Annotated in this window: 63 protein-coding genes (2 of these 63 running past the window's edge); 26 read left to right on the forward strand and 37 right to left on the reverse strand. The window is 46.1% G+C overall.

From position 1 onward, the window contains the following. Positions 1 to 73 carry the end of a hypothetical protein gene (locus ICV89_RS06445; protein WP_215307529.1) on the forward strand. 326 nt of this gene lie to the left of the window's left edge, so only the last 73 of its 399 coding nucleotides appear in the window; the start codon falls outside the window, past its left edge; its stop codon occupies positions 71 to 73. 19 nt (positions 74 to 92) lie between these two features. Here the strand turns inward: ICV89_RS06445 and ICV89_RS06450 are convergent, their stop codons facing one another. The 8 genes from ICV89_RS06450 to ICV89_RS06485 form a co-directional block, all read right to left on the reverse strand. Beyond that, on the reverse strand, positions 93 to 620 hold the full coding sequence (locus tag ICV89_RS06450; protein ID WP_215310348.1) for an HD domain-containing protein: 528 nt from the start codon (positions 618 to 620) through the stop codon (positions 93 to 95). Between the two features lie 65 nt (positions 621 to 685). Further along, entirely contained in the window at positions 686 to 1648 is a 963-nt protein-coding gene (locus ICV89_RS06455; protein ID WP_215307531.1) for a hypothetical protein, read from the reverse strand. Positions 1649 to 1671: 23 nt separating this feature from the next. Further along, on the reverse strand, positions 1672 to 2526 hold the full coding sequence (locus ICV89_RS06460; protein WP_215307533.1) for a hypothetical protein: 855 nt from the start codon (positions 2524 to 2526) through the stop codon (positions 1672 to 1674). Beyond that, positions 2523 to 3986 carry a DUF4407 domain-containing protein gene (locus ICV89_RS06465; protein WP_215307535.1) on the reverse strand — a complete coding sequence of 488 codons (1464 nt, stop codon included), beginning with the start codon at positions 3984 to 3986 and terminating at the stop codon, positions 2523 to 2525. Before ICV89_RS06465 ends, ICV89_RS06460 begins: the two co-directional genes overlap by 4 nt. Before the next feature lie 239 nt (positions 3987 to 4225). Further along, positions 4226 to 5203: a tripartite tricarboxylate transporter substrate binding protein gene (locus tag ICV89_RS06470; protein WP_215307537.1), complete on the reverse strand. Its 978-nt coding sequence runs from the start codon at positions 5201 to 5203 to the stop codon at positions 4226 to 4228. A gap of 41 nt (positions 5204 to 5244) precedes the next feature. Continuing rightward, positions 5245 to 6384 (reverse strand): mandelate racemase/muconate lactonizing enzyme family protein, encoded by a 1140-nt coding sequence (locus tag ICV89_RS06475; protein ID WP_215307539.1) that lies wholly within the window; start codon positions 6382 to 6384, stop codon positions 5245 to 5247. A 129-nt stretch (positions 6385 to 6513) separates the two neighbouring features. Beyond that, a complete protein-coding gene (locus ICV89_RS06480; RefSeq protein WP_215307541.1) occupies positions 6514 to 8163 on the reverse strand; it encodes an ion transporter in 1650 nt (549 codons plus the stop codon). Continuing rightward, positions 8160 to 8720: a hypothetical protein gene (locus ICV89_RS06485; RefSeq protein ID WP_215307542.1), complete on the reverse strand. Its 561-nt coding sequence runs from the start codon at positions 8718 to 8720 to the stop codon at positions 8160 to 8162. The genes ICV89_RS06480 and ICV89_RS06485 overlap by 4 nt, the downstream gene beginning before the upstream one ends. 104 nt (positions 8721 to 8824) lie before the next feature. On the opposite strand from ICV89_RS06485, the gene ICV89_RS06490 reads away from it, so the two are divergent. Then, positions 8825 to 9004 (forward strand): hypothetical protein, encoded by a 180-nt coding sequence (locus ICV89_RS06490; protein WP_215307544.1) that lies wholly within the window; start codon positions 8825 to 8827, stop codon positions 9002 to 9004. A gap of 37 nt (positions 9005 to 9041) precedes the next feature. Then, positions 9042 to 9698, forward strand: a complete 657-nt coding sequence (locus tag ICV89_RS06495; RefSeq protein ID WP_215307546.1) for a putative quorum-sensing-regulated virulence factor — start codon at positions 9042 to 9044, stop codon at positions 9696 to 9698. A gap of 19 nt (positions 9699 to 9717) precedes the next feature. Here ICV89_RS06495 and ICV89_RS06500 read toward each other — a convergent pair whose 3' ends face one another. From ICV89_RS06500 to ICV89_RS06510, 4 genes are all read right to left on the reverse strand, one after another. Then, positions 9718 to 10260, reverse strand: a complete 543-nt coding sequence (locus ICV89_RS06500; protein WP_215307548.1) for a TIGR00645 family protein — start codon at positions 10258 to 10260, stop codon at positions 9718 to 9720. A gap of 159 nt (positions 10261 to 10419) precedes the next feature. Then, entirely contained in the window at positions 10420 to 10551 is a 132-nt protein-coding gene (locus tag ICV89_RS10975) for a hypothetical protein (protein WP_255535042.1), read from the reverse strand. Between the two features lie 184 nt (positions 10552 to 10735). Then, the gene (locus tag ICV89_RS06505; RefSeq protein WP_215307550.1) at positions 10736 to 12037 is read right to left on the reverse strand and encodes a Y-family DNA polymerase; all 1302 of its coding nucleotides are present in this window, start codon (positions 12035 to 12037) and stop codon (positions 10736 to 10738) included. Next, entirely contained in the window at positions 12034 to 12522 is a 489-nt protein-coding gene (locus ICV89_RS06510) for a LexA family transcriptional regulator (protein WP_251370793.1), read from the reverse strand. The genes ICV89_RS06505 and ICV89_RS06510 overlap by 4 nt, the downstream gene beginning before the upstream one ends. Before the next feature lie 196 nt (positions 12523 to 12718). Between ICV89_RS06510 and ICV89_RS06515 the strand changes: the two genes are divergently transcribed. Further along, entirely contained in the window at positions 12719 to 13786 is a 1068-nt protein-coding gene (locus tag ICV89_RS06515) for a tartrate dehydrogenase (RefSeq protein ID WP_215310350.1), read from the forward strand. Beyond that, on the forward strand, positions 13783 to 14733 hold the full coding sequence (locus tag ICV89_RS06520; RefSeq protein ID WP_215307552.1) for a tripartite tricarboxylate transporter substrate binding protein: 951 nt from the start codon (positions 13783 to 13785) through the stop codon (positions 14731 to 14733). The genes ICV89_RS06515 and ICV89_RS06520 overlap by 4 nt, the downstream gene beginning before the upstream one ends. Before the next feature lie 94 nt (positions 14734 to 14827). Here ICV89_RS06520 and ICV89_RS06525 read toward each other — a convergent pair whose 3' ends face one another. From ICV89_RS06525 to ICV89_RS06535, 3 genes are all read right to left on the reverse strand, one after another. Further along, a complete protein-coding gene (locus ICV89_RS06525; RefSeq protein ID WP_215307554.1) occupies positions 14828 to 15658 on the reverse strand; it encodes a tetratricopeptide repeat protein in 831 nt (276 codons plus the stop codon). 110 nt (positions 15659 to 15768) lie between these two features. Then, positions 15769 to 19296: an exodeoxyribonuclease V subunit beta gene (locus ICV89_RS06530; protein ID WP_251370794.1), complete on the reverse strand. Its 3528-nt coding sequence runs from the start codon at positions 19294 to 19296 to the stop codon at positions 15769 to 15771. Continuing rightward, positions 19293 to 22286, reverse strand: a complete 2994-nt coding sequence (locus ICV89_RS06535; RefSeq protein ID WP_215307556.1) for a PD-(D/E)XK nuclease family protein — start codon at positions 22284 to 22286, stop codon at positions 19293 to 19295. The genes ICV89_RS06530 and ICV89_RS06535 overlap by 4 nt, the downstream gene beginning before the upstream one ends. 141 nt (positions 22287 to 22427) lie before the next feature. Here ICV89_RS06535 and trxA point away from each other — a divergent pair, with 141 nt between their 5' ends. The 5 genes from trxA to ICV89_RS06560 all read left to right on the forward strand — a co-directional run bounded on the left by trxA (position 22428) and on the right by ICV89_RS06560 (position 27951). Beyond that, a complete protein-coding gene (gene trxA, locus ICV89_RS06540) occupies positions 22428 to 22754 on the forward strand; it encodes a thioredoxin TrxA (RefSeq protein ID WP_062309025.1) in 327 nt (108 codons plus the stop codon). A 212-nt stretch (positions 22755 to 22966) separates the two neighbouring features. Continuing rightward, the gene (rho, locus tag ICV89_RS06545; RefSeq protein ID WP_046330324.1) at positions 22967 to 24229 is read left to right on the forward strand and encodes a transcription termination factor Rho; all 1263 of its coding nucleotides are present in this window, start codon (positions 22967 to 22969) and stop codon (positions 24227 to 24229) included. 158 nt (positions 24230 to 24387) lie between these two features. Continuing rightward, positions 24388 to 24732 carry a type B 50S ribosomal protein L31 gene (locus ICV89_RS06550; RefSeq protein ID WP_215307558.1) on the forward strand — a complete coding sequence of 115 codons (345 nt, stop codon included), beginning with the start codon at positions 24388 to 24390 and terminating at the stop codon, positions 24730 to 24732. A 96-nt stretch (positions 24733 to 24828) separates the two neighbouring features. Then, positions 24829 to 26556 (forward strand): glycosyltransferase family 39 protein, encoded by a 1728-nt coding sequence (locus ICV89_RS06555; RefSeq protein WP_215307560.1) that lies wholly within the window; start codon positions 24829 to 24831, stop codon positions 26554 to 26556. A 3-nt stretch (positions 26557 to 26559) separates the two neighbouring features. Beyond that, positions 26560 to 27951 (forward strand): MATE family efflux transporter, encoded by a 1392-nt coding sequence (locus tag ICV89_RS06560; protein WP_215307562.1) that lies wholly within the window; start codon positions 26560 to 26562, stop codon positions 27949 to 27951. A gap of 15 nt (positions 27952 to 27966) precedes the next feature. Here ICV89_RS06560 and ICV89_RS06565 read toward each other — a convergent pair whose 3' ends face one another. From ICV89_RS06565 to ICV89_RS06585, 5 genes are all read right to left on the reverse strand, one after another. Continuing rightward, positions 27967 to 28455, reverse strand: a complete 489-nt coding sequence (locus ICV89_RS06565) for a glycine zipper family protein (RefSeq protein ID WP_215307564.1) — start codon at positions 28453 to 28455, stop codon at positions 27967 to 27969. 43 nt (positions 28456 to 28498) lie between these two features. After that, on the reverse strand, positions 28499 to 28984 hold the full coding sequence (locus tag ICV89_RS06570) for a hypothetical protein (protein WP_215307566.1): 486 nt from the start codon (positions 28982 to 28984) through the stop codon (positions 28499 to 28501). Positions 28985 to 29094: 110 nt separating this feature from the next. Further along, complete coding sequence (locus ICV89_RS06575; protein WP_251370795.1) at positions 29095 to 30075, reverse strand: tripartite tricarboxylate transporter substrate binding protein; 981 nt, start codon at positions 30073 to 30075, stop codon at positions 29095 to 29097. 10 nt (positions 30076 to 30085) lie between these two features. Beyond that, on the reverse strand, positions 30086 to 30649 hold the full coding sequence (locus ICV89_RS06580) for a disulfide bond formation protein B (protein WP_215307568.1): 564 nt from the start codon (positions 30647 to 30649) through the stop codon (positions 30086 to 30088). 5 nt (positions 30650 to 30654) lie between these two features. Then, positions 30655 to 30807: a DUF5993 family protein gene (locus tag ICV89_RS06585; protein ID WP_215307570.1), complete on the reverse strand. Its 153-nt coding sequence runs from the start codon at positions 30805 to 30807 to the stop codon at positions 30655 to 30657. Positions 30808 to 30887: 80 nt separating this feature from the next. Between ICV89_RS06585 and ICV89_RS06590 the strand changes: the two genes are divergently transcribed. Next, positions 30888 to 31661, forward strand: a complete 774-nt coding sequence (locus ICV89_RS06590; protein ID WP_215307571.1) for an enoyl-CoA hydratase/isomerase family protein — start codon at positions 30888 to 30890, stop codon at positions 31659 to 31661. A gap of 31 nt (positions 31662 to 31692) precedes the next feature. Here the strand turns inward: ICV89_RS06590 and ICV89_RS06595 are convergent, their stop codons facing one another. From ICV89_RS06595 to ICV89_RS06615, 5 genes are all read right to left on the reverse strand, one after another. Then, on the reverse strand, positions 31693 to 32739 hold the full coding sequence (locus ICV89_RS06595) for an alpha/beta fold hydrolase (RefSeq protein WP_251370796.1): 1047 nt from the start codon (positions 32737 to 32739) through the stop codon (positions 31693 to 31695). Between the two features lie 36 nt (positions 32740 to 32775). Continuing rightward, positions 32776 to 33468, reverse strand: coding sequence for a fumarylacetoacetate hydrolase family protein (locus ICV89_RS06600; protein WP_215307573.1), 693 nt, complete (start codon positions 33466 to 33468; stop codon positions 32776 to 32778). 79 nt (positions 33469 to 33547) lie between these two features. Beyond that, positions 33548 to 33820, reverse strand: coding sequence for a SemiSWEET transporter (locus ICV89_RS06605; RefSeq protein ID WP_215307575.1), 273 nt, complete (start codon positions 33818 to 33820; stop codon positions 33548 to 33550). Positions 33821 to 33824: 4 nt separating this feature from the next. Further along, positions 33825 to 34217: a cytochrome c5 family protein gene (locus ICV89_RS06610; protein ID WP_215307577.1), complete on the reverse strand. Its 393-nt coding sequence runs from the start codon at positions 34215 to 34217 to the stop codon at positions 33825 to 33827. 81 nt (positions 34218 to 34298) lie between these two features. Next, positions 34299 to 35324 carry a substrate-binding domain-containing protein gene (locus tag ICV89_RS06615; protein ID WP_215307579.1) on the reverse strand — a complete coding sequence of 342 codons (1026 nt, stop codon included), beginning with the start codon at positions 35322 to 35324 and terminating at the stop codon, positions 34299 to 34301. A gap of 75 nt (positions 35325 to 35399) precedes the next feature. Between ICV89_RS06615 and ICV89_RS06620 the strand changes: the two genes are divergently transcribed. After that, positions 35400 to 36224 (forward strand): substrate-binding domain-containing protein, encoded by an 825-nt coding sequence (locus tag ICV89_RS06620; RefSeq protein WP_215307581.1) that lies wholly within the window; start codon positions 35400 to 35402, stop codon positions 36222 to 36224. A gap of 99 nt (positions 36225 to 36323) precedes the next feature. Here the strand turns inward: ICV89_RS06620 and ICV89_RS06625 are convergent, their stop codons facing one another. Beyond that, positions 36324 to 36905 carry a hypothetical protein gene (locus ICV89_RS06625; RefSeq protein WP_251370797.1) on the reverse strand — a complete coding sequence of 194 codons (582 nt, stop codon included), beginning with the start codon at positions 36903 to 36905 and terminating at the stop codon, positions 36324 to 36326. A gap of 164 nt (positions 36906 to 37069) precedes the next feature. Here ICV89_RS06625 and ICV89_RS06630 point away from each other — a divergent pair, with 164 nt between their 5' ends. The 4 genes from ICV89_RS06630 to ICV89_RS06645 all read left to right on the forward strand — a co-directional run bounded on the left by ICV89_RS06630 (position 37070) and on the right by ICV89_RS06645 (position 39952). Then, positions 37070 to 37513 (forward strand): GNAT family N-acetyltransferase, encoded by a 444-nt coding sequence (locus ICV89_RS06630; protein ID WP_251370798.1) that lies wholly within the window; start codon positions 37070 to 37072, stop codon positions 37511 to 37513. 16 nt (positions 37514 to 37529) lie between these two features. After that, positions 37530 to 37949, forward strand: coding sequence for a YbgC/FadM family acyl-CoA thioesterase (locus tag ICV89_RS06635; protein WP_215307582.1), 420 nt, complete (start codon positions 37530 to 37532; stop codon positions 37947 to 37949). A gap of 21 nt (positions 37950 to 37970) precedes the next feature. Then, entirely contained in the window at positions 37971 to 38549 is a 579-nt protein-coding gene (locus ICV89_RS06640) for a hypothetical protein (RefSeq protein ID WP_215307584.1), read from the forward strand. Between the two features lie 107 nt (positions 38550 to 38656). Continuing rightward, positions 38657 to 39952: a DEAD/DEAH box helicase gene (locus ICV89_RS06645; RefSeq protein WP_215307586.1), complete on the forward strand. Its 1296-nt coding sequence runs from the start codon at positions 38657 to 38659 to the stop codon at positions 39950 to 39952. A gap of 39 nt (positions 39953 to 39991) precedes the next feature. On the opposite strand, the gene mmsB is transcribed toward ICV89_RS06645, so the two are convergent. Continuing rightward, a complete protein-coding gene (gene mmsB / locus ICV89_RS06650) occupies positions 39992 to 40873 on the reverse strand; it encodes a 3-hydroxyisobutyrate dehydrogenase (RefSeq protein ID WP_215307588.1) in 882 nt (293 codons plus the stop codon). Positions 40874 to 40957: 84 nt separating this feature from the next. On the opposite strand from mmsB, the gene ICV89_RS06655 reads away from it, so the two are divergent. Next, positions 40958 to 41251, forward strand: a complete 294-nt coding sequence (locus tag ICV89_RS06655; RefSeq protein ID WP_215307590.1) for a DUF1330 domain-containing protein — start codon at positions 40958 to 40960, stop codon at positions 41249 to 41251. A 57-nt stretch (positions 41252 to 41308) separates the two neighbouring features. Here the strand turns inward: ICV89_RS06655 and ICV89_RS06660 are convergent, their stop codons facing one another. Further along, positions 41309 to 41497, reverse strand: a complete 189-nt coding sequence (locus ICV89_RS06660) for a hypothetical protein (RefSeq protein ID WP_173942993.1) — start codon at positions 41495 to 41497, stop codon at positions 41309 to 41311. A gap of 274 nt (positions 41498 to 41771) precedes the next feature. Between ICV89_RS06660 and ICV89_RS06665 the strand changes: the two genes are divergently transcribed. From ICV89_RS06665 to ICV89_RS06675, 3 genes are read left to right on the forward strand one after another with little or no spacing between them, the layout of a single operon-like run. After that, entirely contained in the window at positions 41772 to 43367 is a 1596-nt protein-coding gene (locus ICV89_RS06665; RefSeq protein WP_215310355.1) for a rhodanese homology domain-containing protein, read from the forward strand. Next, positions 43355 to 43669 carry a hypothetical protein gene (locus ICV89_RS06670; RefSeq protein ID WP_215307592.1) on the forward strand — a complete coding sequence of 105 codons (315 nt, stop codon included), beginning with the start codon at positions 43355 to 43357 and terminating at the stop codon, positions 43667 to 43669. The genes ICV89_RS06665 and ICV89_RS06670 overlap by 13 nt, the downstream gene beginning before the upstream one ends. Further along, positions 43659 to 43895: a TIGR02450 family Trp-rich protein gene (locus ICV89_RS06675; RefSeq protein ID WP_215307594.1), complete on the forward strand. Its 237-nt coding sequence runs from the start codon at positions 43659 to 43661 to the stop codon at positions 43893 to 43895. The genes ICV89_RS06670 and ICV89_RS06675 overlap by 11 nt, the downstream gene beginning before the upstream one ends. Positions 43896 to 43940: 45 nt before the next feature. Here ICV89_RS06675 and ICV89_RS06680 read toward each other — a convergent pair whose 3' ends face one another. Further along, positions 43941 to 44468 (reverse strand): hypothetical protein, encoded by a 528-nt coding sequence (locus ICV89_RS06680; protein WP_215307595.1) that lies wholly within the window; start codon positions 44466 to 44468, stop codon positions 43941 to 43943. Between the two features lie 114 nt (positions 44469 to 44582). Here ICV89_RS06680 and ICV89_RS06685 point away from each other — a divergent pair, with 114 nt between their 5' ends. Next, positions 44583 to 44972, forward strand: a complete 390-nt coding sequence (locus ICV89_RS06685) for a group II truncated hemoglobin (protein ID WP_215307597.1) — start codon at positions 44583 to 44585, stop codon at positions 44970 to 44972. Here ICV89_RS06685 and ICV89_RS06690 read toward each other — a convergent pair. Genes ICV89_RS06690 through ICV89_RS06705 form a run of 4 tightly spaced genes read right to left on the reverse strand, consistent with a single transcriptional unit; the run spans position 44969 to position 48625 of the window. Beyond that, a complete protein-coding gene (locus tag ICV89_RS06690) occupies positions 44969 to 45946 on the reverse strand; it encodes a tripartite tricarboxylate transporter substrate binding protein (RefSeq protein WP_215307599.1) in 978 nt (325 codons plus the stop codon). The two genes, ICV89_RS06685 and ICV89_RS06690, sit on opposite strands and share 4 nt — an antisense overlap. Positions 45947 to 45978: 32 nt before the next feature. After that, on the reverse strand, positions 45979 to 47196 hold the full coding sequence (locus ICV89_RS06695; RefSeq protein WP_215307601.1) for an aminoacetone oxidase family FAD-binding enzyme: 1218 nt from the start codon (positions 47194 to 47196) through the stop codon (positions 45979 to 45981). A 14-nt stretch (positions 47197 to 47210) separates the two neighbouring features. Next, complete coding sequence (locus tag ICV89_RS06700) at positions 47211 to 47726, reverse strand: hypothetical protein (protein ID WP_215307602.1); 516 nt, start codon at positions 47724 to 47726, stop codon at positions 47211 to 47213. 41 nt (positions 47727 to 47767) lie between these two features. Continuing rightward, positions 47768 to 48625 carry a TIGR00730 family Rossman fold protein gene (locus tag ICV89_RS06705; protein ID WP_215307604.1) on the reverse strand — a complete coding sequence of 286 codons (858 nt, stop codon included), beginning with the start codon at positions 48623 to 48625 and terminating at the stop codon, positions 47768 to 47770. A gap of 197 nt (positions 48626 to 48822) precedes the next feature. Here ICV89_RS06705 and ICV89_RS06710 point away from each other — a divergent pair, with 197 nt between their 5' ends. Both ICV89_RS06710 and ICV89_RS06715 read left to right on the forward strand, forming a co-directional pair. Then, positions 48823 to 49032, forward strand: coding sequence for a hypothetical protein (locus ICV89_RS06710; protein WP_215307606.1), 210 nt, complete (start codon positions 48823 to 48825; stop codon positions 49030 to 49032). A 180-nt stretch (positions 49033 to 49212) separates the two neighbouring features. Further along, positions 49213 to 49932 carry an ABC transporter substrate-binding protein gene (locus ICV89_RS06715; RefSeq protein ID WP_251370799.1) on the forward strand — a complete coding sequence of 240 codons (720 nt, stop codon included), beginning with the start codon at positions 49213 to 49215 and terminating at the stop codon, positions 49930 to 49932. Positions 49933 to 49936: 4 nt separating this feature from the next. Here the strand turns inward: ICV89_RS06715 and ICV89_RS06720 are convergent, their stop codons facing one another. Beyond that, positions 49937 to 51352 carry an MBL fold metallo-hydrolase RNA specificity domain-containing protein gene (locus ICV89_RS06720; protein WP_215307608.1) on the reverse strand — a complete coding sequence of 472 codons (1416 nt, stop codon included), beginning with the start codon at positions 51350 to 51352 and terminating at the stop codon, positions 49937 to 49939. 62 nt (positions 51353 to 51414) lie between these two features. Between ICV89_RS06720 and ICV89_RS06725 the strand changes: the two genes are divergently transcribed. Together ICV89_RS06725 and ICV89_RS06730 are read left to right on the forward strand one after the other, a co-directional pair. Further along, positions 51415 to 52296, forward strand: coding sequence for an NAD(P)H-hydrate dehydratase (locus ICV89_RS06725; protein ID WP_215307610.1), 882 nt, complete (start codon positions 51415 to 51417; stop codon positions 52294 to 52296). A 6-nt stretch (positions 52297 to 52302) separates the two neighbouring features. Further along, complete coding sequence (locus tag ICV89_RS06730) at positions 52303 to 53283, forward strand: DMT family transporter (RefSeq protein ID WP_215307611.1); 981 nt, start codon at positions 52303 to 52305, stop codon at positions 53281 to 53283. 21 nt (positions 53284 to 53304) lie between these two features. Here ICV89_RS06730 and ICV89_RS06735 read toward each other — a convergent pair whose 3' ends face one another. The 3 genes from ICV89_RS06735 to ICV89_RS06745 form a co-directional block, all read right to left on the reverse strand. Continuing rightward, positions 53305 to 53562: a protein tyrosine phosphatase gene (locus ICV89_RS06735; protein ID WP_215307613.1), complete on the reverse strand. Its 258-nt coding sequence runs from the start codon at positions 53560 to 53562 to the stop codon at positions 53305 to 53307. A gap of 91 nt (positions 53563 to 53653) precedes the next feature. Further along, the gene (locus ICV89_RS06740; RefSeq protein ID WP_215307615.1) at positions 53654 to 54802 is read right to left on the reverse strand and encodes an aminotransferase class V-fold PLP-dependent enzyme; all 1149 of its coding nucleotides are present in this window, start codon (positions 54800 to 54802) and stop codon (positions 53654 to 53656) included. A gap of 104 nt (positions 54803 to 54906) precedes the next feature. Continuing rightward, positions 54907 to 55815: a DMT family transporter gene (locus tag ICV89_RS06745; protein WP_215307617.1), complete on the reverse strand. Its 909-nt coding sequence runs from the start codon at positions 55813 to 55815 to the stop codon at positions 54907 to 54909. Between the two features lie 146 nt (positions 55816 to 55961). On the opposite strand from ICV89_RS06745, the gene ICV89_RS06750 reads away from it, so the two are divergent. Beyond that, positions 55962 to 56137, forward strand: partial view of an alpha-hydroxy acid oxidase gene (locus tag ICV89_RS06750; protein WP_215307618.1) — the beginning only. Its footprint extends 970 nt past the window's final position; the window shows 176 of its 1146 coding nt (coding positions 1-176); its start codon is at positions 55962 to 55964; its stop codon lies off the right edge, out of view.

The following is a 56137-nucleotide window of genomic DNA, read 5'->3' on the forward strand; positions in this document are numbered from 1 at the left end:
AGGTTGGCAATTAGTTGATATGGATATCGTCATGTGGGGTGAATTATCAATCACTAGCAAGCTCGATACCTAAATCCAACATCAAGGCTCGCCTACTGCATTTGCTCGGCCTCTTGTAGCAAAGCATCAAATACCTTTTCTAGCTTGGCATTAGTTCCTCTGATGCCAGCCACCACTGCTTCAGACCAAGCAAAATACTCTTGCTTGCGTTTGAGATCCCAGCCAGCTGGCGGGGCGACCAATATATCGCGTAGATTGCAAATCTTATCAGCAAGTTTGACAAGCTTGGCCTCATGGCTAGCAAAAGGAGTATGAGCAATTTGCAAGCTTTTGCGTACCTCTTTGGCAAGCGATTTATCGTCGGTCAACTCTTTCACAATCGCAGTGACTTTTTTACCAAAATGGTTAATTAACTCTTCTTCAGTCGTTTGGGTATCTTCAATTACATCATGCAGTAAGGCTGCGCACAGAACATCCCAAGACAACACTCCACCCTCATTTACTAAAACATTCACTAGCTCAATGGGGTGATTAATGTAAGGCGTTATTTGCGCATCCTTGCGCCGCTGATTTTTATGCTTCTCAGCTGAAAATGCCAGAGCTTGGACAAAATGATTAATCATGATGTCATCCATTATAGGGATTGCTACGGTCTTTTTCCATTGACTCATATTCCACAGTCAAGCTATTCAATACTGACTTGACCAATGACTGCGCCAGGCTTTTGTAAGGCCTCTGCACGGCGTGCGACATACTCCGGATTTTTTGATCCGAGCAATCCTATTTGTTTATCAGTACCATTAGGCCCTTGCACAATCACCGCATCATTACCAATCGCTTTCACAGACTCTAAAAGCGAGCCATCAGGCTTGGTGGCTGGGGCAACGAATGGCCTATTCGATGCTGGTGAGAGCGGTGGCATCACTTGCTCTACTCTTGCTGGCTCGACTTGCGGAGTTGGCATAGTGGGTGCACTCAATATGGGCGCTGGGGTTTTGCTGAATTGCCCCACTTTATTGGGCGCTATTGGTGTGGCTACTGGTGCTGCTGGTGCTGCGCTCGTATTTTGCTCTTTCGTATCCTTAGTAATGCCATCGAGCTCTTTAAAAGCATCGCCGGAGCGGTTCTGAATGTCCTTAGTGCTTCTAGCTACATTCTTAGAACCCAAAGGCAGAGCAACTAACACATAGGTACGAATGCGATTGCCTTCAGCCACATGCTTCATCTCGACGGTCTCAACTCCGGAGATATCCACATCAGGACAGAGGCTGCGTACCGTTAATTCTGATTGCTCAACGGAGGCGGCATCGTTATCGGCGCGGTACATCTTCATTTGGCTACGCACTTTACCGCCAGCACCTGTACAAATCTTCACATAGGCCATGGTTTTGGCTTTGAGATCGGCCATTGAAAAGTCGCTGCTAATGGCCGTGCCATTCTCATAAATTACGCCAGACTCTTTTGGGAGCTTGCTCATCCAATCAGGCGCCTCACTAATAGCTTGCTTAGCTACTTTAGCCTGCGCCCGATAATCGTCTTGCTGTTGGTTTTGTACCTGCTGGACAGGATTTGTGCCACAAGCACTAAGCATGAGCCCTAATGCACTAGTAATGGCAATACTACGAATGCGGTAATTTTGCTGTTTCATGATGATTCCTTTTTTAAATAGATTTAAAACTTATCGACTACAGTCCATTGATTCACACCTGACCTCACGGTCACTAAGGTAAAACGCACTGCTTGGTTTAAATGCATCTCTGTTTTTGAAACGAGTTGATAGATATTGCCCTTCCACTTGCGCAGAGCCGAATGCGATGCCCCATCTTTAATGTCTCTGGGGCTCAGACTCATCTGCTCCCCTACTCGGATGAAAGGCCTTTCTTGTGCATAGGGAAAATTGGTACAAATTTCTCTACGAGTAGATTTGTGATCACTCGTTAAATATTGGGTTTGCTGATAGCCTGTCTTTGCCTCAACGGTCTCTTCAAAGTAGCAACGCGGCATTGCGCTCGGCGGCTGATTGGGACTCGCTTGCAAATCTGCTTTTATCAAATCACGACTGACTTCACTGCCCTGACAGGCAAAGCGTAAGGCCCAAATTCGGTACTTGGCTAACGAGTAGTAACTCTTACTAATTTTTCCGGGATAGGTATTGCCCTCTACGCCATCAACGGTATAAAAGCGATTGCGTTTGAGCTGCTCTTCTAATAGCGCAGTTTGCTCAACCCGCTGCTCACAATCAGGCTCAAAGCGCACTAAATCTTCATAACTTAAGCGCTCAAAATTAGAAACCGTCACTGGTGGTGGTACTGAAGATACTTTTTGGATAGGCCGTTGCGCGCTATAGGAGTTATTTACTGGCGCTGAGTAGGTTTTGGCTTGATAGCTTGAAGCTTGATACTGAGGTTTAGCTGGCGCAACATAAGCATTGCTGTAACTGTAGTTACCATAGTTACTGCTATAGCGAGGCGTACTTGAGCAAGCGCCTAGCAAGATCACTAAACCGAGAATCAAAAGCGCTCTCATGATGCCGCTTTAACTCCTAAGTTGTGATGGCCGCCAAACGCATAGACCTGAGCGCCGGCAGATGATGGCTCGCTTGATGACTCACCTTCATTAGAGGACTTGGCAGCAAAAGGTTTACTCACTGTCGCCATCGCTGGCATGACGACGCGATTGACAAACTGGCCACTAGCTGCAGAAAAGCTTTGCGTAAATTGATGCTGTGCTCGCAAATAGGCATTACTCTGACGTTTGAGCTCTTCTAACTCCTGACGAATCTTTTCATTTTCCAAGTCTTGAATGAGCTTTTGCTTGGTGACATTGGAGTTCACTTCTTGCCGAATAGCATATTGCTCTTTATCCACTAGCGCATGCTCATGGCGCGCTAGTGCAATCTGCGCATCGGCATCAAGGCGTCTTGCAGCGCTTTGATTGACTTGTGCCAGAGCACGCGTTTTATTGTCATAGGCAAAGATGGCCATACGGTGACCTAGCGGAGATTGCCCTGCTTGGAGTTTGAGTAAGATCGGCATGAGCTCTAGGCACAGTTGAAGCAAGGTAATTAAGGCGTATTTCATAAACGCGCCAGGATTGTTGCGTACTAAAGACGAGAGCACATCTGCTGAAGCCACATTGATGTAGGACTCATTGATCTGGGCCGCCTTATCTAAATCTTGAGCAATCTCTTTTTTTGCGGTATCAATATCGCCTTGCGCTTGCGTAATTGCAACACCCATGCGCTCGAGCTCTGCCTCTTTAGGGCTGACATAATTACGATAGTTCTCACGATAGATGCCATCAATGCGCTCACACTCACGCTTATCCTTGGCGTACAAACTAATAATGTCATGCTCATCCAAATCGGGTGCAAAGGTAGTCTTGGTTTTTTTGTTGTAATCCGCAAAGCATTGCCCAACTAGGCCGCGTTGGCGCACTAACTCAGGTGTTAATGATGAAATCTCTTTACGCAGCTTTGTAGTTCTATCTTCCAGGCTTGTGAGTCCTGCAGTCTTATCGGCCAACTCATACTTTTCTTGATAGCGCTCTTTCGCCTGAGTGAACCGGCCATCTTTCATATCCTGCGCATGAATGGCTAATTCTGACTTTAAAAATAAAGGCATCGTAAATTGACTACTCAGGGTGCCGATCACCGTAATTAAAAAGATACGAATACCTAAGTACACATAGGTCAGCTTCTTATCGGTCTCATAGCGAGTATCGGCGAGATAAATAAAATTACGATCCAACACCAAAACAATAGCAGCGCCAATGCATGCGAATACGAACGCCATTAGTATTTGTAAGAGGATGTGCAAGTCCAACGCAAGAAACCAGCCAGCAATGCCAAATTGCAAAGCAGCTAAGAAGCTGGCAAAGGCAATCGCCGCGCCAATTTTGCTCAGGCTACCGACTTCTTCGGTAGAAGTGCTCGCACTAATGCGATGACCGGTGAGGAATACAAGGTGTTGACGAATTGTGCTCATACATCCATCCACAAGTTATTAGGATGAATGTAGTATTACGACCTAAAAGCTCATAGATTGAGCCTCTAAAAATTTAAGGAGCAGATTGGCCATTAAAACAATAAATACTGTATATATGTACAGTATCATACTGCCATTGCAAAGGCAACTTTCACTTAACTCATTTGTTTCGTCATCTTTTAATCTGCCGATGTAAATAAAAAAACCCCGAAAACTCGGGGCTTTGAAATTCCCATCAATTAGTTCTGTTCTATCTTTGCGCTTTTCACAATAGCGCCAAACTTTTTACTCTCACTATTGGAGAATGCTAGAAATTCAGCTATGGTCATATTGCCTGGCTGTGCGCCCTGCTTTTCAAGGGCCTCTTTCACCTCAGGCATCTTAAGTACATCAACAATATCTTTTTGAATCTTTTGGGCAATGGCGTTAGGCGTTCCGCTTGGTACATAAACACCGAACCATTGAGTGAGATCAAAATTCTGTAGCGTTGGTGTTTTAGCTAGCGGTGGAATATTCGGTGCAGCAATCGATGGCGTTTTAGATGAGAGTCCAAGTGCTTTCAAGGCTCCTGACTGAATATGCGGTAGTACAGTTGGTAGCCCTGCAAAGCCAACGTCCACATGGCCAGCGAGCAAATCAGATACTGAAGGAGCAACGCCCTTATAAGGAACATGAACCAATTTAATATTGGCCTGCTCTTCTAACATCACGGCAGCTAAGTGCTGCGGTGTACCAGGACCAGATGATGCATAAGTCACGGTGCCAGGATTTTTCTTCGCATAAGCAATAAGCTCAGTAACGCTTGAATAGGGTTTAGAAGGATTGGTAACCAATACAAATGGTAGCTTCACAAGCAAGGTCACCGGCTTTAGATCGGTATCCGGGTTGTAAGACATCTTTTGCATGAAATGTTGATTAATCACGACTTCTGCTGTCGCAGACATCAAAATCGTTAAGCCATCAGATGCAGATTTGGCCACATAGTTGGCACCAATAGTGCCACTACCACCCGCTTTATTTTCAACTACTACGGGTTGCTTCCAAATATCGGCCAGTTTCAAACTGACAAGGCGAGCTACAGGGTCCACACCACCACCTGGTGCATAAGGAACAATTACCTTGACTGGACGATCCGGCCAAGACTGTGCCGCTACCAAACTAGATAGAGTGAGTAATAGCAAAGAAATCAAACTGAGGATGAAATTTTGTGGGCGCATATTTTTAAGGAAGAATGAGTCGGTTGGTAAATCATGAATTTTCAGTGTATTAGAAAATGAGCGAGCACATCAAAATCTGGCTCAATTCCAATTCCTGGGACATCAGACAAGCTAACCGTACCATCAGCAATATGGGCCAATGGAGTCGATACCAAAGATCTCAAAGGATTGGGGTTAGAGTCAATTTCAAGCATTCCAGTTGATGAGGATGCCGCCAAGAGGTGCGCCGAAGCCATGAGCCCAATGCCACCGCCAAGATAGTGCGGACAATATTCAATGCCATGTTGATTAAGGCTATTAATAATAGGTAGACAACCTGAAATTCCACCCCATTTAGCAATGTCAGGCTGGATGACGCTAAATACCTTTGATGCAATAGCCTCCTTAAAAGCGTGTTCACTGCCCATATTTTCGCCAGCAGCTAACCTTACAGTACAACTTCTAGAGAGCTCTTGCCAATGGCTAATGGAATTATCCGCTCTGATTGGCTCTTCAATCCAACTTATATCGAACTCTTCAATCGATTGAATATTTTTGATTGCAGCTGGCAAATCCCACGCTTGATTGGCATCAACCATGAGTTGATGACTTGGGATCAGTTGTCGAATGTTGCGTAGATTTTCAATATCTGCCTTTTCACTAAAACCGATCTTGAGCTTAAAAGCGGTAAAACCCTCTTTTAACAAGTCTTCAATTACTTTCTCTGGTTTATCCGGATTAATGCCACTAGCGTAGGTCTTGATCAGTGGATCTGTGCCGCCTAGGCAGCGCCAAAGAGGTAGCTTTGATTTTTTAGCAAATAAGTCCCAGGCTGCAAGATCAATGCCAGCAATGACTTGAGCTATAGGACCAAACTCTCCTGATTGAATAGCTAATACTGCCGTATGCTCAGTAATCTGTTGATAGATTTGCGAGGGGTGATGAAACGATTTTTTAATTAGCAAAGGCTTAAAAGTTTCTTGCAATAACTTGGCGCGATGCTCAGCGCCACAATTGGGAAAGTTACACCAAATCTCCCCCCACCCAACAAGACCATCCTCATCCTCCAATCGAACAAAAATAGCAGGCCGATTGGTCATAATTCCAAATGAGGTTTTTACCGGATTTGCAATGGGGGCCCTCAAGACAAATGCCTCTATATTTTTAATAAGAATAGGTATCTGCAAAGTCGTATCTTTCATATAAAAATCCGTACAGTCATAGCTCGATGGATATGGCTCATATTTAAACTGTCGTCAAGAAAAAAGCCCATCAAAATCAATTGAAGGGCTTCATCTGATTGCTTTGGAAAGAACAAGTCCAGCGAACTACTACGTATCTTTCTTCTGCTCTTTTACCGCAGTGTTTTGCAGTAGTATTTTTAGCATACTACTTTGCAGTCCCGTCACATTATCAGGATTATCAATGTATTTACTTAGCTCTTGACGGTCTGACACACTCACAATTTGCTGCAACTTAGAGATGGTGATCTTCAGTTGCTCAGCAGCTAACTCTGGGTGCTTAGACAAAAACTCTAGACTCATTTCGCTAGTGGCACCCTTACCTGTTTTAGCATCCTTGGCTGGGGCATGCTCAATACCCATTTCCACCTTCGCCTTTTCTAGTAAGCGCGTGAGCTCTCCCTGAGATAGATGCAAACGCTTAGCCTCGGCCTCAATGAGTTCTTGCTCATCGGCTGAAATCACGCCATCTTCTAGCATGTGGTAGAGCTCATTCATCATTCTTTCGCGCTCAATCCGAAGTTGATCACTCAGTGCGGATGAAAGAATCGCTGCCGGAATCGCAAAAATACCAATCCCCAAGAGCGCTATGACAATCGTCACCGCTCTACCCGCTGGGGTTATCGGAGAAATGTCGCCATAACCCACGCTGGCCAAAGTAATCACAGACCAATAAATTGCTTGGGGAATATTTTCAAACTTATCGGGCTGAGCTTCATGCTCAAAGACATAACCCAAGCAGGCGGCAAGCATGACTAATAAAAGCAAAATGAAAACCGCAGCCTTCATGACAGGCCACTCGCGTTGAATCACAGTAAATAAGGATTGAGTGGCGCCAGAATAACGCGCTAGCTTGAGTAAACGCATCAATCTAAAGACTCGCAAGAAGCGCAAGTCAAAGAGGTGATGCAGCAGACTCTCTAAATAGAATGGCACAACTGCCATAAAATCAATAATGCTCGTTGGCCTACATGCGTATCTTAAGCGTCCTTTGAGCCAAGCCTGGTACTTAGGATCCTCAGGGGCGCTATAAATCCTCATGATGTATTCTGTCGAGAAAATCACCACTGCAATAGTATCGAGAATAATAAATTCAGAATGTAGGTGATAGCTAATGCTCTGCACTGATTCAAAAATCACAGCCAGTACCGACACAATGACCCAGCTCACAATAAACATATCAAAGATATGATGGAGGTTGCCGCTGGTCGGAGTTTCATTGACTAGGGCATAAATCTTATAACGATAGGATTTGTCTTTATTCAGCTCTAAAAATTCATTGAACGCTGGTGCCAAAGCACGGAAGAGCTTGAGTAAACGTAGTAATCGTAAGGCCCTCAGAATCCGTAAATCAGCTTCAAAGAAAGCACTTAAGTAGAACGGCAAAATCGATATCAGATCAATGAGAGCAAATGGGCTCTTGCAGTAAGCAAGACGAGGATATTTAGCTGAACTAAAGGCGGGATCTTCTGGCGCTACATACACGCGCAAGACGTATTCAATCGAAAAGATAGCCAGCGAGACCACATCGAAAATATGAAAGAGGTGTTCGCGAGTTTCATAGAACACCGGAATATGCTCAAGCACTAAACCTGCCATATTCAGTACGATCATGTACGTAATAAAGCGCTCGAACTGGTTGCAATAATTTGCTTTAATGTGGTGATTAAACAATAAATCAAATATCCGCTTACGGATGTATAAGTTCAAACTAGATAATGAAATCGGCTGGAGATTCATAATTTAAATTCTCCAATTCTGATGAGGTAAAAACCGGTATCACAAAGACTGAGGCGAATTTGCAAGCCGCTGACGAGCCGCTCCCCAGGCTCCAGTGGAGATGCCCCGGGAGGACCTGCCGGATTGGGGGTCAGTTTTTCAAAGACGAGAGCTCCGCTATTGAGCAGATCTGTTTTATTACACTTAGCTGTATATGCTGGGCCAGCCGGATTTAAAAGATTGACATAACTCTCAAAGGGGCCTTTGGCTGCAAAAAGTGCTTCAACACAATTTTTCCAGTGATTTGGCTTGACGCCTTTAATCAATTTTTCATCTTCATCGATGGGGGTGCATGCCGCAGGTTCAATGGGCTCATTGGCTTCGTTCTTGCTGGCAAGAGCCTCAAACCAAACAATGATCTCTTCGGCATTATTTTGTGATGCTGCCACCTTCGCGGCATTTTGATAGTTTCCTATTCCGAGATAGATCACTATAAGCACGTTGGCTATTACAGTCAAAATAAAGAAATAGTCTGAGACGCGCATGTCTCGAAATAGAACTTGGATATTCTTGCCCAATACGCTCTCCCAGCTTTTCTTTAGTTAAACGCGACTATCTTGCCGCTTTTAATTACTGTATATTTAGATTTTGAGTTAATAAGACAGCCACTCGAGGATTATCAATGTTTTTCCAAACGCTTCTGCAAAGTTTAATCAAGAAAAAGAAGGTCAAACCAGCTGAGCCTACTCAAGAATTATCCCCAATGGCTCAAAACATACTGCAAAAACTGGCTGAACACGATAAAAACAAGGGTTTATCCCCGGATGATGCTAGTAAGTCAGGACCCCCAGGCAATCAGTAGCTAGCCTGGCTTTAAGCCATTCTCTTTGAAGAATTTTATGTCTCAAGCCATTATTTTCGATGTTGAAGCCACCGATAAGACGGATGCCGTCATTATTGAAGCCGCCGCTTTAGATGTCACTTCAATCAATCCATTATCTGTTGGCAACCCTTGGGTGCAACGGTATAACCCAGGCAAGCCAATTAGCTTAGGTGCACTGGCAACCCACCATATCTTGGATGAAGAGTTAGTCAATTGCCCTGCTAGCAGCTCTTTTAAATTACCTGCTGGCACCAAGTACATCATCGGTCATAGCGTGGATTTTGACTGGGAGGCCATTGGCAAACCCGAAGTGAAACGCATCTGCACCCTTGCCCTAGCTCGCAGTCTTTGGCCTGATCTCGATAGCCATACGCAAAGTGCCCTGCTCTATTACTTTGAACGTTCGACTGCTAGAGAGCAACTGCGTGATGCCCATAGTGCATTAGCGGATGTGTGGATTTGCTCCAAGATACTTGGGCAGATTATTGAGAAGCTCAAACCCGCTTCTCTGGACGCTTTATGGGAAATGTCTGAGAAGGCTCGTATTCCGACGATCATGCCTTTTGGCAAACACAAAGGTGAATTGATTAGCCAGGTGCCGTCAGACTATAAGCAGTGGATGCTACGTCAGGACAATGTTTCTGAATACCTTCGCAAAGCATTGCAGACTTAAAGCTTCGCTTCTGATTGCCTTAGTGCTGCTTATGTGTTGAGGTCACTAGCTTTTCTGTATACGCAATCGCTACTGCTGAAAATACAAAGGTCATGTGTATGACGGTTTGCCATAGTAAGGTTTTTTCATCGTGTGAGGACGCATTAATAAAGGTCTTTAGCAAATGAATTGATGAAATTCCAATGATGGCTGTTGCTAACTTCACCTTGAGCACACCGGCATTGACATGCGATAACCACTCAGGTTGATCTGGATGATTCTCCAGCTCTAACCTAGAAACAAAAGTTTCCCAACCGCCGACGATAACCATCACCAACAAATTAGAGATCATCACCACATCAATCAAGCCCAACACAATGAGCATGAGTGCAGTTTCTGTCATGCTTTTCTCTGACATCATGCTAATTAGATGGGCCAACTCCAACCAAAACTGCCATACATAAACGCCCTGGGCAACAATCAGGCCAATGTAGAGTGGCGCCTGCAACCAGCGGGACATAAATATCCAGCGTGGCAGTGGGCGTAATTTCTTATCTATGTAGGTTTGCTTATCATCGATCATGTTTGGATTTTATCCATATTTATGACTTTTTTATAATCTCATTACACATATCTTGTGTAGGGGGATTCTGATGACTCCCGCCTTGACTAGGGAATAAGGAATCCGTGATTTCCTTATTCCCCCTCTAGGCAGCTGCTGCTTTTTTACTGTTGCTTTTTCTTACTGATACTTACGGCTAAATACTGGAGTATTGCTACGCTCATTGCGCTTCGTATTTTTCAATACTGCGCAGTAGGACAAAACCATAATCACTGCGAGTGAGATGCCGTTAAAGTTATTTAATAGTTCCATTTGATTTCTCCTGGTGTTGATTTACGTTAATAAGGTTTTGTTACTATTGTTGATGACTGTTTTGTTTCTATGTATTCAGAATATGGGCTTACTAGCTCACGAAATGAGCTAGTAAAATTAGATTCATTATTTGTTGTTTTTTCTTCATTTGTTTCATCGTTTTTTTCATTTTTTTGCTTGCGCTTTAGCGCACTACCGGCAACTCATCCCACTGCGTGGTGTAGTTCGGCGACCGGTTGCTTGATCTCATTTGCCAATCTTGCTTCGTTCCAGATGCTGCAGTTTTAATGGCGGCATTACCAAAGCGGCTATTAATAGAGTCCATGGCCTTCATAAGTCCCGCGGACTTGCCTTTGACTTCCATGTCATCAAATAGGGATTGCTGCATCGTCGGCTTATCAGCCAAGAGATTGAGGATGACTCCTGCTTTCTTGTACTTAAAGCCTGCTTTGTAGATTTGCTTCAAACCTTTTAATGCAGCGCTAGTCAGCGTTAAGGTGTTATCACTAGGATCACTCAGCACTACTGTGATGCTTTGATGATGTTGTGGCTCAAATGGTTTATGCGGGTTAGTTTGCACAAAGATCGTCAGCGCGCCCGTGACTGACTTCTGACTTCTAAGCTTCTCAGCACCTCTTGCGGCATGAGTGGCAACAGACTCAGACAAATCTTCCATTGAAGTCACTGGCTTGCCAAAACTTCTTGAGGAAATGATTTGTTGCTTAGCTGGTGCTACTTCTTCTAACTGCAGGCAAGATACTCCGCGCAACTCATAGCAAATACGCTCGATCACAACGCCAAACTGTTGACGCATAGCTTGTGGCGAGATTTGTACTAGATCAAATATGCTATTGATCTTGAGCTCTTTGAGTTTCTTGGCAGTCTTGCCGCCGATACCCCACACCTCACCTACTGCTGTCTCGGCCATCCACTGATAGAGCGCTGCTTTAGGCATGGAGCTGATGTCACACACGCCAGCAAACTGAGGGTGTTTTTTTGCCAAATGATTTGCTAACTTGGCAAGCGTCTTACTAGCCCCAATACCGACGCATACTGGCAAGCCTGTAGTGTCTTTAACATCTTGCTTAATAATTTGACCCAAGCTAGTGGGATCAGCATATTGCTTGAGCACTGTCTCGATTTGCAGAAAGCTCTCATCAATACTGTAGACCTCTAAATTGGGTGTGAACTTTCTTAAGACTTCTACTACCCTGCCACTCATATCGCCATACAAGGTGTAGTTTGATGAATAGGCTTGAATACCATGTTGCTGAGCCAGATCTTTCATCTGAAACCAAGGCGTGCCCATCTTCACGCCCAGCGCTTTGACTTCAGCACTACGCGCTACGGCGCAACCATCGTTATTCGATAGCACTACCATCGGCACATCTTCTAACTTGGGAGCAAATACACGCTCGCAAGATACATAGAAATTGTTTACATCGACCAGTGCGAAGAGTTGATTGGTTTGGCCGGCTTGGTTCATGCAGACCTTCCGTTTCTGCTGCTAGCGTGGCTGTACTTGCGCACCACCCCAACAACCACACCCCAGATTTGGAGTTCGCTGTTCTCATTAAAGGTAATGGGCTCGTAATTGGCGTTCTCGGGCTGCAGCTCAGTTTTGCCACGCAGTTGATAGAGACGCTTGATGGTGTACTCATCATCGACTACGGCAACAACGATATCTTTGTGTTTTGGTTTGAGAGCCTTATCCACTACTACCTTGTCGCCGTCACAAATACCCGCGCCCATCATCGAGTCCCCTTTGACGGTAAACATGAAGGTGGCTGGCTTGTTTTGGACTAAGTAGCTATTAAGGTCTAGACCTTCCTCGGCATAATCGGCCGCTGGGCTCGGAAATCCCGCTGAAATTCGGTGACTTAATAGCTTGAACTCATACGCAGAATGCACCCCCAAGGCTTGTGGAGCCTGGCTGAGGGTCGATTTTGGGGAGATCAGCTGAGTCGTCATAGTGATTAATATACTGTATATCCATACAGTATATGTAAAAACCTTAAAAGTGACTCATTTTTTGTTGTTTTACTGCTGATCCCCCCTTTTTCTAGTCATAAACCCCAAGTTCTTTAGCAGGGGAAGCACCACATAATGATTATGGAAATGCATGTAAAAGCGCATGCACTCATTAGAAAATGGCAGTAGGAGACGAATGAAGACTTACAAAATAGCCTCGATTCCGGGTGATGGTATTGGCAAAGAAGTGATCCCTGAATGCGAGAAAGTATTAAACGCTTTAAGTAAAAAACATCCTCAAGTGGCCTTTGCCTTTGAGCACTTTGATTGGGGTGGTGACTACTACCGCAAGCACGGCATCATGATGCCTCATGATGGCCTAGAGCCCTTACGCTCTAAAGATGCCATCTTGTTTGGTTCAGCTGGCGACCCTGATATTCCGGATCACATTACGCTGTGGGGTTTGCGTCTCAAAATTTGCCAAGGCTTTGATCAATATGCCAATGTGCGCCCCACTCGCATTCTTCCTGGCATCCAAACTCCCTTGCGCAATTGCAAGCCGGAACAATTGGACTGGGTGATTGTGCGGGAGAACTCAGAAGGTGAGTATTCCGGGGTAGGCGGCAGAGCCCACCAAGGTCACCCGATTGAAGTGGCGTCCGATATGAGCATCATGACGCGCGTTGGCGTAGAGCGTGTACAGCGCTTTGCCTTTCAGCTCGCGCAGTCTCGGCCCCGTAAACACCTCACCGTGATTACTAAGTCCAATGCCCAGCGACACGGCATGGTGATGTGGGATGAAATCGCTCAACTAGTGGCCAAAGATTTTCCAGATGTGACTTGGGATAAAGAGCTGGTCGATGCCGCTACCGCTCGCATGGTCAATCGTCCTGAGTCACTCGATACGATTGTGGCTACCAATTTGCATGCGGATGTCTTAAGTGATTTGGCAGCAGCGCTTGCCGGCAGCTTGGGCATTGCCCCTACTGCCAATCTTGATCCTGAAAGACGGTATCCATCGATGTTTGAGCCGATTCATGGTTCGGCATTTGACATTATGGGCCAGGGTTTGGCAAATCCCATTGGTACGTTTTGGTCTGCAGTCATGATGCTCGACTTCTTGGGAGAAAAGGAGCTTGGCAAAGTACTCATGCATGCAATTGAAATCGTCACTGCTAATCCGAAATTACATACCCGTGATTTAGGAGGCTCTGCAATGATGAGTGATGTGACTAATGCAGTAATTCAGGAGATTTCAAAATGAAAGTGTTTTCACTAATTAAGCTTGCCGTACTCTCTTTCAGCTTTATCTCAGTTGTCAGTGCACAGCCATTCCCTGATAAAACCATCCAATACATCATCCCCTTTCCACCCGCTGGAGAGTCAGACTTAGTGGCGCGCTATCAAGCCGATATTTCCGCCAAAAAGTTTAAGCAACCCATGGTGGTCATGAATCGCGCAGGTGCCGGCGGCGCACTTGTCTGGAGTGCTCTTAATACCTATCCCGCCGATGGCACTACAGTAGTCGGCGTCAATATTCCCCATACGATCTTGCAGCCATTACAAGAAGGTATTCAGTACAAAACCGATGACATCAACGCAATCTACTACTACCACTTCACTCCAGATGCCCTCATGGTCTCCGCTGACAGTCCTTATAAGACCTATCAAGAGCTAATTGCTGCCGCTAAAAAGGATCCTGGCAAGATCAATCTTGCTGGCTCTGCGCAATATTCTGCAAACCATATGGCAGTAGAGCGCTTAAATCAATTAGCTGGCGTGAAAATTAATTACGTTCCTTTTAAAGGTACGGGAGATTTAATTACTGCCTTAATTGGGATGCACGTAGATGGCGCCATGGGTTATCTACCTTTGGCGATTCAACAAAAATCTAAGGTGCGCACACTGGCAATTGCTACTGAAAAACGTAATCCCGCCCTACCAGATGTGCCCACATTTAAAGAGTTGGGCCTGAACTGGGTAGATGGCGCCTACCGCGGCGTTGCAGTACCCAAGGCTACGCCACTAGTCTTGCAGCAAAAAATGTCTGATTATTTTGCACAGCTCAATGCCGACCCTGAGACTAAGAAAAAGTTAGAGGACTCGGGCTTTGTGATTGTCGATATCCCACTCTCCAAAATGCCGGCGTTTATGAAAGAGAAAATTCCTCAGGCAATGGAAGATGCAAAGAATGCTGGGATGATTAAATAATGACTGAGTAGGTTGATAAAGCAATACATTAATTTGTCTTCATAAAACAAAAGCTACCATGTCGGTAGCTTTTGTTTTATAAGCAGTGTAAAAATCAGACGTCACTCATAAAGTCACCGCCACCGCTGTCATCCCATGAGCTTGCACCACCATCATCCCAAGAGCCGGCATCACGTACACCAAAGTTAGGATCTAAAGATGCTGGGCCGCCAACTTGATTCAGATTGGGGTTAGAGCCAGCATTGGAATGTCCGTTATCGTGACCACCCATGAGATTACTGGCTAATGCCTGGCCAGCATACATACCAGCACCCAATGCAGCGCCAGTGGCAAGACTACCCATCAGGCCGCTACCCATGCCACCTGCTGCTGGTGCTCCAGGATAGCCAGGGCCACCAGGACCGCCGGGATAGCCAGCGGGTCCACCTGGAGTTCCAGGGTATCCAGCGCTTGGGGCGTTATAGACCTGTACCGCTTCAGCCTTACGACGCTTCATCACAATGATGACGCCAACTACCAAGATGGCAATCAAACCCCAGAAAAGTGGGTTGCTGAAAATAGATGTCTGGCTAGTAGCAGGAGCGCTTGCACCACTTGCTAATTGCACTTGAAGTTTTTGCACTGACTCAGCTTGTGCAAACGGCAAACCTGGAGCTAAGTTTTGCGCTTTAATGAAATGATTGCGCGCCAGCTCTAACTTACCCTCTTTGAGGTAAAGCTCAGAAGCCACATAGTGGGCTTTTGCGCTGTTAGGATGGTTTTGCAGAACCTCTTTCATCATGACATCGGCTTTGGCCATCTGCCCAGATTGCACAGCTTGATACACCTCAGACAAAGTGGCCTCGGCAAATGCTGTATTGCTAATTAGCAGTAATGCTGCTGCGAATACGCTAACGAATAAATGGGTTACTTTACGAATGTTCATCAAGACTCCTTGTAGGATGTTTCGTGTGAATTTCATTATCCCTAGTTTAGGGATTTTTGCTATTCCCTACTTATATTGGGTCTTTTGGGGGGATTTCAAGGGGTCTAAGGCTAGATGACTTCCTTGAGATCGCCCTTTGAGGAGATTAAAAAAGCCTTATTTGGCTTGTCTTTCCGAATGCGCGCGAGCTCAGCTTGGTAGCCCTGCAATTGCTTGCGATATTTATCGTACTTCTCATCACCCTCTTCTGGAATCGTGAGCTTGTAATCTAGGATGGCCAAGTGATCATCAAACTCCACTAGACGATCCATGCGATAGCTTTTACCATGCTCGTCCGCTATATCAATCTCATTCCAGGCTTGGATCCATTGATTATCCGTAAGGTAGGGTTTGAGTATGGGCGCATCCATAACAAGCTGGACACGCTCCCTGAGTTTTTTGGCACGCTCTTGATCAATACCGAGCCAATTCATGAGCTCTTGCTCGCTTGGCATTGCAAGCGCAACTTGACTGCCAGAATGTGTGGTCAAGAACTCTAGCAGTTTATGGAAATGGGTACCCTCTTCCAAAATTTCTGGATCGGACTGCACTAGCGCTTGTGCTTGCTCTTTTGCTTTTGTAGCGATGGCTAGTGCACCGCTTTCAATATTGGCAATGACTTCTAGATGAGATTGCTTGGCCGCATCCCATGACAGTTGGAAATGATCCATCTGAAATGGTTCGCTATCGTTGGAGATCGCCCTCTCTTGCTCTTGCGGGATTACTTCAAGCAATTGGGTGGGGTCTAAGATTTCCATCCCAGCTGCCAGCGCCCTGCCATACCAAGATTTTTGGCCAATGCCATCTTTGATGTGAGATTGCACACCGCTAATCCATAAGCCTTGCTGTGCACGAGTCATTGCAACGTAGAGAAGGTTCCAATTTTCATTCTCACTCACTTCATTTTCTTTTTGATAGATTGCTGCGCGCTTCTCGGTCAAAGACTTTGCGGTATACAGAGACAGATGGCTTGGGCTAGTCTCATCAGGAGACCAGTCGAGCAGCACTCCGCGCTTAGGCGCTTTCCACTCGGTGTGGTTGGCATCCAACATGATCACAAATGGTGACTCTAATCCCTTGGCACCATGAATAGTCATGAGGCGTACACGCTGATACTGCTCTTCATCGGACATCTCGCTATCGAGATCCACCTCACCAATATCTTCGTCGGCTTCCGCTTCTACATCTCCCTCATCAGGAGTCTCATCATCGTCACCCCGACGCATCGCATTAATCTCTTCGATAAAACGACTCAAACTTGGGTAGCGGCCGCCATCTTGATTCAAGGCAAGTTCCAAGAACGCATCTAAATTAGCCAGTACCTGTGCACGCGCTAGATTTTGAGAAGCCACTGCATAACTAACTCGTAAATTGCTCTCTTGATAGATCAAGTCCAGCAGGTCATGTACAGGTAATACTTCGCCTAAACCTCTCCAACGTTCTAAATAGCGTGCCGCCTTCAGAGTCTCTGCCTCAGAACTACTTTGCAATGCATCCCACCAAGAAGCTTGGGTTTGACCTTGGCGCTCGCTTTGGCTATCGCCTACATGACTACTGAGCTTTTGCATTTGTTGCTCAGTAAAACTAAAGATTGGGCTACGCAATACTTGCGCTAATGGCAAGTCATGTCTTGGGGATACCAAGACGGTAAGTAATGCAATTAAGTCATCAATCTCTAGAGTATTGAGAAGGCCACCGAGGCGAGAACTGTCATAAGCTAAGCCCGCTTCACGCAGGGCTCGTTCAAATTGCGATAAGTAGGCACGTCGTTTCACGAGCAATATAAAGTCGCTAGCTCTTGCTGGGCGCCAATAGTCCTTACCATCTTTTTTATCAATTACTTGGCGTGTTGCTAATACATGATGAATCAAGCGACTGACTTGTTGACCTTCCCAATAGCGTTGCTGCACTCCGACAGTCAGTCCTGCATCCTCAATGGGGTTATCTAAAGCACTACCAGTACGCTCAGCTTGGTCTTGCTCTACACGCTCAATCAGTGGCAATAACATCGCCTCACCCTTGGTAGCAAACTCGTGCTTAGCGATACCTTCTATTGGCGCCTTCCAGTCAGTCTCTTGTTTAGCAAACACATAACTTGGTGGAACTGCATCTGTTAAAAAGATATTGTTCACTGCATCGTTAATTGCATGTGCATTTCTGCGGGTAGTGTTTTTTTGGAGTGATTTAGCTTGTAAGTTAGCAGTTAGAAAATCTCTGGCGCTATCAAATAATCTTGGGTCGGCACGGCGGAAGCGATAGATTGACTGCTTGGGGTCTCCTACAATAAAAACGCTGGGACGAGCGCCATCTTGTCCATAGCCCTCTAACCAGGATCGCAAAATCTGCCATTGCAGTGGATTGGTATCCTGAAACTCATCAATCAGAATGTGACTGTACTTCGCATCCAATCTAGCTTGTAGATAAGCGGCATTCGCCGGATCCGCCATGAGCTGGCTCACACCAATCTCTAAGTCATCAAAGTCGCGCACGCGCATAGACTCTTTCGCCTTTTGCATATGCTCTAGCATGGCTTCACTCATTGCAAACCAGGCGGTGTTAATCGCATCAGTATCTTGATCGTTTTGCCAGGCAAACCATGCCTCATATGCATCTACCCAGGCATTTCGAATGGCGGTGATCTGCGCTGGGTCGCCACCAGTCGAAGCAAGGTACTTTTGCATGGGTGAAGACATGTTGGCAATATCGTCTGATGGTGTCAGTGTACTTTTAGCGTAGAAACAGCTTTGCCATTCATCTGCAATCTCCACAATAGATTGGTCTGCTACGTGAAGAGCGATCGCCTTCTGTATCAATGGCACCCTTTTCTTTTGAGTGGCTGTGCCATTGCTAAAGCAATCTAGCATTACCTGCAAATCTTCTTTGGTGCCAGGGCGCCGCCAATATTCTTCTAGCGGGTTCGGTAAAGTTAAATTGGGCAAGCATTGCGCCAAAACATCAAGTGGCGAAATGCCCCTAGTCTTGCAGGAAGCTAAAAAGAATGTCCAAGCACCTCTTTGCTTAAAGAGGCTGTAATTGCCCATCAAAAACTTCTCGGTCTCAAATGCGCCAAACGCTTTGAGTAAAACGTCATAGTGTTGCTTAAGATCAGCAGATAAATCTCCCCACCAATCTTGCATACACTCTTCTTGTAAACGCTTAGCATCTTCACGAAGACTAAATCCAGGCTGCACTTCTGCTGAAATTGGGGCTGCTCCAAGAAGTCTTCCGAACCAGCCATGGAAGGTGTCAATCACAATCGATTGGGGGCTCATTAATACTTTAAGGTAAAGCGTTCTTGCTTGCGGCAATAAGTGCTTGGCTTGGGCACCATCTAAACCCCTGATGGTGAGCTCCTGCAGGAGTTGCCCATCAGTCATTTGAGAAAATTGTTCTAGCAATCCGTATAAGCGGTCACGCATTTCTTGTGCAGCTTTACGGGTAAAAGTCAGTGCTAGGATTTCTTGAGGCTTAGCGCCAGCAAGTAATAAGCGCACCATGCGCGCAACTAAGAGCCAAGTCTTGCCACTGCCCGCACAAGCAGAAACAATTACTGAGTTGTTGGGGTTGCAGGCCACGGGGTAATCAAAATTATCTTTCACCACATCCCCTTTCTGCAAATGCCCCTAGCTTCGCAATACTGGCACACGCTATCTGGTGCAAAAGCTTTCATGGGCTTGCGCGCCCACAAGACTTCTAGATCTTCATGTAGCTGCTCTGAAAATTGCTCCATCATCTCTGGCATATTTTCAACTGGATGTGTTCTGACAATCTTGTCATCGGCTTTCTTGAGATCTGCCTTTAGTGAAACCCACTCAGCTTGCTCAACAGTTCGCCCAGGAAGATGCGCAGCAATGGCATTTTCATTTACAGCGCGGGCATAGATTAATAGCTGAGGGTCATCTAAAAGACGCTCTGCCCGCTTCTTGATTTTGGTGATGCCTTGGTTCTTGTAATCAATGACTGCTGCGGCATTGGAATGATTGGTGTTGACATCAAAGCGGTCAGCACGCCCCGCAATCTCAATTTCCCTCTCGATACCATCAGAGTCAGTCAGGATTAGGATGAAGCCGACTGCTAGCTCGGCATCGTGATATTGCCAACCCTCTGCCTCACGCTTGAGTTGCCAAGCTACAAAGCTAGGGATCTGTTTTTGCCAATCACGCAAAGTTCCGGTGACCCTAGCATCGCCCTTAATTAAGCGCTCAAACTCTTTTTCTGAATACTTTGTGAGATGCTCTTGCATCCACAAACGACGAGCATCTTCGCCCTGATGAATGCTTGAATGGGATTTTTGCTCTTCTGTTTTTAATGCTTGGAAAAAGTTTTTTAATACAGCATGCAAAACCTGCCCTGCCAATGAGGCATCAAAGCCTTCCTCAAATTCTTTTGCCTTTCGCAATCCCAAGATGCTGCGGACATAATAGCGATAAGGGCAATCTCTTAAAGCCTTATATGCACTAGGGGACATGCTCACTGGCAAAGCAATCTCTGGATTGACCGTAGTGACCGCCTCCTGCAAAGGACGGGAGTGATCCGCATGCGTATCGGGCTTCACTTCTAATATTGACCAATCTGGAAGTTGCGTACGCAGACGACTAATCCAGGCTGATGGTCTGAGTGGTTCACCGCTCTTACTTTTACTTTGCCAAAGTAACTCCACCTCAGGACAAGAAATTAATAATTGCGATAGATCTCTGGCTTGCTGAATATATTGCGCTGTAATGGTCGAGGCTTTTAATAATCGATTGAGCGTGTCCGAGAAAAATAATGGCGGTTCAGAAAACGCTGGCAATTGTTGCTCATCACAACCCACCAAGACAACAGCATCAAACTCTCGTAAACGTGTTGAGCTCAGAGGCAGGATGCTCAGAGTTGCTTCCGCTTGTTGCCCCACCTCCTGATACGAGGCTTCTTCAATCACTGTCTTGAGTAAGCTCAGCCATTCCGGCAAACGCATACTAACTTGCCGGTAAGCTCCCGCGCCCAGATCAAAGGTCTTGAGTACTTCAAGTAATTGTTTACCGGCAGAGTCTTTCTCAAGCTCTTGTGTCATACCCATCTCTTGTAGATTGGTATTTAGAAGCACATAAGCATTTTCACAATCTAGCTTGAGCTCCAACCACTGGGCATGATGCCGTTGTAAGAAAGTAAGTAGCTCTAAGAGTGATTCATAAGGCACACTACCGCGCGATGATGAGTAAGCGTTAGCTCGCTCAATCGCCATCCGAAAGGTTTCCCAACCAGACTTTGCTTGGCTTGCAATCAGAATATCCTCGAGCTGCGCAATCAGACTGACACAAGCCTGTGGCGGCTTTTGCAAGGTATGCGCAATATCAAAAAATGGATTTTGCAAAAACTCGAGCAAAGCACTGGCACTCGGTCCTTCTTTTGGTGAACGAATTAACTCTAACCAACTATTGAGCGAGGCAGCGGCGCGAGTAGTGGATAGCTTCCAACCGGTTTCATCCCGAATACGCAAACTAGGACCAAAGCGGGATAACAATGCCCGCGCCCTTCTTGCAGCCAAACGATCTTGTGCAACTAGAGCGATATTGGTCTTGCCAGCAATTAAGTGCGCCTCAATTGACTTAGCTGCTGCCCAAGCTAGTTCTTCAAAGCGTCTAGCTGCTAGCAACTTCCACCCATTGTGAAAGCTTGCTTGAACATTGCGATCAATTTGAATCTGTTGTTCGCTATCTACGGGTTTGAGTTGACCCTCAGCATTTTGACCGCTTAAGGCTTCAGACCACAGCGCTACTGAATGCCAATCTAATCCAATATTGACTACGGGTGCAAATTGCGAATACTCCTGCAAGTACTCCGAGATCGTCTCTTGATCAATTGGCTTAGGATCGGCAGTCTCTACCCAAATCAAAGGCCTGGCAAGAGCTTGATTCGTACTGGCTGCTTGAAGATGGGCAGCCAAGGCGATATGTTTACGTATTACAGGATCACCAGGACTACTGAGATAGCGCCAGAAGGCTAATAACACTGTGGATTCTTGATCAACAACCTGACGAGATAAACCAACATAGGCTTTAGCGATTGCTTGATCTAACAGTGTTTCCACTTTTTTTACCCATAACTCTGCATCGAGGGTTGGGTTTTGCACTAAGGCATTAATCTCACTTTGCATGAGTGGCACGACTGCCTCTGACAAAGCATCGCATGCATCGATCACTGCCTGGGCCAATCCCCATGCACCCGCCTCATTCTCAGCCTTGAACCAGCTTTGCAATGTTTTATGTTTGCGCAAATTAATGTAAACAGATAACCAACGCTCTAGATTCGTTTGCTTCTTGGGGAACTTCCAAGCACCTGGCGCTGCTTCTAGCCAGTCGTTAAAACTCATGACTTGAGGTAGGAAGGCAATCTGACTTGGTAAATTCTGGGGTCGATACCTCTCTAAAGCGGCTCTCACCTCCATTAATGGGCCTGCCGTACTCAGCACTACTAAGGGACGCTGGTTGGCCTGCCTTGCACAATCCCAAATACCCTCAGCTAGCGACTCAAGAGCATGAGCATCAGGCGCAATTGCCCAAACATGTGGCTGCTTTTGCTGGTTTAGGGTCGGAAATGGGTGTGGCATTGAGTGTGGTGATGGGGCTGGCTTTGGGGCTAGTTGGTGAGCGATTTTTAGAAATTAGGCAGAAAGTGTGGCTTATTGCTAATATAAGCGTTGTAAGGCAATAACTATATAAAACTAAATAAGACTAATTAAGGAATTTTCATGAGTGCCGGCATCAAATATGTAACTGACGCTTCTTTCGAGCAAGACGTTCTCAAGTCCGATAAACCTGTTCTCTTGGACTTCTGGGCTGAGTGGTGTGGCCCTTGCAAGATGATCGGCCCCATCCTTGAAGAGCTGGCTGGTGAATACGGCGACAAGATTCAAATCGCTAAGATGAATGTGGATGAGAACCAAGGCGTTCCTGCCCAGTTCAATATTCGTGGCATTCCGACGTTGATCCTCTTTAAGAACGGCACTGTTGCTGCTCAAAAAGTAGGCGCTTTGGCCAAATCGCAGTTGACTGCTTTTATTGATAGTCATCTGTAAATAGTCCCAGATCACAGGTTCACTGGGTGAGCCTGTGGTTTTTAGCTGTTTTTAGTGTAGTATCTGTTTCATTAGCAGTTCAACGCACTTCAAGTGCCCCTCTTTTTCTAGCAAACTCCCCCAAACATTCCGCTTTTCAATTCTGTCTGATGTCCATCTAGACAGCGATACCCCAAAACACATTTACACCCTTATCTACACCCGAGAACCACATGCAATTATCTGAACTCAAAGTACTCCACGTATCCGCCCTGCTTGAAATGGCAGCTAGCCTGGAGATTGAAAATACGCAACGTATGCGCAAACAGGAGTTGATGTTTGCCATCCTGAAGAAACGCGCTAAAGAAGGCGAATCCGTTTTTGGTGACGGTACTTTGGAAGTATTGCCTGATGGCTTTGGTTTCTTGCGCTCCCCAGACGCCTCTTATATGGCTTCTCCGGACGATATCTATATTTCCCCTGCCCAAATCCGCCGCTTTAACCTGCACACTGGTGACAGCGTTGAAGGCGAGGTTCGTACACCTAAGGATGGCGAGCGTTACTTTGCACTGGTTAAGGTAGACAAGATTAACGGTTTGGCTCCTGAGGCCTTGAAAAACCGCATCATGTTCGAGAACTTAACGCCTTTGCACCCAAATCGCGTCATTCAATTAGAACGTGATATCAAGGCGGAAGAGAATTTAACTGGCCGTATTATCGATATGATCTCCCCGATTGGCTATGGCCAGCGTGGCTTGATCGTGTCTTCACCCAAATCCGGTAAGACCGTGATGATGCAGCATATTGCGCATGCGATTTCTGCAAACAATCCCGATGCTATCTTGATCGTGTTGTTAGTGGATGAGCGTCCTGAGGAAGTGACTGAAATGCAGCGCTCTGTTCGCGGCGAAGTCGTTGCATCGACCTTTGATGAGCCGGCTGTGCGTCACGTTCAAGTTGCCGAGATGGTGATTGAAAAAGCCAAGCGCTTAGTTGAGATGAAAAAAGACGTCATCATCTTGCTTGATTCGATTACCCGTCTAGCTCGCGCATACAACACCGTCATTCCTTCATCCGGAAAAGTACTCTCTGGTGGTGTGGATGCAAACGCATTGCAACGTCCAAAGCGCTTCTTCGGTGCGGCCCGTAACGTGGAAGAAGGTGGCTCACTCACCATCATTGCTACCGCTCTGATTGAAACAGGCAGCCGTATGGATGACCTCATCTACGAAGAGTTCAAAGGTACCGGCAATATGGAAGTACACCTTGAGCGTCGCTTGGCTGAGCGCCGTGTTTACCCATCGATTAATCTCAACAAGTCCGGTACCCGCCGTGAAGAGTTGCTGGTTAAAGCAGAAAATCTCCAGAAAATCTGGGTATTACGTAAATTATTGGCCGATATGGATGATATTGAGGCAATGAACTTTATCGTTGATAAACTCAAATCCACTAAAAATAATGGTGAATTCTTCGATTTAATGCGTAAGGGTGGCTAATTTAGGTTCCCAGAGCTGGTAAAAATACGCTTTGTTGTTGATTTCATGGCATAATTTTGCCTTTACCGCTTTAATCATTTGCATTTAACTTGGGTAAGTATTTAGGTCTCGTATTTTGTTACCTCACCAAAACGGCTGCCCGCTAATAGGACTCAATAATGAAACCTGGCATTCACCCCGAATATCGTGAAATCGTCTTTGTAGACGTTTCTAATAACTTCAGCTTCAAGACTCGCTCCACAATGTCTACTAAAGAGACAATCAAGTGGGAAGATGGCAAGGAATATCCTTTGTCCAAGATCGAGACTTCATCTGAGTCACACCCTTTCTACACTGGTACCCAGAAGATTATGGATACTGCCGGTCGTGTTGAGAAATTCCGTCAGAAATTCGGTACCAAAGCAGTTGCTAAAGCTACTGGTGATGGCGCTGCTAAAACAGCTGAGAAAAAAGCAGCTGCTGCAGAAGCTAAAGCTGCTGAAAAGCCAGCTAAGAAGAAGTAATAGGCTTACTCGACAAAGGGTTGGGTATTCACTACTCACCCTCCCCTGCGAGATAATCAAGGCAGCGTTTGCTGCCTTTTTTATTGCTAGTTTTATATGGTCAAACTCACCGCCGCCGCCACTACCTCCATTCCACGCATCATTATTTTTGCGTTGACTTTAGTCTATGGTTTTGCCGGACTCTTTGCGCGTGACCCCTGGAAGAACGAAGATGCCATTGGATTTGGTGGCATGTGGACTTTGCACAGTGGCAAAGCAATCGAATGGATTGTGCCGCACCTTGCGGGGCGTGATGTTTCTCTTGGCGCACCCTTCCCCTACTGGCTAGGCGCCACCCTGATGGATTTGTTTGGTCCATTCATTGGCATGGCCAATGCGGCACGTCTTTATGCGGCAGTTTGCTTCTTTGCCGCTGCACTAGCCATTTGGTACGCAACTTATCTATTGGGGCGTCGTCCAGAAGTGCAGCCAATGGTACTGGCAGTTGGTGGTCAGCCTGGTCGTAAAAATTACGGTATGACTATGGCCGATGGTGCGCTACTGATTTTCTTAGCTTGCGTTGGACTTGCGCAACGTGCGCATGAGACTACGCCAATGATGGCGCAACTGATGGGCATCAGCATTGTCTTATACGGCACAGTACGTGGTTTAGATAAACCCTGGCAAGGCGGCCTTTGGAGTGGCCTTGGGATTGCGATCGTGGCGCTCTCAAGCAATCTGACGCTCAGCCTCATCATCGTCAGCTCCACCATCATTGCAGTGATTGCCAGTAATGCGAAGTTGCGCTTTCGCTGGACCTTAACTAGTACGGTCTTCGGTCTCATCGGTTTTGCGATTTGGCCGGCACTTTGGTATTTGGGTGACCTTACTCCCGAGTGGCGTCATATCGCACAAGAAGGTTGGCGCAACATGCCAGAAATGCGCGCAACACCTTCTATTGAATCCCTAGGATTTTTGAGTGTTAACTTTTGGGCCTACGCCTGGCCTGTTTGGCCCTTGGCTATCATCTCGCTCGCACACTGGGGCCGAGTAAAAGAGGCAGGCCAATGGCGCGCTCCTCATCTGTGCATTCCGCTGAGTTTGTTTATTGGTTGCTTGTTTTATGTTCTGTTCCGCCTAGAGGCAAACGAACATGACCTCATCATTTTGATTCCCAGTTTATCGATCATTGCTGCATTTAGTTTGCCGATTCTCAAGCGCAACCTGATTAGCTTTATTGATTGGTTTGCGATGTTTAGCTTCACCATGATCGCTTTGGCTATTTGGATTATTTGGCTCGCTAAGGTGACTGGCTTCCCAGAATCAACCGCTGCAAATTTAGCAAGACTATTACCTGGCTTTCAGGCGCAATTTGATTACATCAGTTTTATTGTCGCCCTAGTGGTTACGGGTGTATGGTTGGCAATTGTGCGCTGGAGAACTTCTCGCGCCCCTAAAGAAATCTGGCGCTGCCTCATCATCTCCGCCTCTGGCACCACCTTGATGTGGGTTCTGCTAATGACCTTATGGTTGCCAACCATCAATTATGCTAAGACTTATCGCTATGTTTCTGATCGTCTGGAAACGATTATTGCCAATACGCCAGGATGCATTGATACATCTAATCTGGGTCCAGCTCAGTTAGCTTCATTTAGCTATTTCACCAAACTACCTTTGCGTGATGATTCCAGCTGCAATCTGATGTTAACTCACAGCTCTTTAGAGGCCAAGGCATACGCCAGTCTCAATAAAAAGAAAATTGAATTACTCTGGGAAGATCGCCGTGCGTCTGATCGTGATGAGCGTCTGCGCCTGTATCAAATTACCCCTGCAGGTAAAGAATAAAACGTGCTGCACTTTAAATTATCGCGTTTGCGCGAGGATGTGCCTTCCCTTCTAAAACTCGCCGGCCCACTTCTCATTGGTCAACTAGCAGTCATTACCTTTGGTGTTTTAGATACTGCGATGACAGCGCGCTATTCTGCCGATGACTTAGCTGCTCTAGCAATGGCTTCAGCGATCTTTATTAGTATTTATGTTGGGCTCACCGGCGTAATCTCTGCCCTAGCCCCAATCGCCGGACAACTCTTTGGAGCCAAGCGTTTTGGTGAGATTGGTGAGGAAGTACGCCAAGCCACCTGGCTCGCTCTTGGGCTGACCTTATTAGGTGCTGCGATTTTGCTCAATGCAGACCACTTACTAGAAATCTCTCAAGTAACACCAGATATTGAAGGTAAGGCCAAGTTGTATCTCAATATCCTAGCAATTGGTTTGCCGGCCAGCATGGCAATGCGCGTACTCATGGCGCTTCACAATGCGGTTTCAAGGCCAACAGTCATTACCGTAGTGCAACTGATCGGCTTGGGCTTAAAACTGCCACTCAATCTCTTATTTATTTATGGAGGCTTGGGCATTGAAGGTATGGGTGGGCCAGGCTGCGCAGTTGCTACTGTCATCATCAACTGGTTTTGGTTCATCATCACACTAGGCTTTGTGCTCTTTGATAGCTTCTATAAACCATTCAAAATCTTTGTACGCTTTAGTTGGCCTGACTGGCATCGCATCTGGACCCTACTCAAATTGGGTGCGCCCATTGGCTTTAGTTATTTAATTGAAGTGACCTCTTTTACATTTATGTCACTCTTTATTGCGCGCTTAGGTACCACTGCTTTAGCTGGCCATCAAATTGTGGCGAATATGGGAACAGTAATTTACATGGTACCCCTGTCCCTATCGATTGCCACGATGACTTTGGTATCTCAATCTATTGGCGCAGATAAACAAGAACGTGCAGAAGAAATTGGCTGGTCGTCGGTTTTCTTCACCACCACTTTATGTGTTTTCATTGGGGTGATGGTGTGGATTTTTAGAGTGAACTTACTAGATCTTTACGATCCACCGGACGAGGTGAAGGCATTCTCCATCCCCCTCTTTCTGTTTATTGCTTTTTATCAACTCTTTGATGCTTTGCAAATTACTGCAGCATTTATTCTGCGTGCCTATCGTATTGCCTTCTGGCCTATGCTGATTTATGCAGGCTCACTTTGGGGTGTAGGTTTGGGTGGTGGATATTTGATGGGCTTTAATGTCTTAGGCAATACGCCGGAGTTTTTACAAGGCGCTAACGGCTTTTGGGCTGGCAATAGTATGAGCCTAGGATTAGCTGCTCTACTCTTACTCTATCTCTTTAGAAGAACGGCAGCACGATTTGAGAAAACGCATCCGCCGGTTCAGGTTTGATTTCGGTAAATTGTTTTACTGAATCGGTTTAAATCCACTACTTGGAGGTCTGTAGTTAGGATTACCCCCCTGCGATGGATAACTTGGTACCTGATTGCCTTTGGAGTACATACACTGTTGGTAAGCGATGTTGTATTGCGCCTGCGCTTGGTTTTGTTTGCCAGATGCATTCATAGCACCCATGGCTGCACCACCGAGTAAGCCAACGCCTGCACCAGTACCAATGTTCTGACTACTGCCTCCCTGAATGACAGCACCAGCTGCAGCGCCGATAGCAGCGCCGATTGCCGCACTGGTAGCACCTTCTTTTAAGGCAGCATTACTAGTATCTTTGATTGCATTTGCAGCAAACTCACGGCACTGCTGATCTTCTTGCTGGAACACTTCAAAAGGTTTGCCTTCACGCGGCATGATGGCGATCGTTGGGCCAGTTGGCGCAGAGACACAAGCAGCTAAAGAGACTAAAGAGCTGATGATGACCAAAGTCAGTACGGCACGTTTCATATTCATTTCCTAAATTGAGTCACTTAGTTAATTAGTTAATTAGTTAATTTTGTCTGTACTGCTTGGTAGGCGCGTTGCCCGACGGTGGCATTGCCGGCTGAGTCTGCCAGCCTGACGCACAACTTTGTACGTATGGAAAGTATTGCCCACTTGCTTCACAGTAATACCAAACTGGAGCCTGGGGCTGAGAAGCCAATACCATAGGCTGCTGCGGAGTCGCATAGCTCACCACGGGTGGCGCTGCATAAACTACGGGTGGTGCATAGTAGCCAGCAGCATAAGGGTAGCCATAGCCAGGACCATAATATCCACCACGCCAGCCTGGGCCCCATCCGCCGCCATAGCCTGGCCCATATGCTGCAGGACGCCAACCGCCACCATAGCCACCCCCAACAGAGACCGCCCAGCCGACATTACCCGCCTGAGCTGGTGCCGACGCCGATATAAGCGCTAATACTCCGGCTACCGTGATGATCGCTAGCATCGCTTTAGGGATGCTGAATTTGTATTGCAGTTGAGCTGTATTCATAGTGGACCCCTTCAAATGGTCGCCTCCTACTACCTTTAACGCATCAGCTAAATCCAAGCTGACAGGAATAGGGCTTTTTATTAAGATATTTATTACTTTGCCGCATTGTGCTACTGCTCTAATTTTGCGCCTGATTTGTAAATAACCCTACCCCATTTATTCGTCTCGGATTGGATCAGCTTCTGGAGGTCTTGGGGACTTCCTGGCGCTGGTTCCAAACCACTGGCACGAAGCTTGTTTTTGACTTCGGTCTGATTGAGGGTTTGGCGAGTTAGGGTATTTAAACGCTTTTGTAGATCTGGAGGTAGATTTGCTGGCGCCATGAGAGAAAACCACGAGGTTGCCTCAAATCCAGGTAAGCCTTGCTCTGCCATGGTCGGAATCTCTGGAGCTACTGGAGAGCGTTTTAGAGTCGTTACTCCTAAGGCCTGAACCTCACCCGCCTTAATCAAAGACAAGGATGAAGACAGGTTATCAAACAACATAGAAATACGACCACTGATGAGATCAGGCAAAGATTGGGCTCTTCCTTTATATGGAATATGCCGAATCTGCACACCAGTCATCTCTTTAAAGAGTTCGCCAGACATATGCAATGAAGTGCCGACACCAGATGAGCCAAAAGTAAGCTCATTCGGTTTGGCTTTGGCGAGCTCAATCAGTTCGTGAAGATTATTGACACCCAACTTCTTATTGACCACCAGTACATTGGGGGTGCTCGCTAAAAAACTAATGGGCGTGAAATCATTGATCGGATGAAAAGACATCTTGTCATAAAGGGCGCCGTTGATTGCATGAATACCTACAGTACCGATCAGGAGTGTGTAGCCATCTGGCTCGCTCTTGGCTACCAGGTCAGCTCCAATATTGCCGCCATAGCCGGGACGATTTTCTACCAGCACTGGCACACCTAGACTTTTCTGCCAACTTTCAGCTAGTACACGCGCCAAAATATCGGGCGCCCCACCAGGTGTAAATGTCACCACAATTTTGATGGTTTGTTTAGGCCAAGCAGCATCGGTTTTAATTGTTTGGGATTGGGCGAAATTAGTGAGGCCCAAGAAAACCAGTAAGGTTAGAAGACACTTCACAGGCGCCGACTTAAAAACCAAAACGCGTACGCAGCCAAATCCATCCCTCATATTGAACAGGATCATCAGCACAAGGACCAATGCCACATTCAAACAGAGTGGAGGCTAAGTTAGCAAAGACTAAAACAATAAATAAAATGATTAATGTATTGGCAAGCAGTGAACGCGAGCGCACATCTCGGTTAGGCAACATCAATAGAATTGCTAGCCCTGCAATAAGCCCAAGATAAGCTACAAAGGCCCAAGTGTAAAAGTGCAACTCTAAGAAGGTGGCACCAAATCCTTTATCTCCCGGTAAAACATGCAAGAGCACCTGGCGCAAAGATACCATCATGCCTACTAAGCCACCAATGATGCCCCAGCCGTAGTGAGCAGAATGCGCACCACAACGAATATTGAGTACTAGTGCAAAGCCGATAATCACAAAACCCATACGCTGCATAAGACACAGTGGGCATGGCAGTTCACCGAAATAGAGTTGATCGACAAAGGCATAGGACAACATGCCAATAATCGCAGTCAAAGCCAGCTGATTACCAAGACCTGCCAAAGAAGGAAAAGAGTGCTTGCTCATCTTCTTTAGAAATTGAGATTGAGATGACTGTTCGCATGAATGCGGAACCAGAACATCAAGATGCCAACGGTAATAGCCAGTAGCGCTAAACCTGCCAGTCGTTTCTCAAACCACACAAGGACAAGGCCGATAAAGGCTGTCAGGAAAGGTAGAAACATATACATAAATGAATTCTATCGCAGGTCGATCTATACCGAAAAACAAGTGCCTCAAAGGGTCTTTTGTATAGAATGAGGTAATGAACTCCGCCCCACCGTGCATCGACCTTCAGCTTGATGGATCTACAGCCCGAATCACCTTCAATAATCCTAGTGCACGCAATGCCTTGACATGGCCTATGTATGAAGAACTCAAGCGAATTTGCGATGCGATCGCAAACATGCCAGAGATCAAGGTAGCTATTTTTAGAGGCGCCGGTGATAAAGCCTTTGTATCGGGCAGCGACATACAGCAATTTGTGGCGCTCCAAAAAGATGAGCCCTATGAAGTTGCAGTAGATGCTATTTTTCACTCTCTGCAACATTTGCCGATTCCGACAATTGCACTCATCGAAGGATTAGCAGTAGGTAGCGGCTTACTCATTGCTACTGCATGTGATTTCAGAATATCGACCAATGATGCGCGCTTCGGTATTCCAGTCGCCAAGACCTTGGGTAACTGTTTATCGCCCAGCAATCTATCTTGGATTGCTTATCACTTAGGCGTGCCAATGGTAAAGCGCATGTTACTCAGTGCAGAACTGATTACAGCACCCGAGTTACTTGGCTCAGGCTACCTCTACCAAACTACTACCCCTGATGCTATTGCAGAAGTAACTGAAGTTTTAGCTGGGAAATTAGCGACCCTCGCACCCATGACACAAAAGGCGAGCAAAGTCACTTTGGCGCGCTTGATGGAGAGTAACTTACCGGATTGCACCGAGCTCATGAGGCAGACTTATAACAGCCTTGACTTCAAAGAAGGAGTCAATGCCTTCCTTGAAGGACGCCCGCCTCAGTGGCTTGGTAAATAAAGATCGACTACCATCTCGATGACCGCCTGATTTAGGATTTGGAGTTTAAGAAATCCACTGCTGTCTGAACAAAAACATCCGGCGCTTCAATATGGGGAATATGTCCAACATTGTCTAGGGGAACTAACTTGGCATTCGGAATGACCTGCGCTGCTTTACGACCTAACTCAGGAAAATTACCTAAAGACTTGACCGCTTCGGGTGGCGCAAAGCGGCGACCAAATACGGTTCTGTCTTTCTGGCCAATAACCAGCAATACCGGCATCTTCAGTTGAGGCAAATCACCCACTACTGGTTTTTCAGCAATCATCTGATAAGTTAACACTGAGGTCTTTGCATAGGCTGGGTAGTCAGGTCCTTTTTGAATCCTGACATAGACCTCTACAAACTGCTCAAAGCTCGGCTGCCACACTGGAAAATACGATTGCAAGAAACGGCGATAACTAGTTTCTGTTTGTGCCATCTCCAACTTCAGTAAGTTGTCATTGGTCTGTGGCGGAATATCTTTAGTGTAGTCTTCAAGACCCAATGGGTTTTCCAAGATCAGTTTCTGGACCGTTTTAGGATAAAGGCGCGCAAACCGAATACCCACCATACCGCCCATCGAGTTGGCAATCACTGAAGTCTTACTCACGCCAAGCGATTTCAATAAAGCTTGTGTGTTCTGGGCAAGATCATCGAAATGATATGCCACGTCTGGTTTAGAAGATTTGCCAAAGCCAATCTGATCCGGAGCAATGACTCGGTAACCTGCCGCAGTCAATCCTTTGATCGTAGGCGCCCAATAATCACTGGAGAAATTTTTTCCATGAAACAAAACTACGACACCCTTCTGCTTGCCAACTGCAGGCACATCCATATAAATCATGCTGGCGGGCTGCCCTTGAAGAGAGGTTTTAAATTCTTTAGTGGGATAGGGATAAGGCCAGGTACTTAGGCGCAAATCTAAAGGACTTGCATTGGCATAGCGACTGGGTGGTGGAGCTTCAGCCTTGGGTTGATCAACCGATGTACAGGCTGAGAGAACAACTCCTCCCACGCACATCACCAAAGCAATTCCCAGCGCCTTCATTTTCATCTCCCCCCCTTTTTCTGTCTGAACTGCTTAAACTATTTATACGATCTTGATTTTCAGAGGACTTAAACCTTCAACTGATCCCTCAAGTACATCACCTTTTTTCACGGGACCCACGCCTGCAGGCGTGCCAGACATAATCAAATCGCCTGGCTCAAGCGTAAACAAGGTAGAGAGATAAGCAATGGTGTCAGGAACATTCCAAATCAATTGATTTAAGTCGCCCTCTTGGCGCACTTCACCGTTCACCAAAAGCTTCACCGTGCCTTTAGTCGGATGACCAAACTGAGCGGCAGGGGTCAGCGCAGCGCAGGGAGCGGATTGATCAAATGCTTTGCCAGTATCCCAAGGACGACCCATTTTTTTGGCCTCACCTTGTAAGTCACGACGAGTCATATCAAGACCAACTCCGTAACCATAAACATGCTCGAGCGCTTTATCTGCAGAAATATTGGCACCACCCTTAGCAATAGCAACGACCATCTCAATCTCATGATGAACATCATTTGATAGATTTGGATATTGCATATCTTTACCATCGGTAACGATCGAGTTAGCCGGCTTCATAAAAAAGAATGGCGGCTCACGATCGGGATCATGACCCATCTCACGAGCATGATCAGCATAGTTACGACCCACACAATAGATGCGATTCACAGCAAAACGACGGGTATCACCCACTACGGGTAGCGATGGAACAATGGGTGGATCGATAACGTATGTCGTGCTCATAAATGGCCTTTCTGATAAGTGTCTAATGTTTTAATCATTCTGATCTAAATGAATTATGACACTACTTGAATCACTGGCATTACCGCCTCTTACTACGGAGCTTGAGCACTAAGATGCTCAGAGCCAAAGCAAAGGTCAAGGCATTTGCCAGAATCAAAGGCCACTTCTCAATAATGAGTCCGTAGATAAGCCACAAACCTACCCCAGCAGTAAATAAGCTATACATTCCCACCGAGATCCCAGAGAGATCTCGGGTGCGCCAGGATTGAACAGCTTGAGGCAAAAAGGCAATCGTGGTTAAAAATGCAGCGCAGTAGCCAATGATCTCAATCTGATGTGGCACTAAATTCATGTCATTACTGCTTTTTATTCAAGCCGGCCTTACGCGATTCAATTTCTTTATTAATGGCTGCTAGAGTTTTTGCGTCAGGAGACTTCCAGTTTCCACCCGCCTTATTAGCCATATAAGCCACTGCATCTGAGAAACCTTCAACTGTGAGATTGGGGTTACCACCTTTAGCAGGCATTCCTCTCACACCAACATAAGCGTGTGCAGTCAAGGTGACCTGGCCTTCAGCAATCAATGGAGCCCATTGAGCTTTATCCCCGAACTTGGGAGCCTTGAGAACGCCAGCGCCATGGCAGGCTGCGCAGACTTGTTTATACGTATTCTCACCGGGTTCAGCAAGGGCGGCGAATGGGGAGAAGAAACAAGCAACAAGAATAAAGGGGCGGAAGAATGATTTCATGAGCAAGTTCTCTGAGGTAAGTGGGTATGACTCATAATTTATCTCATTTTCAGATGGTGCACTCTTTTGGGCTCGCGCTACTTAAAGCCAGCCTGCAATCTGCCGGTTTAACCCAATCGACTTATAGCCTGGACTAGCGCTAGAGAGAGCACGAATTTTCCGAATGAGTTTTGCAAGATCGCCATTGACACTCAGATCCTCATTCATCGCCAGAAAGAAGATCTCGTCTTTAAGCTGAATAAAATCCAGACCATTTTCTAAGGCAATACTTTTAACACCCATACCTACGTCTGCCTTTTTAGCCAATATTGCCGTAGCAATTGCGGAGTGAGTGAACTCTTCAGTTTCGTAGCCCTTAATACCATGTGCATCAATACCCTCTTTAGATAAAATGGTATCTAAGAGCAAGCGCGTACCAGATCCTTTCTGACGATTAATAAAGCGCACTTTGGGTCTTAGCAAATCTTTGGCTGAAATGATATTGAGAGGATTTCCCTTGGCTACTAATAGGCCCTGCACACGCTTCATCACAGGGAATATTTTCATGCCCTCTTTTTGCAGTCTCCTAGAAATGATCAGAGAGCTCTGCGCATCGGAAACATGGAAGCCAGCAATATCGACTTCATAATTCAGTAGACGTTCCAAAGCCTCACCCGATCCAGCAGTAATGAGTTCAATACCATCAAAATTGAATACTGCTTTTTGAATAATCGGGTCACTACTGCTAGCAAGGCGTAATTGTTTTTTGGCCTTCACTCTGAATTGAGCAAACCCCTCTTCTAGATGCGCGAGACTAGATTGCCCCAATCGCATCGTCTTTTGATCAAAGTCTTCGGTAAATTGAATCAAGTATCTTGCGTATTCCGATAACTGAGAGCCATGCCCCCTCACTCGATCAATTAATTTAAAGCCCAGTGCCATTTCCACCTCATTGAGCTTTTGCCAAACATTTCTATAGGAAAGCCCCATTTTTTTACAGGCAGACATCAGTGTTTTGCCGTGATCAATATCCTTTAATAAGGCAGTCAACCACACCAAATCCACTACAGCGGGATCTTTTGCATTCTTACTTCCAAAAACTAGGGTTGGTCGAATCTGAATTCTCATATGTAATTTTTTGCATATTGATGTTTTGTAATATGACAAATCTTAACCGAACCTAACTGATGGAGCTCAATTCAAATGACATTCTCATTTAACCGATTAATGGCAAGCGCCATTGCTGCACTGATGCTTGTAGGTAGCTCAGCTTACGCACAAGAGAAAAGCATTATCCTTTCTTCCACCACCTCCACAGAGCAGTCTGGTCTTTTTGGCTTCATCCTGCCGATCTTCAAAATGAAGAGTGGAATTGAAGTCAAGGTAGTTGCTGTTGGAACTGGTCAAGCCCTAGACATTGGACGCCGTGGCGATGCAGATGTCGTGTTTGTTCATGACAAACCTGCCGAAGAAAAGTTTGTTGCTGAGGGCTTTGCCACAAAGCGTATTGAAGTTATGTACAACGACTTTGTCTTGATTGGACCTAAGTCAGATCCAGCCAAAATTGGCGGTGGCAAGGATATCAAAGTCGCATTTCAAAAAATCGCTACAGCACAGGCACCTTTTGTATCCCGTGGCGACAAGAGCGGTACACACGCTGCTGAATTGCGTTACTGGAAAGATGCCGCTGTCACAGTGGCTCCAAGCGCTTGGTATAAAGAAACTGGCTCAGGCATGGGTCCAGCATTAAATACCGCTTCAGCAATGAATGGCTACATCTTGGCTGACCGCGCTACTTGGCTTTCATTTAAGAACCGTGGTGATTTGACAATCTTGGTTCAAGGTGACCCAAAGCTATTTAATCAATATGGCGTGATGTTAGTCAACCCAGCTAAGTTCTCGCATGTGAAAAAAGCTGAAGGCCAAGAATTCATTGATTGGATTACTTCCAAAAATGGTCAAGACGTGATTGCCAGCTATCAAATTGGTGGCGAACAACTCTTCTTCCCGAATGCCAAAAAACAGTAGAGTCAAATAAATTGTTTCAGTTAAGACACAGGGCCCGCGATGCGGGCCCTGTGTCTTAACTCATTCAGCATTTAGGAATGCTAATTCAATATTAAATACTTACTTCTTTGGTGTTACGAAACCAATTGCTGTGTCGTCAACAAACTCAACCATCACGTCATCACCAGCCTTGAATTTCTCAAGACCTAAAACGCTTTGATCCACTTTCACTTTTTGCTTCTCGCCTGATGGCAATGTGAAAGTCACGACACGGGTTTTTGCATCGATTGTGCTAATTTTGACGGTTGCATAAACAGTATCAGTAGTCTCTTCAAATGGCTTAGCTGAACCTTTGCCAGAGATGACAACTGCACGGACACCTGAAACGCCAGGCTTAGCATCCTTAGGGGCTGCAACCAAACCAACTGCAATCGCTTGAGCATGTTCAACTACAAACAGATCGCCCTTCTTCACTTTATCCAAATCATTGACCTGCTTAGATACATTCATTTGAGCCAAGTTACCGTTAGCGTCTTTTAGCACTACGATGCGCTTCTTTACGTCGACTGAATCAACAGTAGCAGTTAATACAACTGCTTCGGCTGCCAAAGGCAACATTTTTGCAGGGGCTTGAGCAAATACTGAGCCTGCAACAACTAAACCGAGTGAGGCAACTAATGTAGCTAGTAAAGATTTCTTCAAAATAACTCCTAAATAAAGGTTTTAAGGGGCAATGCTAAGCAAAGCCTCCGATTTATTCTAACCTTAGAGCTCACATTTAAACCTTAAATGAGTGCAATTTGCTAAATTAGGAGCCTCGATGAGTTATTTACCCCCTCTACTTTCAATAACAGATCGCTATTGTTATGGCACTGGTTATGGCTATGGTGATCCTGATTAAAACCTGGCAGGATGCCGAGCTAGATGCTTACTCCATTCGAAAGCGCGTCTTCATCGAGGAGCAAGGTGTTCCAGCAGAGATGGAGATAGATGAATTCGATCTCAATGCCCTGCATGCTCTTGCCTATGCAGACTCAGAATGTATAGGTACTGCTCGCTTAGTGACTCTATTTGGGGGCATTGGAAGAATTGGACGTATGGCGGTACTGCCAAAGCATCGAGGGCACGGCATTGGTAAACAACTACTAGGGGCTTTACTAAAAGCATGTCAATCTCAGGGTATTAAGCAAATAGAGCTGCATGCCCAAGTAAAAGTAATCCCGTTTTATCAGCAATTTGGATTTATTACCCAAGGTGATGTGTATGACGAAGCAGGCATCCCACATCGCGATATGATTCTACGTATCTAACAGTATTGAAATGATCATGACTCAGACCAATCATCCACCTTTCCTTTTTCGCGTTTGCTACTCCGATACCGATGCCGCAGGCTTTGTGTATCACGCCCGCTATCTAGAGATCTTTGAGCGTAGTCGCTCAGAATGGCTTCAGCAAAGAGGTTTAAGCCCAACAAAATTGGTGAATGAGTTTGGCATTCTTCTTCCAGTTCGAGAAATCACCATGAACTTTCATAGGCCAGGACGTTTGGATGATCTGTTCAGTATTGATCAAATCATTGAGCATCGTGGTCGCACTCAAATTGCAGTAAAACAAACTGCTAAACGAATTGTTGCGGGTAGCGAGCCCGAGCTGATTGCCAGCGCTGTTCTTCATATTGTTTGTGTTGATACCACCACCCTTAAGCCTAAGGGACTTCCTGATTGGCTATTTGCGGCCGATCAATAAGACTTCCATTTAGGGATATATATGCAAGAAGGAAAATTACTGAGCTTTGTGAAGGGTCTCGCAAGCTTGCTGGAAACTAATCCCAGTGAAGAGATCATTTTTTCCAAGGGTAAAAAACTCTTAGAAAACTTAATTGCTTTTGATGATTGGTTGCCAGAGGAGTTTTGCAAACCACATCCACAGTATTACCAGCAATACTTGCTATATGCAGACCCGTTGGATCGCTTTTCAGTAGTGAGTTTTGTGTGGGGTCCTGGTCAAAAGACGCCACTGCATAACCATACCGTCTGGGGAATGATTGGTCAGTTACGCGGGCAAGAACGTAGTGCCAACTATTACCGCCAGTCTGATGGCAGCTATCAAGCTGATGGGGCTTTTATTTGCGAGCCAGGTCAAGTAGTCACTGTCTCCCCCGATACACATGACATCCATGTAGTTGAAAACGCCTTGAGCGACCAAACTTCCATCAGCATCCATGTTTATGGTGGAAATATTGGCCGCATCGAACGAGCTGTGTTTGACCCGATTACAGGTTCAGAAAAATTATTTATCTCGGGATATGCCAATTCTGTAACACCAAATCTTTGGAATGCGGCCTGATAGCTTAAAATAGTAACTCTTTCTGCAAACACTGCAAGTGTGGCAGCTCACCCCATTGGCCGGGATAGTCGTTTAATTGAATACGGGCCAATATTTATTTGGCTCCTATGTTATTTACAGATCTTGGTTTATCAGAACCCATTCTTCGCGCGATTAACGAGGAAGGTTATACCAGCCCTACCCCCATTCAAGAAAAATCAATCCCTGCAGTATTAAAGGGTGGAGATTTACTAGCAGCAGCTCAAACCGGCACCGGTAAAACTGCCGGCTTTACACTGCCGATTCTTCAGCGTTTAAGCAGTACAGCTAAGGCTGTTGGCAAGCGCCAATTACGCGTATTGATTTTGACTCCCACCCGTGAACTCGCTGCTCAGGTTCAAGAATCCGTTGTTACCTACGGCAAATATACGGGCCTTAAATCGACTGTTATTTTTGGTGGGGTCGGCGCTAATCCCCAAATTAAAGCCATTGCCGCAGGACTCGATATCCTGGTTGCAACTCCAGGTCGCCTGCTTGACCTCATGTCACAGAACTGTGTCTCACTTGCCAACATAGAAATTCTGGTGCTTGATGAAGCAGATCGTATGTTGGATATGGGCTTCTTGCGAGATATTAAAAAGATCCTGGCAGTATTGCCAAAGCAACGACAGAACTTACTGTTTTCAGCGACCTTCTCTACCGAGATTAAAGCCTTAGCAGATGGCTTGTTAAATTCACCAGCATTAATTGAGGTGGCGCGAAGCAATAGCACAAATGATGCTATTGCCCAGCTCATCCACCCAGTAGATAGAAACCAAAAACATCCTCTGTTAGCGCATCTGATTAAATCAAATCAGTGGCAGCAGATCCTCGTATTTACTCGCACAAAACATGGCGCCAATAAATTAGTTACCCAACTTGAGAAAGATGGCATTACCGCCATGGCTATTCATGGTAATAAGAGCCAAAGTGCTCGTACCAAAGCTTTGGCAGAATTTAAGGATGGCAAAATCACTGTTCTAGTAGCTACTGATATTGCTGCGCGTGGTATCGACATTGATCAACTACCTCACGTTGTGAACTACGATCTGCCAAACGTCTCTGAGGATTATGTTCACCGCATTGGTAGGACTGGTAGAGCTGGCTCAAACGGAGTTGCCGTTTCTTTAGTCTGCGTTGACGAACATCAGATGCTCCGAGATATTGAAAAACTCATCAAGCAAAAGCTGCCGCAAGAAGTCATTGCTGGATTTGAACCAGATCCGAATGCCGTAGCACAACCAATCCAATTGAGAAGCCAACAGCACCAACAATCCAGAAAGCCTCGGGCAGGCAATGCTGGCGGTGGTAACAGTAGTGGTAACGGCGGAGCCAGGCCTGCAGCTAAGCGTAGTAACCCACCCAAACGCAGCTTTAATCGATAGACATCGGGTTTGAAACGGGCTGCATTGAAGAGCTCGCTCTCAATCTAACTTTAGATTAAATACGCTAGAAAAATCGAGCTGTCCATTACCGGCTTGACTGTGGGCCTCGTAGAGTCTGCGGGATAAGTCGCCGAGTGGAACGCTCGCATCCAAATCACTTGCGTTCTCAGTGGCTAAGCCTAAATCTTTTAACATCAGATCTACGCCAAAGCCACCCACATAGCCCTTTGAGGATGGCACGTTTTCCATTACTCCAGGACAAGGGTTGTAGAGCTCTAATACCCAGTTACGCCCAGAGCTCTTAGACATGATGTCGGAGAGTACCTTCGGGTTCATGCCATTAGCGATACCTAGGCGCAATGCCTCGCTCGTACCGAGCATCTGGATGCCCAAGAGCATGTTATTGCAGACCTTCACGGTTTGACCACTGCCGCTTGGACCTGCATGAAAGATATTCTTACCCATCTTCTCTAGCAATGGTCGAGCTCGATCAACATCATTGCCGTCCCCACCCACCATAAAGGTTAAGGTCGCAGCCTGTGCACCGGCTGTTCCTCCGGATACGGGCGCATCAATCATGGCAAAGCCCTTGGCTTTTGCTTGAGCAGCCACCGCCTGCGATACCTTGGGAGAAATCGTGGAGCAGTCGATTAATAAGGTCTTGGGATTGGCCACGGCAAGCAAGCCAGAATCGCCCAAGTACAAAGCCTCGACATGTCGTGAGGCCGGCAGCATGCTAATAATGACATCTGCATCAGGAATAGCGTCGGATGCACTGGACGCAGGAACTCCTCCACCAGCCTTAAAGGCATCCAGCTGAGCCTGAACCAGATCAAATCCCCGAACCTGGTGACCTGCTGTAACTAAATTGAGGGCCATCGGAAGACCCATATTGCCCAAACCTAAGAATGCGACTTTCATATACGCCCCGTATGCAATAGTAAAGTTCTAACATCTCACTATAGCTTGCTAATAAACTAGCTTGATCAATTATTGGGGAATGAAATGACTATTAAGGTAATTGGCCTTATTCAGCTAAATGATCTTGAGGCATTTGAGGAGTACCGGTCGCAAGTAGGAGATACCGTGAGCCTCTATCAGGGCAAGATCCTCTCTCGTGGATCGTTCAGTACATTTTTATGGAATGAACTGAAATGTGATTCCTTTAACGCCGTTGTAGAGCTAGAGTTCCCAGATCTAGAACACTCTGAATCCTGGGCGAATAGCCCTGAGTATCAAAACTTACTAGCGATTCGCAGTAAAGCAATGAAGCTCACTTTATTTTCTGTCAGCCTATAAAAATAAAGCCCGGCTCCTTGTGGGGGCCAGGCTGAATTCAGTTTGGAATCAGAAGAGTTACTTCTTAGCTTCCATAGCCTCTTTGGCAGCAGTAATTTCCTTACGACGCTCTTTGCATGCACCAGCAATTTCTTGCAAAGCTTTACGAGCACGAGCAGCGGATGCCTTGACACCCTTTTCAATAAACTTTTCGTTTTCTGCTTTGTAAGTTTCAAATGCAGCCAACAATGTATCGTGTTGTGACATCCTGTCTCCTAGATCTTTAATAAAAGTTTGAGTACTAAGCTCGGAAATAGTATATCCCCATAAAAAGCAGGGAATTACAGGTCTAGCCCTAGGGATAACTCTTATATTGCCCAAATCCACCAAAATATGAAAAATGCCCTATTTACGGCCTAACGTCTTAAATAGGCAAGCCGACGCTTTCGGAAGGCTTTTAGTCCGATATCGTGCGTGAAAATTGAAGATTTCCTTAGATGAATACCTAAATTAACCACCCCAACCAATACAGAAAAGAATGATGTCCATCAAAAATCAAGACTATGCATTTGTACGCAATAAGCTCCTTAAAAAAGAGGAGATTGCACTACTAGATGTTCGCGAAGAAGATCCTCATGCACAAGAACATCCTCTATTTGCTGCCAACCTTCCACTATCACGTATTGAGCTTGATGCATTCAGTAAGCTCCCCAGAAAAGATGTACCAATTGTCACGCTAGATGATGGCGAGGGGCTAGCGCAATTAGCAGCGGAAAGACTCTCCAAGCTTGGCTATTTAGATGTTTCAGTGTTTAAAGGCGGCGTTACAGAATGGAAGGCTGCTGGCGGAGAGGTGTTTAAAGATGTGAATGTTCCTAGCAAATCTTTCGGCGAATTTGTGGAATCCAAACGACACACGCCTTCCCTGTCAGCACAAGAAGTAAAGAAGTTAATTGATGATAAGGAAGATGTGGTGGTGGTGGATGTACGTCGCTTTGATGAATATCAAACCATGAGCATTCCTACGGGCATAAGCGTCCCTGGTGCCGAGTTGGTTTTGCGCCTGCCAGAATTGGCACCAAATCCTAAGACCAAGATCATCGTCAATTGCGCAGGAAGAACGCGTAGCATCATCGGTACACAATCACTCATCAATGCCGGTATCCCAAATGAAGTGAATGCATTACGCAATGGGACGATTGGTTGGACCTTAGCCGGTCAGGAACTAGATAAAGGTCAAAGTCGTAAATTCAAAGAGGTTAGCGAGAGTACTGCTGCCAAGGCTGCTGAGCGTGCACGGAACGTTGCCGATCAGGCTGGGGTGAAGCGAGTTAAGCTCGCCGATATCGAGCAATGGAAGTCTCAGGCTGAACGCACCACGTATTTTTTTGATCCAAGAACGCCTGAAGAATATGAAGCAGGCCACCTGCCTGGATTTAGATCAACGCCAGGCGGGCAATTGGTCCAAGAAACAGAAATGGTAGCGCCCGTTCGCGGTGCGCGCATTGTGTTATCTGATCCCGCTAGCGTGAGAGCAAATATGCCAGCTTCATGGCTCGCACAGATGGCTTGGGATGTTTATGTAATTGATGACATCAAAGCAAGTGATCTGACTGAGAAAGGGGCTTGGATTGCACCTCAGCCGCAAACACCTCAGATTCAAATGGTGGATGTGAATACCGCTTCATCATGGTTAAAGAGTGACGCCAAGACAATTTTCATCGATCTGAGCACCCATGCAAACTATGTCAAAGGCCATATCCCTGGTAGTTGGTTTGCTCTACGCTCCCAATTTGTGAGCGCCTTGAAGAATCTTCCTGCAGGAAATCGCTATGTACTCACCAGCACTACGGGTGATTTAGCCGTATTTGCTGCACAAGAAATTCAAGCGCTCATTCAATCTCTCGCTCAGGCGGAAGTACTTGTATTGACTGGAGGTAATGCTGCCTGGGTCAAGGCTGGCCTTGATATTGAAAAAGGGGCGACTCATTTAGCATCACCCCCAATGGATCGCTACAAGCGACCATATGAAGGGACCAGCGTTGATCCCGCAGCGATGCAGGCCTACCTAGATTGGGAATTTGGTTTAGTAGAACAGCTTGGCAAGGATGGAACCCATCACTTTTGGGTACTTTGATAAAAGTGATCTATAAAACAATCGCCCTCTTGATATTGGCCTTAGGGCTCTCAGCTTGTGGGCGAGAAACTTACACTACCTGGTCGTGTACAGATAGCACTGGAACCAAATCTTCTCTGATTCTTAAAAAAGCACAGATGCAGTTTCAGGATCGTCAATACGACTATTGTGGCAGCCTGGGTCCATTCAGTTATTTTGATCTGAAATGTCCCGCTCAAATTCAGGACTCTAGCAATATCTTTACTACGAGTTCGGGCAAACTCGTCAGTAACACCAATGAATTTCAGTGCAATGAACTCTAAAGAACAAAATCTCCTCAGCCCCAAAAAGCTACTGCTAACTAAATGGACGGCTGTGAAACCCTTACATAAGCGTAAGCACTTTTTAGTGAGTAAGGTCATTCTTCCGGAGTTGGCTGAGCAGGCGATTGAGTTTGTGGAGCTAGAGGCCGTCTTTGATCAACACATTCGGATCATTCCCTGGCGTGAACTAAAAGATGCTGAGATCTGGCTTCAGGGCTGGGTATAAAAAAGCCACCCATCTGGGTGGCTGCCAATCCTGCGTAGTGTCTGGCTATTTAGAGGTCTTCTTTGAATCCGAAGATTTTCTCAGATGCTCATCGATATTTTTCTCGGCTGCATCAGCAACTTGATTCACAATTTTACGACCCTCTTTAAACATCTTCTGCCCAGCAGTTGACATGTCATGAACCACCTTAGATAACTTGTCAGCATGTCCTGGTATTTTGCCTTCAACATCCTCCAGCCAAGTCACCAAAGAACTACGAACTTTCTCTAAATGCTTTTCAGTTCCATCAGCCGCATCATCCCCAATGTCCTTAAGAACAGATTTCACTTTCTTTTGATAAACAGTCGCGCGTTTTGCGGCTTCCTTGGTAGCCAGATCCTGAAGCTCTTTGAGCTTAGCAAGATCATTTTTGGCGGCAGACTTTGCGCTCTCCATCGCATTTTTCATCCCCCACTGAATCTCTTCAAGGTGGTGGGCACTGAGATCTTTGGCGGCATCCAATAATTTATGGGAATAGGCAAATAGCTCCTTCGCCTTTTCTTGTTGCCATGCTTGAATATCCTTGTTGTCCATTGCATCTCTCCTTGAGTTAAATAAACATTCTGATCAATTAAAAAGCACACTTCTACTCTATACCCAAATCAGATTCTTGCCAATTCCCTACTGTCTTAGCATTAAAATTAAGGTATGAGCGAGAGAAAAAACCCATATGAGATGATTGGTGGTGCAGCGAAGATTGAGGAACTGGTGGATCGCTTCTACGATTTAATGGCACTAGAAGAACCCTTCGAAGTATTGAGAGCCATTCATCCCCAAGACCTATCGAGCTCCCGAGAAAAGCTCAAACTCTTTTTATCAGGCTGGCTAGGAGGTCCAGATATCTACTCCCCCAAGCATGGTCATCCAATGCTACGTGCCAGGCATCTACCCTTCAAGATTGGCCTCAAAGAACGCAACCAATGGCTAGCTTGCATGTATCGCGCGATGGAAGACTGCGGAATTGATAGTCAAATTGGCGCACAGCTAGAAGAATCTTTTTTTAATACTGCTGACTGGATGAGAAACCAGGCTAATTAGTCTAGCTTAGCTCCAGCTTGCTTTACGGCTTTAGCCCAGCGCGGCATCTCCGCTGCTAGAAATTTAGTAAATTGATCTGCGCTCAGATAAGCTGGATCGGCGCCTTGCTCAAGCATCCTTTTTTGAATATCGGCAGACTCAAGTGTCTCCTTAAAAGCCTGGCTCAGTTTATTAACCACTTCTGCTGGAGTCCCTTTAGGTGCTAAGACTCCATAAAAGCCAACAACCTCTAAGTTTGCAATACCCGTTTCGATCACTGTTGGTGTATTTGCTAGTGCCGGGTTTCTCTTTGCGCTTGTTACGGCGAGCGCCCTCACCTTCCCTAACTTGGCATAGTTAGCTGCTTGAGGAACTGACTCTGCCATAAACTGCACATGTCCCGCTATAAGATCGGTGAAGGCTGGAGCGCTGCCCTTAAATGGAATATGCACCATAAAAATACCGGTTTCATTTTTTAACATTTCCGGGACCAGATGGGAAATGCCGCCATTACCAGCCGAGCCATAATTTAATTTACCGGGATTGGCTTTGGCATAGGCTATAAATTCTTTTAGCGTTTGCGCTGGCACATCCTTGTTCACTATCAAGGCTAAGGGCTGTTGTGCCGTCCTTGCTATCGGTTGAAATTCTTTTAAAGTCTCATAAGAAGTTTTGGTGTAAACCGCAGGATTAATTACCATCGTACCGGTATTAGCCAATAGCAAGGTGTATCCATCAGCGGGAGATTGAGCCACAAATTGCGCTCCTACCGTACCACCCGCCCCCGCTTTGTAATCTACGATCACGGGTTGGCCTAAGATGGCTTGTAGCTTTTCAACCAGCAAGCGCATGTGCGCATCAAGCGGTCCACCCGCTGGAAAACCAATAATGACTTTGATTGGCTTATCTGGGAATGCAGCTTGGGCGCCAAGAGAGAACCAGAAAGCCAATAAGCTTATGAAGAGGATGACTGCTTTATGGAATAGTTTGTACATGATTGAGAAAAATGAATTAAAGCTACATTAGTCTAAAGAGAGTTAGCACAAGCAAAGCCGCTAGCCCAAGCCCACTGGAAGTTATGGCCCCCAAGATGTCCCGTGACATCGACACACTCACCTATGAAATACAAGCCCGGATGATTGCGGGCCATCATTGTTTGACCATCAAGCTCTTTGGTATCGACACCACCCAACATCACCTCAGCTTTTTTCCAACCCAGCGTTCCAGCTGGCTTTACCGACCAATTGGTAATGAGCTCTTTGAGTGAATGACGATCCTTTTTAGAAACCTCTGCCCATTTTTTACCTAGAAGGTTTTTCTGCTCAGCAAATGCTTTTGCTAGGCGCAGTGGCATTACTGAAGCTAAGATATTTTCTGATAACTTAAGGCGGTTATCCTCGTGATTGAATAATTCATCACAACTAAATTGACCATGAGCCTCTACTGCGCCTAACCAATCAACGTGAATTTCCTCACCTTCGGCCCAATAGCTACTAGCCTGTAGAACTGCAGGTCCGGAGAGGCCTTTGTGCGTTAAGAGCAGATCCTCGTTAAAGCGACATGCTCCATAACGCTTTCCCTTGGAGCCTGCCGCAATACGCACCGGTAGACTTAGACCAGATAATTCAATGAGGTTATCAAATTCACCAGACGTGAATGAGAGCGGCACCAGTGCGGGACGCGGATCAACAATCTTCAATCCGAATTGCTTTGCGATATCTAAGGAATATGCCGTTGCGCCAATTGCAGGGACCGGTAAACCACCTGTTGCCATTACCAATGATCTAGATCGTTCTTCACCAGCATTGGTTTTAACAAGCCACTCCCCCGCCATATTCGAGACTGACTGCACTGAGACTGGATGGCGAATATCAACATGACCTTTAGCGCATTCAGCAAGCAACATCTCGATAATTTGCTTTGCTGACTCATCGCAAAATAACTGACCTTGATGTTTCTCGTGATAGGCAATGCGGTAAGACTGCACTAGCTTTATAAATTCCTTTGCGGGATAACGCGCTAGAGCACTTTTTACAAAATGGGGGTTTAGGGATAGGAAGTTTGCTGGGCTGCTATGCAGGTTGGTGAAGTTGCATCTACCACCACCACTAATCCGAATTTTCTCGCACAAGACATCAGTATGGTCAAGTACCAAGACCCGCTTACCCAGCTGACCGGCAACACCAGCACAAAAGAGTCCAGCAGCTCCACCGCCAACAACAATGGCATCCCATGCCTTACTCATGTTTTACTCATGCCTTACTTAAAACGCTCAATGACTTCAGTCGGTAGCTTAAGCTTTTGCATATGTAAACGGGTATAGGCTTGACGGAAATTTTTTGTCATAGAGATCATGACTGATGCAGTCCAAGCAAAAGCAAACATCCCTGAAAAGGCAATGATGATTGCCAGCATCTTCCAGCCACTCGGCAGAAGATCATCCATAAAACCCATAGCAGTATAGGTGCTGCCACTAAATAAGATGCTCTCACCCAAATTTGGCAGAAGATTAAAAACTCGAAGTGAGATTCCCCAGAGAATGATCTCAAAGATATGGGTCAGAAATAAACACAGCACACTGATATAAAACACGAGAGCCACGGAAGAGTACTTATGCTCTGACAAATATAAAAATGACTTCACTTCATAGCGCTTTGCAATTTGGAGCAAAGCAAATCCATGTACCAGCATCACAATGAGGAGCATAGCGATGCCAAACAAGTAGGCCGCTAAATCTAGCTCGGAAGTAAGGGTAACTGTATTGGTAATGGACATGATCTTTAGGGGGCTATTTTACAGGTCTTATGAGTATTCCCTTAGGCCAATTGATACCAATTCCGAATCACCGCCCAGGCCTCATCGGCAGTCTCTACAAAATGGATTAAATCCATATCTGCTTGATCTATTACGCCATGATCCAGCATCTGCTTGAAGTTGATCACCTCTTGCCAGAATGTCTTTCCAACCAAGATGATTGGGAAGCGTTCAACTTTTTTGGTTTGCATCAAGGTGAGCACCTCGAACAGCTCATCAAATGAACCAAAGCCACCGGGGTAGGCCACAATTGCTCTTGCCCTCAGCATGAAATGCATTTTGCGAATCGCAAAATAATGAAAGCGAAAACTTAAACCCGGGGTCAGGTAAGGATTAGGGTGCTGCTCTCTTGGCAGGCTGATATTAAAACCAATGGCTTTATCCCCAGCCTCAAATGCACCACGATTAGCGGCTTCCATAATCCCGGGGCCACCACCAGTAGCGATATATAACTTATTGCGATCTTCTGATTGACTGGCGTTATAGCCCGCAACAATTGCTCCGAATTCTCTAGCAGAGTCATAGTACTTGCAATGCAGTAAAGCTCGTTTAGCATCGGCTTGGGCTTCTGGTGTTTTGGCACTCTTCTCTAATTCCTGAGCTGTTTGGCAACTTACAAAACGGGTTGAACCAAATACGGTAATCGTGTGCTCAACACCATGTTCATGCAATAAGATCTCTGGCTTGAGTAACTCGAGCTGAAAGCGTAGACCTAGAGTTTCACGGCGCGCTAAAAAGGCTTGATCATCGAATGCAAATCGATAAGAATCATCGGAACCACTTTCTGCCAACTGGCTTTTTTGAAGTTTCAGAAAATCAGTAATGGTTTGAGAGTTATTCAGAGGGAGTTTTGGGCTCATATTTGCACCTTGATTTCAAGCTTTAAAAAATGGCATTTCGTTAGTTCGGTAGATAGGCAAGCCCTAGGATACAAGGTCAGAATTAGTATTACTACCTAGAATATTGCATTAATTTTGTATCTAGGGCTGATTCGGATTTACCGGGAGCGCTTCAGGCATTAATATAAGAGGATATTAACCAAACCGAAGGAAATGCAATGAGCAACCGTTCAATCATCATCATGGTACTAGTATTAATCGCTGCTACAGCCTATTTACTCATCAAAGGCGACGGCGACATTGATATGGGTGGCGAGAAGCATGGTGCTGAAGCTGCTCACATGGAAGAGGCTAAGAAAAATGCTCCTGCGGCTCCAGCTGCACCTGCAGAAGCTCCTGCGGCTCCAGCAGCTGATGCCAAGAAGTAATTTCTTCCCGCGATAAATAAGCCGCGGTTCGCCGCGGTTTTTTTATACCGATTTATTTACCTTTGCCTTTGCCTTTGCCTTTTCATGAAAAATATACTTGGATGCAGTCTGCTGTTGATGTGCCAATGCATTTTGGCTCAGACACCCAATGCGGCACTGAATAAACCCATCAATAAGACTATGATGCAATCTTTCGCACCGACTGGCACTCTTCGTGTTGGTATCAATCTAGGTAATCCCGTTTTAGCGGGCTCAATTGATCAGAGTGAACCTCAACCCAAGGGAGTGACGATAGATATTGCTAAAGAAATTGGAAGGCGTTCTGATCTACCGGTTGAGCTGATCTCCTTTAAAAGTGCTGGAGCAATAGTGGAGGCCCTTAAAGCCAATCAGCTTGATCTCATCTTTGTAGCCATCGATCCAGTACGTGGAGCAGATATTAGCTATACCCCAGCTTACATACAAATTGAGGGTGCGTATATGGTCAAAGCTACTTCTCCAATCAAGAGTCATGATGAGGTTGATGTTGCTGGCAACGAGATTGTGGTTGGTAAAGCCAGCGCCTATGATCTTTACCTTACGCGTGAAATTCAAAAAGCCACCCTGCTTCGGTCAACAAACTCTCAATCGGTTGTTGATGACTTTATGAGCGGAAAAGGCAATGTTGCTGCAGGAGTGAAGCAGCAGTTAGAGGCAGATGCCAAGCGATATAACAATTTACGGATGCTGCCAGGCAGATTTATGGTGATTCATCAGGCAATTGGAGTCCCAAAATCACGCGCCGAATTCGAAAAAATCACGCTCTATTTGAGTGGCATCGTTGAAGAATTAAAGACTTCAGGCTTTATCGCTAACTCCATGAAAAAGCATGGCATCGAAGGCGCCAAGGTAGCCGAGTAAAAAGCTAGCAAGCGTAGGAGTGGAGACGCTCTGGAATAGTGACATTCTTCCACTCCAGCTCTTCACGGATAGTCTGCGCTAGAACTGCAGAGGCTTCAGGTTCACCATGAACCACGAAGACCGATTGAGGCTCAGATTGAAAGCCTCTCAACCACTCCAATAGGCCAGCTTGATCCGCATGTGCGGAAAGTCCACCGATAGTATGAATGGATGCTCGCACTGGAACCTCCTCACCAAAAAGACGTACTTTTGCGGCTCTATCTACCAGACGACGACCTAAACTGCCATAGGCCTGAAACCCGGTAATTACGATCGCATTTTGCGCCCGAGGTAAGTTGTTCTGAAGATGGTGAACAATACGACCCGCATCACACATGCCACTCGCAGAAATAATGATGGCACCACCTTTAATTTTATTGAGCGCTTTCGATTCCTCAACATCGGCAATAAATCGTAGATCAACTGCACTGGGATTTTTTTTAAACCATTCAAAAGTAGATTGTGACTCTTTGTCTAATTGCGCAAAAAAGTGCTGAGTGAGGTGGGTAGCTGCTGTTGCCATTGGTGAGTCGACCCAAATACTGAGATGGGGCAGTAAATTACGTTTAACCAAGTCAATGAGCAGGAACAAAATTTCCTGGGTGCGTCCCACCGCAAATGCAGGGATTACAATATTTCCACGGCCATCTAAAGTCTCAGTCACGACTTTGATTAATTCGGTCTCAGTATCCGCCAATGTTTTATGCAATCGATCGCCATAGGTTGATTCGACCACGACAATATCGGCTTGAGTAATGATGGTGGGATCAGGCATTAAGAGCTTACCCTTCATGCCAATATCTCCCGAGAAAACGCAACGCTTTTTCTTGGCATGGTCTTCGCTGATATCCATGATCGCAATTGCCGATCCCAAAATATGGCCTGCATTCTGAAACTCAAGCCCAATACCCTGACAGAGCTCTATGGATTTTCCATAAGCAAGCACTTCGCATTGTCCAAGCGCAAGCTCCGCTTCTTCAATCGAGTAAAGCGCAACTGGTAAGTCCCCGCGCCACTTGCCTGCTTTTTTTCTACGTACTGCACGGTCCACATCAGAGCGCTGTAAATGCGCACTATCGGGTAGCATGATTTTTAACAGCTCAAATGTGGCATCTGTACAGTAGATAGGTCCTGCAAATCCTTGGGCACAGAGTCTTGGTAACAGACCGCTGTGGTCAATATGTGCATGCGTCAACACAACAAAATCAATTTCCTTAGGGGAAAACGGAAGTGGCTCCAAGTTTTTTGTGGTGGCCTCGCGCCCACCTTGGAACATACCAAAGTCAACCATGAATCGGATATCTCGACCACCCACAGTAGCCTGTACGGAATGCCTTGATCCCGTAACCTCACCCGCCGCACCCAGAAATTGTATTTTCATGACTTAAGCATACTCCCGATAAAATTCCTTGTTAAGACACGTAGAAGAGCGATACTATTTAAATGAACCCTCCTACAGAACTGAGATCACTCGAGCTTATTAGCCGCCTCAAGCGAGCACCCTCAGAACATAAAGGGAATGCCGGCAAAGTTCTGCTCGTTGGTGGCGCGCCTGGAATGGCCGGCGCCCTCCTCTTGGCAGGCAGTGCCGCACTGCACTTAGGGGCAGGTTGGACTATGCTGGAGATGCTAGATCCCACAGCTGCCCATGCAATGCCAGAACAAGCTGAGCTGATGATCCGGCTCGCCAGTTTTAACGCCCAAGAGCAATTAGAAACTACAGCGCCAGATGTGATTGCGATTGGACCGGGCCTTGGTTTTTCTGTCCTTGCTAAAGATTGGCTAATAGCCTCACTACGTTATCCAAAAGTGCCACTCGTGATTGATGCTGATGCACTCAATCTGATTGCGGATAACCCTGAATTGTTAGATCTCCTCAAGCAGCGCAATCAAGCATTCCCGGGCATGACTGTGCTCACCCCACATCCTGGAGAGGCAGCACATCTTCTCAACACCAGTGCAGCTGCTATACAAGCAAATCGCACCGAAGCACTTGCTGATTTAAACAAACTCACTAATTCGATTGTTGTGCTGAAAGGCCAACATACGCTAATTGCCTCCCATCTTCACCCTGCAGAACAGTGCGCTCAAGGAAATCCCGGTATGGCTGTTGGCGGAATGGGCGATGTCTTAACTGGCACTATCGCAGCCATTGCAGCCCAAGGTCATCACCACAATCTCAATTTATGGGAATCTACTTGTATTGGGGTGCAACTACACGCCTCGGCAGCGGATAGCTTAGTAGCCAAGCAAATTGGCCCCATTGGACTTACTCCAACAGAGGTCATTTTGGAAATGCGGAGTCTACTCAACAAGCTGTTATAAAACATCATGCAATCAGCCAGTAGAACTCTTCATCATCGTCGTTACGTTTACGGCCTCTTAATGGCCGGACTGGGCTCCATACTATTTTCCGGCAAGGCCATTCTGGTCAAGCTCGCTTTTGGCTACGGCGCCAATGCTGAGACGCTCATTGCCTTACGGATGCTGATGGCGCTTCCCCTCTTTTGGGGAATTTATTGGTGGCAAGCATGCAGGCAAGTCATGAGTCCACTGACATTCAAAGACAAAATGAAAATATTTTCTTTGGGATTTATGGGCTACTTTCTTTCTAGCTATCTTGACTTTTTAGGGCTTCAATACATTTCTGTTGGACTGGAGCGTATCGTACTTTACCTAACGCCCACCATCGTGTTGTTGATTTCTTATTTTGTATTAAACAAATCCATTAGTCGACTGCAGTGGTATGCGCTAGCGGTGGGGTATCTTGGCGTGATCGTCGTATTTATCCAAGATGCTAGCTCGACCGGATCGATGGCATTACTCGGCATGGTATTGGTCTTTGCTAGTGCGTGCTCGTATGCAATTTACATGATTGGCTCTGGAGAAATGGTAAGGCGCGTGGGTAGCGTGCGCTTAGTTGTTTATGCCAGTTCCGCATCGGCATTCATGAGCATCATTCAAATTCTGATTTACGATCCTGCAGCTGTTTTTGTACAAGTACCGCAAATCTATTGGCTTAGCCTACTCAATGCAAGCCTATGCACCGTCATTCCGATGTTGTTAATCATGATTGCCATTAATCGTATTGGCTCACCTCTAGTTGCTCAAGCCGGAATACTAGGCCCCGTCTCCACCCTATTTATGGGCTGGATCGTGTTATCCGAACCTATTACCTGGATGCAGATGGGCGGGATGAGTTTGGTGATGGGGGCGATGTGGTTGCTGGTACGAAATGATGCGCCAAACAAACAACAGGGTCAGGGCTATACAAAGCCCTTAGATCTTGAGGGATCTGACCCGCTAAATTAAATAGTGAAATAAGCAAATTCCTTACTGAGCAGCAGGCTCTTGGGCTGCTGGTTTCTTCTTAGCTTTTTTCTTAGCTTTCTTGTCCGCTTTTTTGTCTTTCTTAGACTTCTTCGCAGTCTTTTTTGCAGCCTTCTCTGTTTGAGCATCAGGCATCGCTGCAGGAGCGGCCACAGGTGCTCCGGCTGGGGCTGGATCCGCCGCCATTACAGTCAATGGAGATAAAGCAACTGAGGCAGAAACGAAGGTGGCTAAGATCAATTTTGCAAAGGGGATATTCATTTGAAGTTCCGATAGGTTCATGGGTAGGTTAATGATACTCAATTAAAAAGCCGTCCTAAGACGGCCTTTTGTAAAAACCAATTACAGAATCTTAAGCTGGCTGCGCTTCAGTCTCGGTAATTTTTTCTAATGCTGTTGCAAGGTGATCTACAGTTCGGTCAACATGCGCCAACTTCTCTAGACCAAATAAACCAAGGCGGAACGTACGGAAGTCTGGACGCTCATCGCACTGCAAAGGCACACCAGCCGCTGTTTGCATACCAAGAGCAATAAACTTTTTGCCTGACTGGATATCTGGATCCTTGGTATAGCTCACGACTACACCAGGAGACTGGAAGCCTTTTGCAGCAACTGAGTGGTAACCGTTAGATACCAATAAGGCACGAACCTTATCACCCAACTCTTGTTGCTTTGCTTTGAGTGCAGCAAAACCTAAGGACTGAGTTTCCTTCATCACGTTACGCAAGATTTTGAGCGCATCGGTTGGCATAGTGGTGTGATAAACGTGACCACCCTTTTCATAGGCTTCCATAATTTGCAACCACTTCTTCAGATCCATTGAGAAGCTGCTGCTTTGAGTTGATTCAATGCGCTCGCGTGCTCTCTCACCCATAGCCACCATTGCGCAGCAAGGTGAACTACTCCAACCTTTTTGAGGCGCAGTGATTAACAAGTCCACATTGCAAGCCTTCATATCTACCCATGTAGCACCTGATGCAATGCAATCCAGTACAAACAAACCATTGACAGAGCGTACTGCTTCGCCAACTGCCTTGAGATAGGCATCCGGCAAAATAATGCCCGCAGAGGTTTCTACGTGAGGGGCGAAAACAACTGCTGGCTTTTCCTTTTTAATAAAAGCCACCACTTCTTCGATCGGAGCGGGGGCAAATACACCCTGCGTAGCATCTTCCAATTGCCGACCTTTGATAACGGAAATGTCCTTGGTGATGTTGGCTAAATCAAAAATCTGAGTCCAGCGATAGCTAAACCAGCCGTTACGCAAAATAAGACATTTTTCATTATTGGCAAATTGGCGAGCAACAGCTTCCATACCAAATGTGCCACTACCAGGAACGATGACTGCAGAACTTGCGTTGTAAGCATCTTTCAGAACACTAGAAATATCCACGATGACTTTTTTGAATTCTTCAGACATGTGATTTAGCGAGCGGTCGGTGTAAACAACCGAGAACTCTAAGAGACCGTCTGGATCAACATTCGGGAGTAAGCCTGGCATAGTAATTTCCTAGTAAATCGTGTGATTAGCCCTAAATGATACTGATTTAGTGCTGTTTGGGTACTTAGGCTTTGAAAACAGCCATTTTGACCAAATAAAGGGGGTTAGGCGCTTTTCTGCGTTGTGGAAGAAACCAGTATTCCGACCACAATCAGGACAAAAGCGAGACCATGAAAAAGCTGGGGTGGATCCCCCAAGATTGCGGCAGAGAGCAGCGCTGTAAATAAGGGAATGAGATTGGCAAAAAATGCTGCTACCGTGGGTCCGGCACCATTCACCCCCAAACCCCAGCACCGATAGGCAATTAAGGAGGGACCAATGGCTACAAATAAGATCAATGCCCCAGTCCAGTAATTGAGATCGATAAAAGCGTGCCCTGTGGCAATTTCCGCACCCTCAAACAACATCGTCCACATGAATCCAATCAACACTTGTGCCATTAAAAACTCAGCCCATGGCCACTGCCGCTCAGTACTCTCTCCTGGGCGACTAATCATCCAGCTATAAAAGGCCCAAAGAATCGTAGCCAACATAATGAGTAAATCGCCCATGACTACTTCCATGCTCAAGAGGCTGGCAGGCTCACCTCGCGTGAGCACTACGGTCACGCCGATCAGGGAGACGACTGCACCCAAGAGCTGCAAAAGCCTCGGCCTAACCTCATAAAAGACGGCACCGATCAAAAGCATCCAGATAGGCATACTCGCCCCAATGAGGGTGACATTAATAGCCGTTGAGGTTTGCAAAGCAAGATACAAGAGCACGTTATAGCTACCCACTCCCAACAATCCCAAGACGAGGAAGCGACTCTTGTTTTGCCACAGGGCGCTAGCTGGCTTTAGGATCCGCCAGCCAAAAGGGAGTAGTAGCAAGGCTGCCAGACCCCAGCGAACAGCACTTAAGGTGATCGGCGAAATACTTCCTACCAAGACCCGTCCAGCGATTGCATTGCCTGCCCAGAGGAAGGTTGCAAGCGATAAATAAAAGACGGTCGACAGGGGTATTTGAGGCATTCGGGGTATGTAGGTGAATGAGTAGCTGTTTTGAGCCTCAAGAAGGGCTTTGCCTAGGCATTGTAGAAACAAATGCTCGGTATTGCTAAGATAGAGCTTAAATTAGCGTCAGACATCTGGCATTAGCAACATACCGAGGGGTTTTAGTGGCGATCATCACCAATATTGAAGATTTACGAGTTCTGCATCAGAAACGCACCCCCAAGATGTTTTATGACTATGCAGACTCCGGGTCATGGACTGAATCCACCTACCGCGCGAACGAGTCGGATTTTCAGAAAATCAAATTGCGTCAACGTGTTGCCGTCAACATGGTCAACCG

The organism is Polynucleobacter sp. Adler-ghost, assembly GCF_018688495.1.
In the GTDB taxonomy this organism is placed as follows: Bacteria; Pseudomonadota; Gammaproteobacteria; order Burkholderiales; family Burkholderiaceae; genus Polynucleobacter.

Coding starts and splice junctions, on each gene's coding strand:
- ICV89_RS06455 (WP_215307531.1), bottom strand. CDS start 1,648: ATGAAACAGCAAAATTACCGCATTCGTAGTATTGCCATTACTAGTGCA.
- ICV89_RS06460 (WP_215307533.1), bottom strand. CDS start 2,526: ATGAGAGCGCTTTTGATTCTCGGTTTAGTGATCTTGCTAGGCGCTTGC.
- ICV89_RS06465 (WP_215307535.1), bottom strand. CDS start 3,986: ATGAGCACAATTCGTCAACACCTTGTATTCCTCACCGGTCATCGCATT.
- ICV89_RS06470 (WP_215307537.1), bottom strand. CDS start 5,203: ATGCGCCCACAAAATTTCATCCTCAGTTTGATTTCTTTGCTATTACTC.
- ICV89_RS06475 (WP_215307539.1), bottom strand. CDS start 6,384: ATGAAAGATACGACTTTGCAGATACCTATTCTTATTAAAAATATAGAG.
- ICV89_RS06480 (WP_215307541.1), bottom strand. CDS start 8,163: ATGAATCTCCAGCCGATTTCATTATCTAGTTTGAACTTATACATCCGT.
- ICV89_RS06490 (WP_215307544.1), top strand. CDS start 8,825: ATGTTTTTCCAAACGCTTCTGCAAAGTTTAATCAAGAAAAAGAAGGTC.
- ICV89_RS06495 (WP_215307546.1), top strand. CDS start 9,042: ATGTCTCAAGCCATTATTTTCGATGTTGAAGCCACCGATAAGACGGAT.
- ICV89_RS06500 (WP_215307548.1), bottom strand. CDS start 10,260: ATGATCGATGATAAGCAAACCTACATAGATAAGAAATTACGCCCACTG.
- ICV89_RS10975 (WP_255535042.1), bottom strand. CDS start 10,551: ATGGAACTATTAAATAACTTTAACGGCATCTCACTCGCAGTGATTATG.
- ICV89_RS06505 (WP_215307550.1), bottom strand. CDS start 12,037: ATGAACCAAGCCGGCCAAACCAATCAACTCTTCGCACTGGTCGATGTA.
- ICV89_RS06510 (WP_251370793.1), bottom strand. CDS start 12,522: ATGACGACTCAGCTGATCTCCCCAAAATCGACCCTCAGCCAGGCTCCA.
- ICV89_RS06515 (WP_215310350.1), top strand. CDS start 12,719: ATGAAGACTTACAAAATAGCCTCGATTCCGGGTGATGGTATTGGCAAA.
- ICV89_RS06520 (WP_215307552.1), top strand. CDS start 13,783: ATGAAAGTGTTTTCACTAATTAAGCTTGCCGTACTCTCTTTCAGCTTT.
- ICV89_RS06525 (WP_215307554.1), bottom strand. CDS start 15,658: ATGAACATTCGTAAAGTAACCCATTTATTCGTTAGCGTATTCGCAGCA.
- ICV89_RS06535 (WP_215307556.1), bottom strand. CDS start 22,286: ATGCCACACCCATTTCCGACCCTAAACCAGCAAAAGCAGCCACATGTT.
- trxA (WP_062309025.1), top strand. CDS start 22,428: ATGAGTGCCGGCATCAAATATGTAACTGACGCTTCTTTCGAGCAAGAC.
- rho (WP_046330324.1), top strand. CDS start 22,967: ATGCAATTATCTGAACTCAAAGTACTCCACGTATCCGCCCTGCTTGAA.
- ICV89_RS06550 (WP_215307558.1), top strand. CDS start 24,388: ATGAAACCTGGCATTCACCCCGAATATCGTGAAATCGTCTTTGTAGAC.
- ICV89_RS06555 (WP_215307560.1), top strand. CDS start 24,829: ATGGTCAAACTCACCGCCGCCGCCACTACCTCCATTCCACGCATCATT.
- ICV89_RS06565 (WP_215307564.1), bottom strand. CDS start 28,455: ATGAAACGTGCCGTACTGACTTTGGTCATCATCAGCTCTTTAGTCTCT.
- ICV89_RS06570 (WP_215307566.1), bottom strand. CDS start 28,984: ATGAATACAGCTCAACTGCAATACAAATTCAGCATCCCTAAAGCGATG.
- ICV89_RS06580 (WP_215307568.1), bottom strand. CDS start 30,649: ATGAGCAAGCACTCTTTTCCTTCTTTGGCAGGTCTTGGTAATCAGCTG.
- ICV89_RS06585 (WP_215307570.1), bottom strand. CDS start 30,807: ATGTTTCTACCTTTCCTGACAGCCTTTATCGGCCTTGTCCTTGTGTGG.
- ICV89_RS06590 (WP_215307571.1), top strand. CDS start 30,888: ATGAACTCCGCCCCACCGTGCATCGACCTTCAGCTTGATGGATCTACA.
- ICV89_RS06595 (WP_251370796.1), bottom strand. CDS start 32,739: ATGAAAATGAAGGCGCTGGGAATTGCTTTGGTGATGTGCGTGGGAGGA.
- ICV89_RS06600 (WP_215307573.1), bottom strand. CDS start 33,468: ATGAGCACGACATACGTTATCGATCCACCCATTGTTCCATCGCTACCC.
- ICV89_RS06605 (WP_215307575.1), bottom strand. CDS start 33,820: ATGAATTTAGTGCCACATCAGATTGAGATCATTGGCTACTGCGCTGCA.
- ICV89_RS06610 (WP_215307577.1), bottom strand. CDS start 34,217: ATGAAATCATTCTTCCGCCCCTTTATTCTTGTTGCTTGTTTCTTCTCC.
- ICV89_RS06615 (WP_215307579.1), bottom strand. CDS start 35,324: ATGAGAATTCAGATTCGACCAACCCTAGTTTTTGGAAGTAAGAATGCA.
- ICV89_RS06620 (WP_215307581.1), top strand. CDS start 35,400: ATGACATTCTCATTTAACCGATTAATGGCAAGCGCCATTGCTGCACTG.
- ICV89_RS06630 (WP_251370798.1), top strand. CDS start 37,070: ATGGCACTGGTTATGGCTATGGTGATCCTGATTAAAACCTGGCAGGAT.
- ICV89_RS06635 (WP_215307582.1), top strand. CDS start 37,530: ATGACTCAGACCAATCATCCACCTTTCCTTTTTCGCGTTTGCTACTCC.
- ICV89_RS06640 (WP_215307584.1), top strand. CDS start 37,971: ATGCAAGAAGGAAAATTACTGAGCTTTGTGAAGGGTCTCGCAAGCTTG.
- ICV89_RS06645 (WP_215307586.1), top strand. CDS start 38,657: ATGTTATTTACAGATCTTGGTTTATCAGAACCCATTCTTCGCGCGATT.
- mmsB (WP_215307588.1), bottom strand. CDS start 40,873: ATGAAAGTCGCATTCTTAGGTTTGGGCAATATGGGTCTTCCGATGGCC.
- ICV89_RS06655 (WP_215307590.1), top strand. CDS start 40,958: ATGACTATTAAGGTAATTGGCCTTATTCAGCTAAATGATCTTGAGGCA.
- ICV89_RS06660 (WP_173942993.1), bottom strand. CDS start 41,497: ATGTCACAACACGATACATTGTTGGCTGCATTTGAAACTTACAAAGCA.
- ICV89_RS06665 (WP_215310355.1), top strand. CDS start 41,772: ATGTCCATCAAAAATCAAGACTATGCATTTGTACGCAATAAGCTCCTT.
- ICV89_RS06675 (WP_215307594.1), top strand. CDS start 43,659: ATGAACTCTAAAGAACAAAATCTCCTCAGCCCCAAAAAGCTACTGCTA.
- ICV89_RS06680 (WP_215307595.1), bottom strand. CDS start 44,468: ATGGACAACAAGGATATTCAAGCATGGCAACAAGAAAAGGCGAAGGAG.
- ICV89_RS06685 (WP_215307597.1), top strand. CDS start 44,583: ATGAGCGAGAGAAAAAACCCATATGAGATGATTGGTGGTGCAGCGAAG.
- ICV89_RS06690 (WP_215307599.1), bottom strand. CDS start 45,946: ATGTACAAACTATTCCATAAAGCAGTCATCCTCTTCATAAGCTTATTG.
- ICV89_RS06695 (WP_215307601.1), bottom strand. CDS start 47,196: ATGAGTAAGGCATGGGATGCCATTGTTGTTGGCGGTGGAGCTGCTGGA.
- ICV89_RS06700 (WP_215307602.1), bottom strand. CDS start 47,726: ATGTCCATTACCAATACAGTTACCCTTACTTCCGAGCTAGATTTAGCG.
- ICV89_RS06705 (WP_215307604.1), bottom strand. CDS start 48,625: ATGAGCCCAAAACTCCCTCTGAATAACTCTCAAACCATTACTGATTTT.
- ICV89_RS06710 (WP_215307606.1), top strand. CDS start 48,823: ATGAGCAACCGTTCAATCATCATCATGGTACTAGTATTAATCGCTGCT.
- ICV89_RS06715 (WP_251370799.1), top strand. CDS start 49,213: ATGATGCAATCTTTCGCACCGACTGGCACTCTTCGTGTTGGTATCAAT.
- ICV89_RS06720 (WP_215307608.1), bottom strand. CDS start 51,352: ATGAAAATACAATTTCTGGGTGCGGCGGGTGAGGTTACGGGATCAAGG.
- ICV89_RS06725 (WP_215307610.1), top strand. CDS start 51,415: ATGAACCCTCCTACAGAACTGAGATCACTCGAGCTTATTAGCCGCCTC.
- ICV89_RS06730 (WP_215307611.1), top strand. CDS start 52,303: ATGCAATCAGCCAGTAGAACTCTTCATCATCGTCGTTACGTTTACGGC.
- ICV89_RS06735 (WP_215307613.1), bottom strand. CDS start 53,562: ATGAATATCCCCTTTGCAAAATTGATCTTAGCCACCTTCGTTTCTGCC.
- ICV89_RS06740 (WP_215307615.1), bottom strand. CDS start 54,802: ATGCCAGGCTTACTCCCGAATGTTGATCCAGACGGTCTCTTAGAGTTC.
- ICV89_RS06745 (WP_215307617.1), bottom strand. CDS start 55,815: ATGCCTCAAATACCCCTGTCGACCGTCTTTTATTTATCGCTTGCAACC.